At 65.3% G+C, this 56,270-nt stretch carries 52 protein-coding genes and 1 tRNA gene (1 of these 53 running past the window's edge); 32 read left to right on the top strand and 21 right to left on the bottom strand.

Annotated features, from left to right (window positions below):
- The 5 genes from I6F16_RS28640 to I6F16_RS28620 form a co-directional block, all read left to right on the top strand.
- Positions 1 to 404: the 3' end of a YgcG family protein gene (locus tag I6F16_RS28640; RefSeq protein ID WP_225113909.1), read on the top strand. 511 nt of this gene lie to the left of the window's left edge; only the last 404 of its 915 coding nucleotides appear in the window; its start codon lies beyond the left edge, outside the window; the stop codon is at positions 402 to 404.
- A gap of 5 nt (positions 405 to 409) precedes the next feature.
- Positions 410 to 907: a TPM domain-containing protein gene (locus tag I6F16_RS28635; protein ID WP_225113910.1), complete on the top strand. Its 498-nt coding sequence runs from the start codon at positions 410 to 412 to the stop codon at positions 905 to 907.
- A gap of 313 nt (positions 908 to 1,220) precedes the next feature.
- The gene (locus I6F16_RS28630) at positions 1,221 to 2,216 is read left to right on the top strand and encodes a hypothetical protein (RefSeq protein WP_225113938.1); all 996 of its coding nucleotides are present in this window, start codon (positions 1,221 to 1,223) and stop codon (positions 2,214 to 2,216) included.
- A gap of 93 nt (positions 2,217 to 2,309) precedes the next feature.
- Entirely contained in the window at positions 2,310 to 3,848 is a 1,539-nt protein-coding gene (locus tag I6F16_RS28625; protein WP_225113939.1) for a hypothetical protein, read from the top strand.
- 78 nt (positions 3,849 to 3,926) lie between these two features.
- Positions 3,927 to 4,091: a hypothetical protein gene (locus tag I6F16_RS28620; protein ID WP_193374981.1), complete on the top strand. Its 165-nt coding sequence runs from the start codon at positions 3,927 to 3,929 to the stop codon at positions 4,089 to 4,091.
- 159 nt (positions 4,092 to 4,250) lie between these two features.
- Here I6F16_RS28620 and I6F16_RS28615 read toward each other — a convergent pair whose 3' ends face one another.
- From I6F16_RS28615 to putA, 3 genes are all read right to left on the bottom strand, one after another.
- On the bottom strand, positions 4,251 to 4,898 hold the full coding sequence (locus I6F16_RS28615; RefSeq protein ID WP_036009689.1) for a glutathione S-transferase family protein: 648 nt from the start codon (positions 4,896 to 4,898) through the stop codon (positions 4,251 to 4,253).
- 164 nt (positions 4,899 to 5,062) lie between these two features.
- Positions 5,063 to 6,268: a CoA transferase gene (locus I6F16_RS28610; RefSeq protein ID WP_036009691.1), complete on the bottom strand. Its 1,206-nt coding sequence runs from the start codon at positions 6,266 to 6,268 to the stop codon at positions 5,063 to 5,065.
- A 115-nt stretch (positions 6,269 to 6,383) separates the two neighbouring features.
- Positions 6,384 to 9,383, bottom strand: coding sequence for a bifunctional proline dehydrogenase/L-glutamate gamma-semialdehyde dehydrogenase PutA (gene putA, locus I6F16_RS28605; protein ID WP_225113911.1), 3,000 nt, complete (start codon positions 9,381 to 9,383; stop codon positions 6,384 to 6,386).
- A 114-nt stretch (positions 9,384 to 9,497) separates the two neighbouring features.
- Here putA and I6F16_RS28600 point away from each other — a divergent pair, with 114 nt between their 5' ends.
- Positions 9,498 to 9,959, top strand: a complete 462-nt coding sequence (locus I6F16_RS28600) for an Lrp/AsnC ligand binding domain-containing protein (protein WP_036009699.1) — start codon at positions 9,498 to 9,500, stop codon at positions 9,957 to 9,959.
- 172 nt (positions 9,960 to 10,131) lie between these two features.
- On the opposite strand, the gene I6F16_RS28595 is transcribed toward I6F16_RS28600, so the two are convergent.
- The 4 genes from I6F16_RS28595 to I6F16_RS28580 all read right to left on the bottom strand — a co-directional run bounded on the left by I6F16_RS28595 (position 10,132) and on the right by I6F16_RS28580 (position 14,009).
- Positions 10,132 to 10,332 carry a cold-shock protein gene (locus tag I6F16_RS28595; protein WP_008563500.1) on the bottom strand — a complete coding sequence of 67 codons (201 nt, stop codon included), beginning with the start codon at positions 10,330 to 10,332 and terminating at the stop codon, positions 10,132 to 10,134.
- Between the two features lie 208 nt (positions 10,333 to 10,540).
- Positions 10,541 to 10,849: a cytochrome c gene (locus tag I6F16_RS28590; protein ID WP_036028658.1), complete on the bottom strand. Its 309-nt coding sequence runs from the start codon at positions 10,847 to 10,849 to the stop codon at positions 10,541 to 10,543.
- A gap of 12 nt (positions 10,850 to 10,861) precedes the next feature.
- Entirely contained in the window at positions 10,862 to 12,061 is a 1,200-nt protein-coding gene (locus I6F16_RS28585; protein WP_225113912.1) for a molybdopterin-dependent oxidoreductase, read from the bottom strand.
- 220 nt (positions 12,062 to 12,281) lie between these two features.
- Entirely contained in the window at positions 12,282 to 14,009 is a 1,728-nt protein-coding gene (locus tag I6F16_RS28580) for an adenylate/guanylate cyclase domain-containing protein (protein WP_225113913.1), read from the bottom strand.
- A gap of 192 nt (positions 14,010 to 14,201) precedes the next feature.
- Between I6F16_RS28580 and I6F16_RS28575 the strand changes: the two genes are divergently transcribed.
- Complete coding sequence (locus I6F16_RS28575; protein ID WP_225113940.1) at positions 14,202 to 15,764, top strand: glycosyltransferase family 39 protein; 1,563 nt, start codon at positions 14,202 to 14,204, stop codon at positions 15,762 to 15,764.
- Between the two features lie 8 nt (positions 15,765 to 15,772).
- Here the strand turns inward: I6F16_RS28575 and I6F16_RS28570 are convergent, their stop codons facing one another.
- On the bottom strand, positions 15,773 to 16,900 hold the full coding sequence (locus I6F16_RS28570) for a pyridoxal-phosphate dependent enzyme (protein WP_225113914.1): 1,128 nt from the start codon (positions 16,898 to 16,900) through the stop codon (positions 15,773 to 15,775).
- Positions 16,901 to 17,248: 348 nt separating this feature from the next.
- On the opposite strand from I6F16_RS28570, the gene I6F16_RS28565 reads away from it, so the two are divergent.
- From I6F16_RS28565 to I6F16_RS28550, 4 genes are all read left to right on the top strand, one after another.
- Positions 17,249 to 18,505 carry a GTP cyclohydrolase II gene (locus I6F16_RS28565; RefSeq protein WP_036028644.1) on the top strand — a complete coding sequence of 419 codons (1,257 nt, stop codon included), beginning with the start codon at positions 17,249 to 17,251 and terminating at the stop codon, positions 18,503 to 18,505.
- Between the two features lie 5 nt (positions 18,506 to 18,510).
- Positions 18,511 to 19,749: a URC4/urg3 family protein gene (locus I6F16_RS28560; protein WP_225113915.1), complete on the top strand. Its 1,239-nt coding sequence runs from the start codon at positions 18,511 to 18,513 to the stop codon at positions 19,747 to 19,749.
- Positions 19,750 to 19,916: 167 nt separating this feature from the next.
- Complete coding sequence (gene upp, locus I6F16_RS28555; RefSeq protein WP_036009715.1) at positions 19,917 to 20,546, top strand: uracil phosphoribosyltransferase; 630 nt, start codon at positions 19,917 to 19,919, stop codon at positions 20,544 to 20,546.
- A gap of 68 nt (positions 20,547 to 20,614) precedes the next feature.
- Positions 20,615 to 20,827 carry a hypothetical protein gene (locus tag I6F16_RS28550; RefSeq protein ID WP_036028638.1) on the top strand — a complete coding sequence of 71 codons (213 nt, stop codon included), beginning with the start codon at positions 20,615 to 20,617 and terminating at the stop codon, positions 20,825 to 20,827.
- 18 nt (positions 20,828 to 20,845) lie between these two features.
- Here I6F16_RS28550 and I6F16_RS28545 read toward each other — a convergent pair whose 3' ends face one another.
- Positions 20,846 to 21,955: a M48 family metallopeptidase gene (locus I6F16_RS28545; RefSeq protein WP_225113916.1), complete on the bottom strand. Its 1,110-nt coding sequence runs from the start codon at positions 21,953 to 21,955 to the stop codon at positions 20,846 to 20,848.
- 3 nt (positions 21,956 to 21,958) lie between these two features.
- A complete protein-coding gene (locus tag I6F16_RS28540; protein ID WP_225113941.1) occupies positions 21,959 to 23,104 on the bottom strand; it encodes a DUF898 domain-containing protein in 1,146 nt (381 codons plus the stop codon).
- A 309-nt stretch (positions 23,105 to 23,413) separates the two neighbouring features.
- Here I6F16_RS28540 and I6F16_RS28535 point away from each other — a divergent pair, with 309 nt between their 5' ends.
- A complete protein-coding gene (locus I6F16_RS28535) occupies positions 23,414 to 24,679 on the top strand; it encodes a cytochrome P450 (RefSeq protein ID WP_225113917.1) in 1,266 nt (421 codons plus the stop codon).
- 24 nt (positions 24,680 to 24,703) lie between these two features.
- Positions 24,704 to 25,978, top strand: coding sequence for a cytochrome P450 (locus I6F16_RS28530; RefSeq protein WP_225113918.1), 1,275 nt, complete (start codon positions 24,704 to 24,706; stop codon positions 25,976 to 25,978).
- A 230-nt stretch (positions 25,979 to 26,208) separates the two neighbouring features.
- Here I6F16_RS28530 and I6F16_RS28525 read toward each other — a convergent pair whose 3' ends face one another.
- Positions 26,209 to 27,129, bottom strand: coding sequence for a LysR substrate-binding domain-containing protein (locus I6F16_RS28525; protein WP_036009724.1), 921 nt, complete (start codon positions 27,127 to 27,129; stop codon positions 26,209 to 26,211).
- 126 nt (positions 27,130 to 27,255) lie between these two features.
- Between I6F16_RS28525 and I6F16_RS28520 the strand changes: the two genes are divergently transcribed.
- From I6F16_RS28520 to mdlC, 4 genes are all read left to right on the top strand, one after another.
- A complete protein-coding gene (locus I6F16_RS28520; protein WP_225113919.1) occupies positions 27,256 to 28,425 on the top strand; it encodes an acyl-CoA dehydrogenase family protein in 1,170 nt (389 codons plus the stop codon).
- Positions 28,426 to 28,435: 10 nt separating this feature from the next.
- On the top strand, positions 28,436 to 29,536 hold the full coding sequence (locus I6F16_RS28515; protein WP_036028624.1) for a CaiB/BaiF CoA-transferase family protein: 1,101 nt from the start codon (positions 28,436 to 28,438) through the stop codon (positions 29,534 to 29,536).
- A gap of 15 nt (positions 29,537 to 29,551) precedes the next feature.
- The gene (locus tag I6F16_RS28510) at positions 29,552 to 30,403 is read left to right on the top strand and encodes a MaoC family dehydratase N-terminal domain-containing protein (RefSeq protein WP_225113920.1); all 852 of its coding nucleotides are present in this window, start codon (positions 29,552 to 29,554) and stop codon (positions 30,401 to 30,403) included.
- A 148-nt stretch (positions 30,404 to 30,551) separates the two neighbouring features.
- Positions 30,552 to 32,174: a benzoylformate decarboxylase gene (gene mdlC / locus I6F16_RS28505; protein WP_225113921.1), complete on the top strand. Its 1,623-nt coding sequence runs from the start codon at positions 30,552 to 30,554 to the stop codon at positions 32,172 to 32,174.
- A gap of 96 nt (positions 32,175 to 32,270) precedes the next feature.
- Here the strand turns inward: mdlC and I6F16_RS28500 are convergent, their stop codons facing one another.
- Positions 32,271 to 33,047 carry a glucose 1-dehydrogenase gene (locus I6F16_RS28500; protein ID WP_225113922.1) on the bottom strand — a complete coding sequence of 259 codons (777 nt, stop codon included), beginning with the start codon at positions 33,045 to 33,047 and terminating at the stop codon, positions 32,271 to 32,273.
- Between the two features lie 76 nt (positions 33,048 to 33,123).
- Here I6F16_RS28500 and I6F16_RS28495 point away from each other — a divergent pair, with 76 nt between their 5' ends.
- Complete coding sequence (locus tag I6F16_RS28495; RefSeq protein WP_050991728.1) at positions 33,124 to 33,576, top strand: MarR family winged helix-turn-helix transcriptional regulator; 453 nt, start codon at positions 33,124 to 33,126, stop codon at positions 33,574 to 33,576.
- Between the two features lie 141 nt (positions 33,577 to 33,717).
- Here I6F16_RS28495 and I6F16_RS28490 read toward each other — a convergent pair whose 3' ends face one another.
- Together I6F16_RS28490 and I6F16_RS28485 are read right to left on the bottom strand one after the other, a co-directional pair.
- A complete protein-coding gene (locus I6F16_RS28490) occupies positions 33,718 to 34,512 on the bottom strand; it encodes an SDR family oxidoreductase (protein WP_036009739.1) in 795 nt (264 codons plus the stop codon).
- A gap of 44 nt (positions 34,513 to 34,556) precedes the next feature.
- The gene (locus tag I6F16_RS28485; RefSeq protein WP_036009743.1) at positions 34,557 to 35,252 is read right to left on the bottom strand and encodes a hemolysin III family protein; all 696 of its coding nucleotides are present in this window, start codon (positions 35,250 to 35,252) and stop codon (positions 34,557 to 34,559) included.
- 185 nt (positions 35,253 to 35,437) lie between these two features.
- Here I6F16_RS28485 and I6F16_RS28480 point away from each other — a divergent pair, with 185 nt between their 5' ends.
- Both I6F16_RS28480 and I6F16_RS28475 read left to right on the top strand, forming a co-directional pair.
- Positions 35,438 to 36,907 carry a YcjX family protein gene (locus I6F16_RS28480; RefSeq protein WP_036009746.1) on the top strand — a complete coding sequence of 490 codons (1,470 nt, stop codon included), beginning with the start codon at positions 35,438 to 35,440 and terminating at the stop codon, positions 36,905 to 36,907.
- Complete coding sequence (locus tag I6F16_RS28475) at positions 36,904 to 37,932, top strand: TIGR01620 family protein (protein ID WP_036009749.1); 1,029 nt, start codon at positions 36,904 to 36,906, stop codon at positions 37,930 to 37,932. Before I6F16_RS28480 ends, I6F16_RS28475 begins: the two co-directional genes overlap by 4 nt.
- Before the next feature lie 19 nt (positions 37,933 to 37,951).
- Here I6F16_RS28475 and I6F16_RS28470 read toward each other — a convergent pair whose 3' ends face one another.
- Complete coding sequence (locus I6F16_RS28470) at positions 37,952 to 38,767, bottom strand: DUF2927 domain-containing protein (protein ID WP_225113924.1); 816 nt, start codon at positions 38,765 to 38,767, stop codon at positions 37,952 to 37,954.
- A gap of 71 nt (positions 38,768 to 38,838) precedes the next feature.
- Entirely contained in the window at positions 38,839 to 39,417 is a 579-nt protein-coding gene (locus I6F16_RS28465) for a L,D-transpeptidase (RefSeq protein WP_225113925.1), read from the bottom strand.
- 259 nt (positions 39,418 to 39,676) lie between these two features.
- Here I6F16_RS28465 and I6F16_RS28460 point away from each other — a divergent pair, with 259 nt between their 5' ends.
- The 6 genes from I6F16_RS28460 (at position 39,677) to I6F16_RS28435 (ending at position 44,534) form a co-directional block, all read left to right on the top strand.
- Positions 39,677 to 41,224: an acetolactate synthase large subunit gene (locus tag I6F16_RS28460; protein ID WP_225113926.1), complete on the top strand. Its 1,548-nt coding sequence runs from the start codon at positions 39,677 to 39,679 to the stop codon at positions 41,222 to 41,224.
- Positions 41,225 to 41,376: 152 nt separating this feature from the next.
- Positions 41,377 to 41,895 carry a hypothetical protein gene (locus I6F16_RS28455; RefSeq protein WP_036009755.1) on the top strand — a complete coding sequence of 173 codons (519 nt, stop codon included), beginning with the start codon at positions 41,377 to 41,379 and terminating at the stop codon, positions 41,893 to 41,895.
- Positions 41,896 to 42,071: 176 nt separating this feature from the next.
- Positions 42,072 to 42,410 (top strand): hypothetical protein, encoded by a 339-nt coding sequence (locus tag I6F16_RS28450; protein WP_128266570.1) that lies wholly within the window; start codon positions 42,072 to 42,074, stop codon positions 42,408 to 42,410.
- A 280-nt stretch (positions 42,411 to 42,690) separates the two neighbouring features.
- Entirely contained in the window at positions 42,691 to 43,194 is a 504-nt protein-coding gene (locus I6F16_RS28445; protein WP_225113927.1) for a hypothetical protein, read from the top strand.
- A gap of 55 nt (positions 43,195 to 43,249) precedes the next feature.
- On the top strand, positions 43,250 to 43,732 hold the full coding sequence (gene greA / locus I6F16_RS28440; RefSeq protein WP_036009784.1) for a transcription elongation factor GreA: 483 nt from the start codon (positions 43,250 to 43,252) through the stop codon (positions 43,730 to 43,732).
- 124 nt (positions 43,733 to 43,856) lie between these two features.
- Positions 43,857 to 44,534: a hypothetical protein gene (locus tag I6F16_RS28435; RefSeq protein ID WP_249785646.1), complete on the top strand. Its 678-nt coding sequence runs from the start codon at positions 43,857 to 43,859 to the stop codon at positions 44,532 to 44,534.
- A 183-nt stretch (positions 44,535 to 44,717) separates the two neighbouring features.
- Here I6F16_RS28435 and I6F16_RS28430 read toward each other — a convergent pair whose 3' ends face one another.
- Complete coding sequence (locus tag I6F16_RS28430; RefSeq protein WP_225113929.1) at positions 44,718 to 45,491, bottom strand: SDR family NAD(P)-dependent oxidoreductase; 774 nt, start codon at positions 45,489 to 45,491, stop codon at positions 44,718 to 44,720.
- 288 nt (positions 45,492 to 45,779) lie between these two features.
- On the opposite strand from I6F16_RS28430, the gene I6F16_RS28425 reads away from it, so the two are divergent.
- From I6F16_RS28425 to I6F16_RS28410, 4 genes are all read left to right on the top strand, one after another.
- A complete protein-coding gene (locus tag I6F16_RS28425; protein ID WP_225113930.1) occupies positions 45,780 to 48,812 on the top strand; it encodes a GAF domain-containing protein in 3,033 nt (1,010 codons plus the stop codon).
- Positions 48,813 to 48,826: 14 nt separating this feature from the next.
- Positions 48,827 to 49,216 (top strand): response regulator, encoded by a 390-nt coding sequence (locus tag I6F16_RS28420; protein WP_036009791.1) that lies wholly within the window; start codon positions 48,827 to 48,829, stop codon positions 49,214 to 49,216.
- Positions 49,217 to 49,334: 118 nt separating this feature from the next.
- Entirely contained in the window at positions 49,335 to 50,174 is an 840-nt protein-coding gene (locus tag I6F16_RS28415) for a universal stress protein (protein ID WP_225126679.1), read from the top strand.
- 69 nt (positions 50,175 to 50,243) lie between these two features.
- Complete coding sequence (locus I6F16_RS28410; RefSeq protein WP_225134797.1) at positions 50,244 to 50,786, top strand: 2'-5' RNA ligase family protein; 543 nt, start codon at positions 50,244 to 50,246, stop codon at positions 50,784 to 50,786.
- 582 nt (positions 50,787 to 51,368) lie between these two features.
- On the opposite strand, the gene I6F16_RS28405 is transcribed toward I6F16_RS28410, so the two are convergent.
- The 3 genes from I6F16_RS28405 to I6F16_RS28395 all read right to left on the bottom strand — a co-directional run bounded on the left by I6F16_RS28405 (position 51,369) and on the right by I6F16_RS28395 (position 53,628).
- Positions 51,369 to 51,443 (bottom strand) — tRNA-Val (locus tag I6F16_RS28405).
- Between the two features lie 160 nt (positions 51,444 to 51,603).
- The gene (locus I6F16_RS28400) at positions 51,604 to 52,902 is read right to left on the bottom strand and encodes a hypothetical protein (protein ID WP_225134796.1); all 1,299 of its coding nucleotides are present in this window, start codon (positions 52,900 to 52,902) and stop codon (positions 51,604 to 51,606) included.
- A 120-nt stretch (positions 52,903 to 53,022) separates the two neighbouring features.
- A complete protein-coding gene (locus I6F16_RS28395) occupies positions 53,023 to 53,628 on the bottom strand; it encodes a DUF1134 domain-containing protein (protein WP_225134795.1) in 606 nt (201 codons plus the stop codon).
- A gap of 139 nt (positions 53,629 to 53,767) precedes the next feature.
- Here I6F16_RS28395 and I6F16_RS28390 point away from each other — a divergent pair, with 139 nt between their 5' ends.
- Entirely contained in the window at positions 53,768 to 54,253 is a 486-nt protein-coding gene (locus tag I6F16_RS28390) for a YHS domain-containing (seleno)protein (RefSeq protein WP_036009801.1), read from the top strand.
- 10 nt (positions 54,254 to 54,263) lie between these two features.
- Here the strand turns inward: I6F16_RS28390 and I6F16_RS28385 are convergent, their stop codons facing one another.
- Positions 54,264 to 55,094 carry a 3'(2'),5'-bisphosphate nucleotidase CysQ gene (locus I6F16_RS28385; protein WP_225134794.1) on the bottom strand — a complete coding sequence of 277 codons (831 nt, stop codon included), beginning with the start codon at positions 55,092 to 55,094 and terminating at the stop codon, positions 54,264 to 54,266.
- A 199-nt stretch (positions 55,095 to 55,293) separates the two neighbouring features.
- On the opposite strand from I6F16_RS28385, the gene I6F16_RS28380 reads away from it, so the two are divergent.
- On the top strand, positions 55,294 to 55,947 hold the full coding sequence (locus I6F16_RS28380; RefSeq protein ID WP_036009803.1) for a histidine phosphotransferase family protein: 654 nt from the start codon (positions 55,294 to 55,296) through the stop codon (positions 55,945 to 55,947).
- The last annotated feature ends 323 nt before the right edge of the window (positions 55,948 to 56,270 follow it).

Below are 56,270 nucleotides of genomic sequence, written 5' to 3'. Positions count from 1 at the left end.
CGCTGCCGTCACCCTCGCGCAGCGTCAACTTCGCCCACAATAGTCTGGATGATCTGGCGCCGGTGTTTGCGGTGGCGCTGTTTGCCTCGATCGGCGTCGGCGGGTTCTTCCGCGCCATCCTGGGGCGGCTGCTCGGATCATTGGTGACCGGGGGCATCATCGCAGCGGTAACCTGGCTCATTCTCGGCTCCGCGGCGCTCGCGGCGGCTGTCGGCATCCTCGGCTTCATCGTCGGATTCATCGCCGATCTGTTTTCGGCGATCACGCCGGGCACGGGCCGCTCGCGCGGCGGCTCGTGGTCGAGCGGCTCCTCCGGCGGATGGAGTAGCGGATCGTCGAGTAGCGGCGGCTTCAGCGGCGGCGGCGGCAGTTTTGGCGGCGGCGGCGCCTCGGGGAGCTGGTAGCGATCATGAGCATCAAGCGCATTGCCCGACATCTCGTGCAGCATCACTGGCGGGCGAAGCAGATCTTTCCGCAAGCGGTGCTCGACCGCATCGAGCAGGCGATCAAGCGCGGCGAAGCCACCCATTCCGGCCAGGTCCGCTTCGTTGTCGAAGGGGCGCTCGACGGCGGCCCGCTGTTCCGCAACCAGCCGGCCCGCGAGCGCGCGCTCGACGTGTTCTCGCATCTGCGTGTCTGGGACACCGCCCACAACAATGGCGTTCTGATCTATCTCCTGCTCGCGGACCGCGACGTCGAGATCATCGCCGATCGCGGCATCGACGCGAAGGTCGGCGCGGAGGGTTGGGAGACGATCTGCCGCGCGATGGAGGCCGAGTTCAGATCGGGCCGGTTCGAACGCGGCGTGATCAGTGGCATCGAGGCCGTGTCGCGCGAACTGGCAAAGCATTTTCCGAAGCAGGGGCCGCATGCGAACGAGCTGCCGGACGCTCCGGTACTGATGTGACGGATAGTGATTTGATCGGAGCGCGCGCGGCGCGCTCCGTCATTGCGAGGAGCCCTTGCGACGAAGCAATCCAGACTGCCACCGCGGAGCTGCGCTCGCAATGACGCCATGGGGGCCATTCCGCCCCCGTTCATCTTCCCCCGATTACGAACTGTTTCACGCCCGCCACACCGGTTCCACTTTCCCGGCCCAATTCGGCCCCGGATGAATTCCTAAAATTTCGGTAAGCGGGTCCCGAGGTAAGGATTTCGCAAGCAATGAAAGTTACCAAAAGGTCAACCGAGACTGGAGTATTTGAGCCGTGAGCGAACCAATGCCCGAGCAGGCTGCCCAGGATTCCGCTGCCATCGAGGCGGCAGCGCCGCAGGCCATCGAGGCTGCCGCGGGTATCGAGGCCCCCTCGATCGCCCCCGACCACGAAGCGCCGCCCAAGCCCGATCCGGTCAAGGCGGACGCCCCGAAGATTGAGCCGCCGCGGATCGAAGTGCCGAAGTTTGAGGCCAAGACTGACGCCAAGACTGACGCCAAAGCTGAGGCCAAGCCTGAGCCGAAGCACGGCAAGCTCATCGTCATGCCGCCCGCCGACCGCGCCTGGGAGCGCGAGGAGTTCGCCCCGCATGGGAAGGCGGACGAGCCGCGCGAGTCCGGCAGCAAGCGCCGGCTGTCGGCGATGGCCGCAGTGGTGGCGATTGCCGCCAGCGTCGGCGCGATCAGCGGCGCGCTTGCGACCGCCGGCATGATGCGTTTCGCCGCACCCGCCCCGGCTCCGGTCCAGGTCGCCGATACCACCGCGCTGGATGCGTCCGTGGCGCGGATCGACGCCGACCTCGTCGCCCTGAAGGCCAATGTCGAGCAGAGCTCGAAGACCGGCCTCACCCAGTTCAACCGGGCCAACGACCGCCTGGACAAGCTCGAAAAGGCGCAGGCCGAGCCGCTGGCCAGGATCGCAAAGCTGTCCGAGGCGGTCGATAAGCTCCGCGCCACGCCGCCCGCCGCGCCTGCGCAGGCCGCTGCAGCGGTGCCCAAGGAGACCACCGGCTCGATCGCGCCGACGCAGGTCGCGACCGCGGCGGCCGCACCGGTCCCGGCGCCCGCAGCTCCCAAGACCGAAGTTGGGCGTCTGCCGACGATCGAAGGCTGGCGGCTGCGCAGCGCCGGCAATGGCGGCGCGCTGATCGAGGGCCGCGACGGCCTCTACGAGGTCTATCCCGGCGACCCCATCCCCGGCGTCGGCCGTGTCGATGCGATCCGCCGCCAGGATGGCCGCTGGGTGGTCGTCACCTCGAGGGGGCTGATCACCGGACGCTGAGCGTCCGATATCCGACTTTCGAAGAGGCGCTTCACTGCGATGTGAGGCGCCTTTTTGCTTGAATAGGTGTCCCTGCGCGGTGTTACCTCAGGCATGGGCCGCGCCTTGCGAATTCTCGTTGCTGCCGCCGCATTGCTGGGCGGTGTGGTTTCGCTGTTCGCAGCGGAGAATGCCGCGCTGACGCGCGGCACCGCGATTACCGATCCCGATCTCCTGCGCAAGCTCGACCAGAACAACACGCTGACGATCTCGCGTCTTTTGTCGCCGGAGCGGAATTCGGACGTCCCGCTCACGACCGAGCCGATGTTCGCCTCGCTGCCGCAGCTGAAAGACATTCTGCCCGCGATCGATGCGGAATTCGACCGCTATATCGCATGGTTCAGGGCGACCTATCCGGGCGAGACTATCGGCGTCGGCGAGGGTTTCGACGTACAATTGTTCGATCGGGCCAATCTGAAATCGCGCGAGGCGCGCTTCGTGCTGGCCGGCATCGTCAATCGCATGGATCGTGCCTATGTCTCGGAAGAGTCCTGTGGCGAGATCCGGCTGATCTATCGTCTGGCGCGCTTCGACAGCGGGCCGGATGGCGGCAAGACCGCAACGCGCCTGCCGATGACATTCAACCTCGTGATGAAGGCGCGCGATGGGCGCCAGACGGATGCGAACGGCAAGCCGATCAGCTGCGCCGAGATCGCGCGGCGCTGGCTCGACAATGGCGACTGGCAGGGCTTGATCGGCGGTCGCGCTCCGCCTGACGACGCCATGCTCGACAGCATCGAGACCAACATCCAGGTCTCGGTCGCGCCGAAATCGGCGCTGCACGATTTCCGCTCCGACTATCTTCTCAAGGTGTTCAAGTACAATGCCGCCACCAGGACATTCGTGGAATCGACGCTGGAGAACCAGATCGACCGCGATCGCATTCTTGCTGACGATGCGCTGCGGCGCGACTTCAAGGCCTGGCTGCTCGCGCCGGAGAACTTACGCGCGTTCGATCGCGGCACCGTGTTGATCCCGGAGAAATTCCTGGCCAGGGCCGCAATCGTGCCGACCCCCGCCGGCCTCGACGCCTCGGCGTTGCAGCCGGAGTTCGGCATGATGCAGGGGGAGGGCAAAGGCGATCCCGTCTTCACCGACAATGACGTGGTCGGCGCGCTGAAGCAGGCGGCGGCACGCGGCCTCGACATGCAGAACGTCCGTTCGGTCGCAGGCTTCCAGCGCCGTCTCAACGACGTCACCTGCACCGGCTGTCACCAGACCCGTGGCATCGGCGGCTTCCATTTCCCGGGCGTCGATTGGCTTGCGGACAGACCGTCGAATGCCGCCATCGTGGCGGCCTCGCCACACTTCTTCGGCGACCAGCTCCGCCGCCGCGACATCCTGACCGCGTTCGCGGCCGGAAAGATCCCTGATTTCTCACGCGGATTTGCCAGTCGGCCGCAGACCCGCGGCAGTCGCGAGCTCGCCGGCAGCGAATATCAGGACGGCTGGGGCGCGCATTGTTCCCTGCAAGATCCGGGATCGGGAACGCCGGACAGGAGTTTTACGTCATGGAGCTGTGCTAGCGGTCTGACCTGCCAGGCCGCCGCGGCCTCGCGCCGCATCGGCATGTGCTTCATCAAGACGCGTTAGCGCGTGATCCAGAAAAGTGTGGAGCGGTTTTCCGAAGGATCACGCGCAAGATAAAGTCTCAAGCGATTTGGATGACCCATGACGGATACCGGCAACGCCAACAAGGCGCGCAATCGCGAGATCGCGCGGAACGAGGAAGTCAAGCAGGTCACCGGCAGCGCCCGCGTCAGCATCTGGGCCGTCGCGGTGGCCGTCATCGTCGGCGGCATTCTGTTCACGCTCGGCTGGCTGTCGCTGAGGTGAGCTTGCTTACCTCTCCCCGCTTGCGGGGAGAGGTCGAATTCGATCGCAGATCGAATTCGGGTGAGGGGGTACAGGTCCCTCGACGAACTCACATGTGGAGAGAAGCCCCTCACCCAACCCTCTCCCCGTAAGAACGGGGAGAGGGAGAAGAGAGAGTCCTCACGTCGCGTAGTTCGTCATCCGTTTTCCCGGCAGCAGCTCGTAGGCCTGCTTCCAGCCCGGCAGCGCGGCCATGCGGCCGAGCCAGGCGTGGATGGCGGGATGGCTCGATGCGAAATCGAAGCCATGCTCGTCGCTGGGATAATGCAGATAGGCCATCATCGAGATGTCGGCGACCGTCGGCCTTGCGCCGATCGCGAATGCATTGTGCTGGAGATGGCCGTCGAGGATACCGAGAAAGTCTTCGAGCCGCCGGCGAAAATGCTTCAGCACCTGCGGATCGTTCTTCTCGGTGAAGGCGCGCATGAAGCGGTAGGTCGCCATATAGCCGGTGAGCTTGTGGTTGTCCCAGAACAGCCAGCGCAGCAGCTCGAACTTCTCGTCCTCCGTCTCGGCGCCGAAACGGCCGTATTGCTCGGCCAGCTTCAGCAGCAACGGCGCAGTCTGCGTCATCTTCACGCCGTCGATCTCGAGCACGGGAATCTCGCCCATCTCGTTGACGGCCTTGCGCCACTCCGCCGTGCGCGTGACGCCGCCGGCGAAATCGGTCCAGACCGGCTCAAACGTCTCGCCGCAGAGCGTCAGCATCAGCGCCAGCTTGTAGCTGTTGCCGGATTCGGGGAAGTAGTGCAGGCGGTAGCTGGGCATGGGACCTCGCGGCACTGTGTGTTGCCGATTGTTATAGCGAGATAGTCCGGCATCGTCATTGCGAGCGCAGCGAAGCAATCCAGAATCTTTCCGCGGAGACAGTCTGGATTGCTTCGTCGCAAGGGCTCCTCGCAATGACGGTGTTCGGAGCAACCGACTCGGCCTTACCCCACAGCCCCCGACCCCCGCAGCGCCTTGATCGCCGCCTCGTCAAATCCCGCCCCGCGCAAAATCTCGTCACTGTGCTCGCCCACGGCTGGCGGCTTGCGCGGCTGCACCTTCTTGGCGCCGTCGATCCAGATCGGGCTGTTGATGGTCAGCATGGTGTCGTTCTCGAACGGCACCAGCACCTCGTTGTCGAGCATCTGCTTGTCGTTGGGGATGTCGTCCAGGATGGCGACGACGCCGAACACCAGGCCGTTGCCGTCGAGAATTTTGCGCCATTCGGCGAGATCCCTGGTGGCGAAGGTCTCGTCCAGGATCCTGATCAGCTCGACCGAGCGGGCGTGACGGTCGGCCTTGGTGGCGAAGCGGGGATCGTTGATCAGATCCTCGCGGCCCAGGCACTTGGCCAGCGTCGGAAACTGCTTCTCTTCGTTCAGCAGCGACAGGATCAGCCAGCGGCCGTCCTTGCACTGGTAATGATTGGCCACCGCGTTAAGCGCGCGCTCGCGCGGGCGCCGCTCGCCGAACTTGGCGCCGCAGAGCTTGGCCTGCGCCAGCACGCTCGCCGCCCACACCCCGTTCGCCATCAGGTTGGACGCGACATGCGAGCCCTTGCCGGTCTTCTCGCGCTGATACAGCGCGGTGACGATCGCGCCGTAGAATGCCATGGCGCAAGGGTGGTCGCCCATGCCCGCGACCGAGCGCGCCGGCGTGGTGTCGGTGTCGGCGCGGACGAGATCCATCAGGCCGGACCGCGCCCAATAGGCGTTGCTGTCGAAGCCGGGTTTGTTGGCTTCCTCGCCCTTCTCGCCATAGCCGGTGAAGGAGGCGTAGATCAGCCGGTCGTTGAGATGGGCGAGATGATCATAGGTGATGCCGAGCTTGGCGCGCACCGGCGGCGGCATGTTGGTGATGAAGACGTCGGCCTCCGCCACGAGCTTGTAGAGCACGGCTTGCGCCTCCGGCTTCGACAAGTCGAGCGCGATGCTCTTCTTGTTGCGCGCCTCCAGCAGCCAGGCGAAATTGTGCTCGCCTGAGGGATAGCCCGGCAGGTTCGGCAGGTTGCGATAGGGGTCGCCAGTGCCGGGCGGCTCGATCTTGATGACGTCTGCGCCGAAATCCGACAGCACGGTCGCGGCCGCGGGCGCTGCGATGAAGCTCGCGCAGTCCAGCACCTTCAGGCCTGCAAAAATGCCCTTCTCCATCGCGGCGTCGCTCCCTCGCTTCAGTCGTTTCCCGCGCGCTGGAATTGGCGCGGGCGCGTGATGAGAGCATTAGACCGATGTTTTGCCGGGATGCAACGGCGCCTGGCGCAGGGCCTCACTCCTCCCCCGCAAGCAACGCAGCATTGCCGCCGGCCGCAGCCGTGTTGATCGTCACGGTCTGCTCGGTGGCAAAGCGCGCGAGGTAGTGCGGGCCGCCGGCCTTGGGGCCGGTTCCGGACAGGCCGCTGCCGCCGAACGGCTGCACGCCGACCACGGCGCCGATCATGTTGCGGTTGACGTAGATGTTGCCGACCTGGACGCGGTCGACGATGGCCTCGATGGTGTCGTCGATGCGCGAATGGATGCCGAGGGTGAGCCCGTAGCCGGTGCGCGCAATGGATTCCAGCACACGCGCCAGGTTCTCGGCGCGATAGCGCACGACATGCAGGATCGGGCCGAACACCTCTTCGGTGAGCTGACCGGCCTCCTTGAGCTCGAAGATATGCGGCGCGACGAAGCAGCCGTCCGGCGCGGTGCCCGCAAAATGCAGCCGCGCCTCGCGCTTCATCCGCGCGATATGCGCATCGAGGCGTTGCTTGGCCTCGTCGTCGATCACTGGACCGACATGGGTCGCCACGTCCACGGGATCTCCAATCCTGAGTTCGCGCGCGGCGCCCGCGATCATCTCGATCATGCGGTCGGCGACATCCTCCTGCGCGAACAAAAGCCGCAAGGCCGAGCAGCGCTGGCCTGCGGAGCGGAACGCAGAGGTCACGACGTCGTCGGCGACCTGCTCGGGCAGTGCGGTCGCATCCGCGATCATGGCATTGATGCCGCCGGTCTCCGCGATCAGCGGCACGATCGGCCCGTCCTTGGCGGCCAGCGTCCGGTTGATCTGGCGCGCGACGTCGGTCGAGCCGGTGAAGACTACTCCGGCGACATCAGGATGCGCGGTGAGGACGCCGCCGATGCGGCCGTCGCCGGTGACGAGATGCAGCGCGCTTCTGGGGATGCCGGCCTCGTGCAGCAGGGCTACGGCCTCGCGCGCGATGCGCGGCGTCTGCTCGGCGGGTTTCGCCACCACGCTATTGCCGGCCATCAGCGCCGCGGTCACCTGGCCAAGGAAGATTGCGAGCGGAAAATTCCACGGCGAGATCGCGACGAACACGCCGCGGCCGCGCAGGCTAAGCACATTGCTCTCGCCGGTCGGGCCGGGCATGGCGGCATCGTTTCCGAACAGCTTGCGGCCCTGCGCGGCATAGTAGCGGCAGAAGTCGGCGGCTTCGCGCAGCTCGGACAGAGCGTCGTCGAGCGTCTTGCCGCCCTCGGCTTGCAGCAGCGCGATGAAACGGGCGCCGCGGGTTTCCAGAAGATGCGCGGCCTGCTCCAGCGCCGCCGCGCGCGTGCCTGCAGGCGTCCGGCTCCAGCTGCCAAAGCCGGCGCGCGCAGCCGTCACCGCCGCGTTGGCCTGATCCGGTGTTGCGTCAGCGACAGGCTTAAGCTCGGCCGCCGCGGCCTTCACGTCCGTCAGGAGCCCGTCGAGTGCGGCACGCTCACCGAATTCGACGCCGCGCGAATTGCGCCGATCCGGCGCGAACAGATCTGCCGGCAACGGAATCTTGGCATGAGGTGCCTGTTGCGCCCGGCCGATGGCATCCGCCGGGCGCTGCAGCAGCGCCGAAACCGGCACGCGATAATCGGCCGCCTGCGCCACGAACGAGGAATTGGCGCCGTTCTCCAGAAGCCGCCGCACCAGATAAGCGAGCAGGTCGCGATGGCTGCCGACCGGCGCGTAGGTGCGGTAGGCGATGTCAGGATGATCCTTTGCGAGTTGCTCGTAGAGCGCTTCGCCCATGCCATGCAGGCGCTGGAACTCGAAGCCGCCGCCATCTGCTGCGAGCTCCAGCACGGTCGCGACCGTCAGCGCGTTGTGGGTGGCGAATTGCGGGAAGATGCGCGGCCGCAAGGCGAGAAGCTTCGTCGCGCAGGCGACGAAGTTCAGATCGGTCATCGCCTTGCGCGTGAACACGGGATAGCCGTCGAGCCCGCGCTCCTGGGCGCGCTTGATCTCGGTGTCCCAATAGGCGCCCTTGACCAGGCGCACCATCAGCTTGCGGTCATGCGCGCGGGCGAGTTCATCGACATAGTCGATCACCGCGCTAGCACGCTTCTGATAGGCCTGGATCGCGAGGCCAAATCCGTCCCAGCCGGAAAGCGAGGGATCGGCGAGCGTCGCCGCGATCACGTCGAGCGACAGCTCCAGCCGGTCGGCTTCCTCGGCATCGACGGTGAAGTTGAGGTCATGCGTCTTGGCGCGCTGCGCAAGGTCCAGCAATAGCGGCACCAGCTCGGCCATCACGCGGCCGCGGCTGATCGCCTCGAAGCGCGGATGCAGGGCCGAGAGCTTGACCGAGATGCCGGGCCGGTCGGGCAGGGGATGGTTGCCCGAAGCCTTGCCGATCGTGTCAATCGCGCTGGCATAGGCGTCGAAATAGCGCTTGGCATCGGCGGCCGTGCGCGCGCCTTCGCCGAGCATGTCGAAGGAATAGCGCGGCTTCTGGCCCGAGCGCGGCCGAGCCCGCTCCAGCGCCTGCTCGATCGTCTCCCCTAACACGAAATGGTTGCCCATTAACCGCATCGCCTGGCGCGTCGCGGTGCGCACCGCCGGTGCGCCGAGCCGCTTCACCAATCGGCCGATGGTGCCGTCGGGCGTCTCGCCGGGCTGGATCACCCGCGCCGACAGGCCGAGCGCCCAGGCCGAGGCGTTGACCAGGAACGCGGTGGACTTGGTCTCGTGATGGATGAAATCGCCCTCGCCGAGCTTGTCCTCAATGAACTGGTCGGCCGTGCGCGCATCGGGCACGCGCAGCAGCGCTTCCGCCAGCACCATCAGCGCCAGCCCCTCCTTGGTCGAGAGCGCGAACTCCCGCAGCATGTCCTCGACCCCGCCGAGCCGGTCGTCGCGCTTGCGGATCGCCTCGATCAGCCGCGTCGCGATGCGGTCGATCCGGGCCTCCCGTGCCGGCATGAGATGCGAGGCCGGCAGAACCTTTGCGGCGATCTCGGAATCATCGGGGGCGTAAGGCGCGGAGAAGGGGGGCGGGATGTTCGGCATGGCGTGTCCTGTGGCTGAAATCCAGGATAAGGCCCGCGTGACCGTAGTTCGATAGACAATTTAGCCAGTTTGCCTTAGCAAATGAAGAGGATTACCCATTTGGCCAGATAAGATATGGAACTCGATCGAACAGACCGGAAAATCCTCTCGATCCTGCAGGAGGATGGGCGCATCGCCAATGTCGAGCTCGCCGAGCGCATCGGGCTGTCGCCGACCTCGATCGGCGAGCGGTTGAAGCGCCTGCAGCGCGAGGGCTTTGTCGAAGGCTATGGCGCGCGGCTCAACCCGCACCGGCTCGGCCTTGGGCTCCTGGTGTTCGTCGAGGTGCTGCTCGACAAGACCACGCCCGACAATTTCGAGCGGTTCGCCCGAGCCGTGAGGCTCGCCCCTGAAGTGCTGGAGTGTCACATGGTTGCCGGCGGCTTCGACTATCTTGTGAAGGCGCGGCTTGCAGACATGACCGCCTATCGACGCTTTCTCGGCGAGACCCTGCTGTCGATGCCGGGCGTGCGCGAGACGCGAACTTATGCGGTGATGGAGGAGATCAAGCGCGACGCACCGCTGCCGGTGGGTTAGCGAAGTGCAGTCGCGATTGTCATTGCTGTGGTTCGATGAGCGGTCTTCGCAAGGAAAAAATAGCTATCCTTGTGCAATCGCAACGCCTGTCGTCGAATGCACCGGCCGTCTTCTTAAATTTTCTTGGCCCGCTCCCGGACAAATCCGGGAGGCAGCAAAGGCTGGCGCGGGCTTATACTTTGAGGTTTTCCGCGGAGGTCTTGCCCCGGTTTGCGATCTCTTCGTATTCCACCGTCTGTCCCTCGTTGAGGGTCGACAGACCGGCCTTCTGCACTGCCGAGATATGCACGAACACATCCTTGCCACCCGACGCAGGCTGGATAAATCCATAACCCTTCGTCGGGTTGAACCACTTGACCGTACCTTTAGCCATCACGACTTCTCCGCGGGTCTTCCTCCGAGATCTCGAACCGCCAGTCCCCGCCAACCGGCCGGTTCGGTCCTAACAGGATACGCGGAATGTGGCAGGCTTGGTAGCTCAAACCACATCGCCATTTCGCCGAATTCCGCTCAACTTCGCGGCGTTTTTGCCGGTTTTGCCCGTTTCGCGGTCAAATGGCAGGAGCGCGTGATGCCATCCCTCAGTAGGTCGCGGTCAGATAATCGACGATCTTGCCGACATCGGCATCGTCGATCGGTGCGCCATAGACCTTGATCATCTTGGTCACCTCGGCCTGCCAGAACGCCCTCTTGTCCTTCATCGGCGGCTGCGTGGCGACGTAGTCGGACGAATGGCAGGCGCTGCAATTGCCCTGCACGACCTCGAGATTGGGACCGGGCTTGAAGGCGGCGACTTCGTCCGGGGTCTTGTAATTGACGGGCGCTGCAAGTGACGAGCCCATCAATGCGGTGACGGCGAGCGTGATGGCGAGGAGAACGATGCGCTGCATGATCAGTCTCCTTCAGGCCACGCTGACGCGAACGGTTTCGACGACGTTGCGCAAGTAACCCGCCGGGTTCCAGCGCGGCATGTCCGGCTGGGTCTCACCGCCATTGCCGGTGGCGCGGACCTTGAGCTCGTGGCTGCCGGCCGCGAGCTTCACCGGCAGCTTCCATTCGCGGAAGGCGTACCTGCCGAGGTCCTTGCCGAGCTTGGCGCCGACCCAGGTCTTGCCGCCGTCGGTGGAGACCTCGACCTGCTTGATGCCCTTGCCGCCATCGAACGCGATGCCGCGCAGGGTCACGGCTCCCGCCTTCAGCTTGGCGCCATCGGGGACGCTGGTGATGAAGGAGCGGATGGTGAAGCGGTTGATCGGGATCGTCGCCTTTGGCGCGGTGCCCGGCTCGACCGCATTGTTCGGTGTGTCGGGGATGCGGTAGGCCGACTTCATCCAGAAGCCGTCATAAACGTCGTCGATGACGGTGATCTCGTTGAGGTGCTTGACCCAGTAGGTGCCGAAATAGCCGGGCACGATCAGGCGCAGCGGAAAGCCGTTGAGGAACGGCAGGTCCTCGCCGTTCATGCCATAGGCCAGCATCACCTCGCCGTCGGTGGCGTGATCGATGTCGAGTGCCTTGATGAAATCCGGCGTCTTGTCGTTGACCGGTCCGTCCATGCCGTTGAAGGTGACCTGCCTGGCGCCGCTGTGCACGCCGGCCATCTCCAGCACGTTCTTCAGCGGCACGCCGCGCCAGCGCGCGCAACCCATCGCGCCGTTGGCGAGCTGACCGCCGGCGACGCGCGGCTCGAAGAAGCCGCGGCTGTTGCCGGAGCACTGGTTGACGGCGACGATCTCCGTCGCCTTCATCTTGCGGATGTCCTTCAGCGACAATTTCAGCGGCTTGTCGACCTTGCCCTTGACCTCCAGCGTGAACTTTTTGGGGTTGAGATCGTAGGGCAGGTCGGAGAGGTGGTAGCGCACGAAGAACGCGTTGTTCGGCGTGATCGGGCCGTCGTTGAACACCGCAAACGGGGTCTCGAGCTGCGGCGGCCGGCTGGTCAGGCCGATCATCGGCCGCTTCTGCGGATATTTCACCAGCGGCCGTTCGCCATTGGCGAAGGGCAGGGTCACCGTGTCGAGGGCCAGCGCCTTGGTGGAATTCAGTGTGGCCGCCATGGCGGCAAGGCCTGCTCCCTTGAGCAGGTCGCGTCGATCGAACATTCTTTCTCCTCCCGGAGCTTCTCGTTGGATCGGCGGTCATCAGCACGATCCTGCGCTCATCTGTCGCAACCATTTGCGTGAAGTCAATTCGCGCTTTCGCAGCAAGCCCATGCCGCTGCGTTGCAGCAGGCCGGTGTTGTGCTCGTAACGAGATTGACGAGCAGTAGGCCGCGACGACGGTGCGCTCCCTCGCCCCGTTCTTACGGGGAGAGGTAAAGAATCACGCCGCCACGCGCTTGCTGCGATCGACCAGCGCCGCCAGCTCCCTCGCATTCGCCACCACGCGCACTGCGAGCGGCTGGTCGCGGCCGCGGATGGCGACCTCCTGCTGCGGCAGTGCGTCGTCGGCAATATCAGCGGTACGGCGCACTTCGTCCGAGACGATCGCCTCGCAGGCCAGCGTCTTGGTCATGTCCTGCAGGCGGGCGGCGACGTTGACGGCATCGCCGAGCGCGGTGAAGACGATGTGATCGCGATAGCCGATGTCGCCGATGATGACCTCGCCGCCGTGGATGCCGATGCCGAAGCGGATCGGCTGGCGCAGATCGTGGCTCAGGAGATCGTTGAGCTCATCGATATGCGCAGCGATTCCCGCGGCGGCCTTCATCGCCTGCCGGCAGGCGGTTTGCGGGTCGGCCGCGAGGCCAAACAGCGCCAGCATGCCGTCGCCGACGAACTGGTTCGGCTGGCCGCCGTTCTCGATCACCGCTTGCGACACCGCGCCGAGGAAGCGGTTGACGATGAAGACCGTGTCGAAAGGCAGGCGCTTCTCGGCCAGCTGCGTCGAGCCGCGCATGTCCACGAACAGGCTGACGAGATAGCGCTCCTGGCCGATACTGGCCGATGTCGAGGCTCCGTCCGTTGCATGCGTGTGAGCTGCGAAGAGCTGGAAGAACGAGAGATCGGAGGTCGGACGCAGCTGACAGGCCAATCTGATCGAGGGATCGGCGGTGCCGACGCGGGTGAGCACGAAAGCCTCGCGCTGCGACGGAGTGGGCAGGGCATCATGATCGCCGATGATACGGATGCGGCAGGTCGAGCAGCGGGCGCGGCCGCCGCAGACGCTGGCGTGCGGCACGTTGTGGCGCAGGCTCGCCTCCAGCACCGACAGGCCCTTAGGGACCCGCACCGTCTTGCCGTTGCCGTAGGACAGCGCGATCATGCCGCCGCGCCGTTCGCGCAAAGCGCGCACGCCGCGCGCCGCCAGCACCAGTCCCAACAGACCGAAATAGCCCATGGTGAGACCGCCCGCGATGCGCTCGAGCGTGTTGCCTTCCGCAACCGTGCCGACCTTGCTGCGGGTGAGATGCTGCTTACGCCATTCGCCGTCGTCACTGTCGGCGGCGACGCTGCGGCCGCCCTGGTAGATGCCGAGCAGCGATAGCGTCGGGATCAGCACGGCGGCCGCGAGCAGATAGGGCGCCGCGCGTGTGAAGAACGGCTTCAGCCGAAGCCAGAAATAGACGCCGATGCAGCCGTGCACCCAGGCGATGAGAAGCAGGATCGTCATCTGCCAGATTAGGCCCGGTGCCGCGACGAAGAACAAATAGAGCTCCTGCGGATACAGCTTCTCGTGTCCGTACAGTGTCTGCGCGAGCCGCACGCCGATGACATGGCCCATGACGAGGACGGGGATGCTCAAGCCGAGCACGAGCTGGAGCGGCTCGATCGTTCGCCAGCGGAACTGGCGGCGCTGATACAGCGCGTAGACGCCGAGGCCCATATGGGTGAGGGCGGCCGTGTAGAACACGATCGCGACCGGGAGGAACTGCCAGAACAGCGTGTGGTAGTAGACCCCGGTCTCCATGGCATCGACCGAGATGTTGCCGAGCGCGTGGTTGAGGAAATGACTGACCACAAAGGCGAACAGGATGATGCCGCAAACGAGTCGCACCTGCCGCACCCCGGCGGCGCGGACGACTGACATCTGTGTGGGAGCGGTGGCCATGATTCGGTTGTGTCAGGTCCTGGAGGAGACCAGCCAGCGTAGCCTTTAATTCCCGATATGGACAGCCAGCAGGATCGCCGGGACGACAGCCCCACATTGACTCCCCTTTCCAAGTCGGGGAAAAGCGCCGCCGTGACGATCGCTCCCGACATCTCTGCAAAGCCTGACGGCGCCGAACGGCGTCTGATCCTCATGGCCGCAGCGATCATCGCCGCGATGACGCTGCTCCGCATCGTCTATGCCTCGGCCATCGAGCTGCGCACCGACGAAGCCTATTACTGGACCTGGTCGAAGGAGGCTGCGCTCAGCTTCCTCGATCATCCGCCCGGCATCGCCTGGCTGATCCGCTTCGGAACCGCGATCTTCGGCGATACCAATCTCGGCGTCCGCTTCGGCGGCATCGTCGCCATGCTGGTGACGCAGCTATTGCTCGCCGACATCGTCCGCCGCCTCACCCATGATGCGCGCGCGATCGTGTTCGCGGTGCTGATGCCGGAGGCCGCGCTTTATTACGGCCTGTTGATGGCCAAGGTCGCGCCCGACGTCGCCATGATCCCGTTCGCGGTCGCGATGATGTGGTCGCTGGTGCGGCTGGCGCAAAGCGGCGATGGCCGCTGGTGGTTGGCGGCCGGTCTGTTCGCGGGCCTCGCGATGCTGTCGAAATTCACCGTGGTCATGTTCGCGCCGGCGGTCGCCGCCTTTCTGCTGGTGCCGGATTGGCGCTGGCGCTGGCTGCGCAGTCCTTACCCGTATCTCGCCGTGCTGGTCGCGCTAGCGGTGTTCTCGCCGGTGCTGATCTGGAACGCGCAGCACGACTGGGCCTCGTTCCGTTTCCAGGGCGTGCGCGCCACCGCCAATTACGGCGTCTCGCTGCGTACGATCGGCGATTACATCGGCCTGCAATTCGGTCTGGTCGGTTTCGTCTTGCTGCCGGTGGTGCTGATGGGCCTGGTGCTGACGGCGTGGCGCGGCTATCGCACGCGCGAGCCGGTCGCGATCCTTTTGTCGAGCGCGGTGCTGGTGCCGTTCGTCTACTTCTTCTTCAAGTCGCTGACGCTTCGCGTCGGCGACACCTGGCCGATGTTCATGTGGCCGGTCGGTTTTGCCGCCACCGCGGTCAACCTCGTCACGATGAGGAAAGAGGGATGGTCCGCCCGAATGCTGAGGTCCTCGCTGTTCTGGGCCAGGACAGCGATCGTCTCGGGCATCGCCTTCGTCATCATCGTGTTCCTCTACTACGTTGCCGCGCCCTGGAATCTGCTCGGCAAGATCGACCCGATCGGCGCCGAGGCCGGCTACGAGCAGGTCGCCGCGCAGGCCCAAGCCGCCCTCGATGCAACAGGCGCGACCTGGATCGCAACCACGGACTACCGCACCTACGCCATGATGCGCTGGCTGTTCCGGGGCCGCGTGCCCGTGATCGAGCTCAACGAGCGCGGCCGCTTCCAGGACTTCCGCGATCCCGGCATGGACAGGATCAAGGGCCATGCCGGCATCTATGTCGGGCGCGAGCCGGACAACCGCGCATCACTGTGGGAGCACATTCCGGCTCAGCGCGAGCAACTCGCCACGGTCGAACGCCGCTGGCGCGGCGTCGTGACGGACACCTATGTGATCGAAAAGCTCACCGGCTGGACCCCGCAGCTCTCGCCGCCAAAGGACTCGCCGCTGTTCCAGTGGAAGGTGCTGGCGGACGCCGGCGGGCGCTCGCGTTCTCTCTCCAAGCCTCTCCAGGAGCCTGGAGCGGGAGGGTAAGCGCGAGACTACTGCACGAGGTCGGCGACGGTGGTTGCGGCCTTGAGGCCGGTGCCGGTGAGAACGGCGACCGTTGTTTCGTTCGCATTGATGGCGCCGGTTGCGGCGAGCTTGTCGAGCGCCGCAGCCGCGCTGGCGCTGGTCGGCTCGGCAAACAGGCCCTGGCGCGCGAGGCGGCGCAGGGCGGCGACGATCTCGTCCTCGGTGAGCGCGATGGTGGCGCCGCCGCTCTCGCGCAGGGCGGCGATGATCTCACGCAGGCGGAGGGGAGTCTTGATCGCGGTGCCCTCGGCAACGGTCTTGCTCACCCCGCGCGCGACGGGCGTATCGACACCGGCCTTGAAGCTTGCATCGATCGGCGAGCAATTGAGCGGCTGCGCCGCGAACAGGCGCGGCAGCTTCGAGATCTGCCCGGCCTTCATCAGCTCGCGGAAGCCGAAGGCGCAACCCAGCAGACTGCTGCCGGCGCCGACGGGAATGATGACGTTGTCGGGCGCGCGGAATCCCAGATCTTCCCAGATCTCGTAAGCCAGCGACTTGGTGCCTTCGAGGAAGAACGGCTGCCAATTGTGGCTGGCGTAGAAGGTCTGGCTCGACTGCCGGATGGCCTCGGCCTCGGATTCCTCGCGCGGGCCCTCCACGAGCTGCACGGTCGCGCCGTAGGCGCGCACCTGCGCGATCTTGGCCGGCGACGTCGAGGCCGGCGCCAGAATCTTGACGCGCATGCCGCCGGCCGCCCCCAGCCCCGCCATCGACGAGCCGCCGTTGCCGGAGGAATCCTCCAGAATGGCGTCGACGCCGATCTGTCGCAGGAACGACAGCATCACCGCCGAGCCGCGGTCCTTGAAGCTGCCGGTCGGGTTGAACCATTCGAGCTTGAACAGCGGGCGCAGCGCGCCCCAGTCCTGCTGGGCCAGCGGCGTGCAGCCCTCGCCGAGCGTGATCGGGTTCTCGATCTCGACCGGCAGCGCCGCCCGATAGCGCCACAGCGAGCGCGTTCGGCCATCGATGTCCTCGCGTGAGATGCCCGCCCCCGGCGTCACCAGCAGCGGCGTGCGCTCGTCCGAGCACCAGCGCGGCTGGTCCAAGGGATAGAGCTTTCCGTTGCGGGGATCGATGTAGCTGGCGGCAGGCATAGCAGTCTCCAAGGCAGGGCAGCGCGGTGCGCCGAACTTGAAGCCCACCGCACGAAACGAAGCAACACCTTGAAAACACGAAAAATGGAACTATTTCAATTCCTTAAACTGGCCTCGCAGGCCGAGCGGCAAGCGCGATGGGCGCGCTGGCATCGGATGCGACGGCCTGACGGCCCTCTCGATGACGGGAATTTGGCCCCGAACGGCCCCTGCGCCCTGCCACGATTAACTTGTCTGTCGTCGCCGGCCGCTACAATATGTTGGATTGAGCTTGCGCCGCCGGTTCGGCGTCGCAAGTGAGCCAGGCCCGTCCGAGCGGCGGGCCGTTGGCTTTTTGGGAGCCTGGACATGAGCCGTGCCAACCGTACCGACCACATCCGCCTGACCTCCCATCCGGAGCCGGGCCGGAAGGCCGCCTTTCCCATCCATTGGGGCGCCGCTGATGCGCGCGCGCGCGGGCCGATCATCGGTACGGTGTCGCGCGCCGGGGATCGCAACGTGATCGGCAGCCATGGCGGGTCCTACGCGATGTACCGCGCGCTCGCGGTCTCCGCCGGGGCGCTGGACCCGATCAGGCGTCCTGACCTCACCAATACCTTTCCGGCCGCCACCATCGGTCCGTTCGAGCAATGGACCGATCCCACAAAAATCGTCGCGCTCGATCCCTGGGGGCATCTGGTCGCCGAGAATTTTCGCCAGGAGATCGCCGAGGGCGCGGACATCCGCCCGAGCATCGCGGTGACGCGGGCGCGGCTCGACCTGCCGGAGATTCGCGATGCGCTCGCCGCAAAGCGGCTGCGCGCCGATGGCGAGGTCGTGCACGCCAGTGGCAGCGTATCGGTGGTGAAGATCGCGATCGATCCGGTGTGGTACCTGCCGGGCCTTGCGGCGCGCTTCGGCACCGGCGAGACCGAGCTGCGGCGCACGCTGTTCGAGCAGACCGCCGGCATGTTCCCGGAGCTGGTGACGCGCCCGGACATGAAGGTGTTCCTGCCGCCGATCGGCGGTACCACGGTCTACCTGTTCGGCGACGTGACAAAACTGCCAGACCATCGCACCAGGATCACCTGCCGCGTGCATGACGAGTGCAACGGCTCCGACGTGTTCGGCTCCGACATCTGCACCTGCCGGCCCTATCTGATCCACGGCATCGAGGAATCCGCGCGTGGCGCACAGGAGGGCGGGCTCGGGCTCGTCGTCTACAACCGCAAAGAAGGCCGCGCGCTCGGTGAGGTCACCAAATTCCTGGTCTACAATGCGCGCAAGCGGCAGGAGGACGGCGATGCGGCCGCCGCTTATTTCGAGCGCACCGAGTGCGTGGCTGGCGTCCAGGACGCGCGCTTCCAGCAATTGATGCCGGATACGATCCACTGGCTCGGCCTCAAGCGCATTGACCGCTTCCTGTCGATGAGCGACATGAAATACGACGCGTTGACCTCGCAAGGCATCGACATCGTCGAGCGTGTGCCGATCCCGCTGGAGCTGATTCCCGCCGACGCCCATGTCGAGATCGCCGCCAAGAAGGCCGCGGGCTACTACTCGACCGACATCGCACCGGAAAAGGACGTGAACGGCGTGGTCGGGCGTTCGCTGGAAAAATACTGATCGCGATGGCGGACGCTTTGGAATCGCAGGCACGCGCGCTGCTCACCGCAAAGGCGGTGCGCGCGCGCGCCGGGCAGTTGCTCGAGCTCGGCCTTGCCGGCGGGCTCACCCATTTCACGGTCGATCTCGACCGCATCGATGGCGTTGCCGATGCCGTGCTCGCGGTGACCCGTAAAGCCTATCCGACGCTTGACATTCCCTTCCATGCGCGCTGGCGGCACTTCGTGCTCGGCGGCGTCGACCGCTGGGCCCGGCTTGCCGATGCTGCGTCCTGGCCGGATCGCGCGGCGCAAGCGCGCGCCGAGTTCGACCTCGCCATCGTCAGCGTGCTGCTCGATGCCGGCGCCGGCGCAGCTTGGCGCTATCGCGACAGCGTGACGGGAGCAGACGTAGGGCGATCGGAAGGGCTCGCGATCGCGAGCCTCGACATGTTCGCGAGCGGGCTGTTTTCGCGCGATGCGCGTGCGCCGTTCAGGGCCGATGCGGAGGTGCTTGAAAGACTGCCTCTTGGCTCACTCACCTCCGCCTTTCAGGTGACCGAGGCCAATCCGCTGCTCGGCCTGGAGGGACGCACCGACCTGCTGCGGCGTCTGGGCAGGCAGGTCTCGGAGCGTGCGGACGTGTTCGGCTTGCACGATACGCCGCGGCCGGGCGGGCTGTTCGATCATATCGCAGCGCATGCGATCGGCGGCGCCGTCGCTGCGCCCGCGATCCTGTCCGCGGTGCTGAACCGGCTCGGGCCGATCTGGCCGTCGCGACTTGAGCTTGCGGGCGTGCCGCTCGGCGATTGCTGGCGACATCCGGCGATCAAGGCGGACGACGGCACGGCAGGCCTCGTGCCGCTGCACAAGCTGTCGCAATGGCTGAGCTATTCGCTGATCGAGCCGCTGCAGCGCGCCGGCTTTGAGGTGACCGACATCGATGGCCTGACCGGGCTCGCCGAATACCGCAACGGCGGTCTGTTCGTCGATCATGACGTGCTGCGCCTGCGCGATGCCGCCGATGCCGCGCGTGCGCATGAAGTGGATTCGCTGCTCGTCGTGGAGTGGCGCGCGCTGACAATTGCATTGCTCGACAGGTTGGCGGAGCGCATTCGCGCCAAGCTCGGCCGCACCCCTCGGACCTTGCCGCTTGCGAGCATCCTCGAAGGCGGCACGTGGGCGGCGGGCCGCGCCATCGCATTTGCACGCCGTCCCGATGGATCGCCGCCGCTCAAGGTGATCAGCGACGGCACGGTATTTTAAACCCTCTCCCCTTGTGGGAGAGGGTGGCTTCGCGAAGCGAAGCCGGGTGAGGGGTTGTCGCCGCGGGCACATCTCTCAGTTGGAGTTCGCGGAGAGATACCCCTCATCCGGCGCTTCGCGCCACCTTCTCCCACAAGGGGAGAAGGGAAAAGCAAGAGCATCTCATCATGGAAGGCGTCACGATCGTCGATCATCCGCTGGTGCAGCACAAGCTGACGCTGGTGCGGGACAAGTCCATCTCGACCAAGTCGTTCCGCGAGCTGATCAAGGAGATCGGCATGTTGCTGTGCTATGAGGTGACGCGCGACCTGCCGCTCACCGACACCGTGATCGAGACGCCGCTGGCGACGATGCACTCGGCCAAGATCGCCGGCAAGAAGCTGGTATTCGTGCCGATGCTGCGCGCCGGCACCACCTTCGTCGACGGCATGATGGATCTGGTGCCGACCGCGCGCGTCGCCCATATCGGACTCTACCGCGAGCCGCACAGCTTTGCCGCCGTGGAGTACTTCTTCAAATCGCCCTCCGACCTCAGCGAGCGCCTCGCCATCGTGGTGACGCCGGTGGTCGCCACCGCCAACACCGCCGTCGCCGCCATCGACCGGCTGAAGGAGCGCGGCGCCAGGGACATCCGCCTCGCCTGCCTGATCGCCGCACCGGAAGGGCTCGAACGGCTGCGCGGATTGCACCCGGACGTGCCGATCTGGACGGCGGCGGTGGATGAAGGGCTCGACGACAACGGGTTCATCCTGCCGGGCCTCGGCGATGCCGGCGACCGCGCCTACGGAACGCGGTAAGTGCTGGGCGCGTTTTAGGAACAGCTTCCACCGCGCGAGGTTCTCCTGCTTTGCGATGGAGAGCAACGATGACCTATCAGAATGAGGACCGCAGGGCCGACAGAGCGCGCCGCAACAGCCCGGTCGGCTGGGCAGTCGGCGCGATCTTCGTGATCGCCGTGGTCGCGGCCGTCTTCTTCTACAATGGTCGCGAGTTCGGTCCCCAGACCACGACCTCGAACCCGAACACGGCGCCGAACGTCACCACCGGATCGAATCCACCGGCTGCGCCGGCGAAGTGATGCGCCAGGAGCGGGCCGTCACACCTTCCCGCTGCCGCAAATGCCCTTCAGTGCCTGCCACTCCTTGTCGGTCAGCAGCGGCGGGCCGCTGGCGGGCCGGTCCTCCTTCGTCATGCGCGCGAGGCGGTCCTCGGTCAGCGGATGGCTGGCGAGGATATTCGTCAGGCCGGAGCCGCCCTCTTTGCCGGTGATGCGGAACATCAGCTGGGCCGCGGGCTTCGGCGACCGGCCGAGCGCATGCATGATCTCGATCGCGAAAGTGTCGGCGCCGGTCTCGGCTTCGCGCGAATAGGACGCTTCGACCAGGCTGCGCGAGGCGAAGATCACGGCCGAGGAGCCGGTGATGTCGCCGAACAAGAGGCCGATCAGGAACGAGGTGCCGCCATTGTAGATCAGGCCGCGCATGTTGTCGTAATGCTTGAGATGGCCGAGCTCGTGGGCGAGGATGCCGGCGAGCTCGTCGGGACTCTGGGCCTTGTCGAGCAGGCCCTTCAGCACGAACACCTTGCCGCCGGGCAGCGCGAAGGCATTCGGTATCGAGCTCGGCAGCACGCCGGCCGTCATTGTGTCGTCGAGGCCGGCCGCATCGCGCAGGCGGTTGACGAGCTTCGTGAACGCGGCCTTGCCCGCGGGGTCTTCGCACACGCCGCGGCCGAAGATGGTCTTCATCTGCACTTCGGCGGCATCGCCGATGCGCCGTTCCACGGGTTTCGGCACCAGCGGCGCGAGTCGGTCGGCGGCGAGCGGAACGCCGAACAGGACGACGCAGACGATGGAGACGGTGGCGGCAACCGACCAGCTCACGATTTTCGCGACGCCGCTGCGCGTCGTCCGGTGCTCGTCGAGACGCGTGCAGCGCGCGGCTACGTCCGCGGCGAGCACGGCATCGCGGATCTCCAGCCGCGCCAGAGGCGGTGCAGACGTCGCAGCCAGGCGCAGGATTCCGGGGGGACTGTCGGCGCGGCGAACGTCGGCGTAGGCCCAGCGAACAGGCGTTGCGCCGTCCTCGGCGATCTCGAGCGCATCACTGAGCGTCAGCGTCACCTGCCGTCTGCGGCTCGACACGCCGTCGAAGAAGATGGTCGGACTCTCCGACTGCGCCGGGGTCTCGGCAAACACGTCACTCACAGCTCAGAATCCCGCGACATCGAGTCCGTCGGCAAAGCCTTCGCCGAGCGCGCCGGCAAGCTGACCGCTGCCGCGCACGTCCGCCGCGGCCCAGATGTTGTGCACCTCGACGGTCTCCAGCACCTTGGCCCAAAGATCGCGTTGAAGATAGACCCGCATGACGATGTTGATGGCAAGAGCGAGCGCGAAATAGCCGATCACCATCATCGCCACCATCGGGATGCTCTTCGTCGCATTGTCGCCGGCGAAGATCTCCTCGGCGGAAACGCCGGTGAGCGAGACGACCAGGAAGGCGCTGCCGCCCATATAGGCTGCGAACGCGACCGTGAGCAGCATCCACCAGCCGATCACTTTCCAATACAGGCCGTAGAAGGCATCATGAGGCAATTCCGAGGACAGGCTGACGCCACCGATGCGGATGCCGTCGAGCCACCAGCGCCATTCGCGCGCCTTGAACTCGGCGTAGAAGAACGGTGCGAGCGGGAAGATGAGGAGCGCGATCGGGCTGAGCAGCCAGAGCCACCAGCCGCGCTTGAAGAAGGTCCAGCCGTCGGCGTCGAAATCGCCGCGGAGATCGCCGTAATGGGTGTGCCGCATCTTGTAGCGTTCGAGCGCCGCCGCGCGCCAGGGCAGCGCGAGACCGAGCGTCAGGAGCACCAGCAAGCCCCATAGCATGGCGCGAAACGCGTAAGCCCAGCCGGAGCCGTCCATCCAAAAGCGGACGCCGCGCCAGACCGTGCGGGTCAGGCGGTAGCGCCGCGCGCGAAAAATCGCGAACTGGCCGAAGGCGTAGAAGGCGATGAATAGCGGCGTCGAGGCAAAGGCCTGCCAGCGCTCGAACTCGATGCCAATGAGAAAATAGGCGAGATAGATCGGCAACAGGATCGCGAGCGCGAACAGGAAGCCGACCAGGAGCTCCTTGGCCCGTCCGGTGTATTCGGCCGCATCGCCATCGATCGCGGTGTGCGTCCACAGATGACGGCGGATGTCGGTGACGAGCCAGAACCGGTAGAAGCCGAAGGTCACGAGCTCGAGCATGGCACCCTTGGTGACCATTTTGCGGAACTCGGAGCGGCTGCCGGAGAAATCGACCCGCGTCGCCGGCAGCGGCGGGGGCAAGGGTTCGGACCCGATCGGGGTCCATTGCATGTCGTTCACGGCGGCAACCTCGGGATGCGGATCTGTTCCGGCCAAACTATAGATCAGAGATTAGTCGATCCCCAAGATGAGCGGGTTCGATTTAGCTCGATTCCAGCGGGTTTCTCGCACGATTCTCTGTCGTTCGGCGTGCGGGAGGTCACGTTCTCGTGGCGCCGTGACGATCGTGCAACGCGCTCGTGAAGGCTGGATGAGGCAAAACTCTCCCTTGCCCCGGCGCAGACAACCGGCTGTAATTGCAAATCAAATACCGCAACGCAGAATTCAACGACGCGCGGTTCATATTCAGGGAGAACGGTCATGCATGGGACCATCGAAAGCGCGGCCAAGCTCGACGCCTTGCGCGAGCGCGCGATGTCGCTGCCGCTGGAGCAGTTCGATCCCGGCGACCCCGAATTGTTCAGGACCGATACGTTCTGGCCCTATTTCGACCGGCTGCGCCGCGAGGATCCCGTGCATTACTGCAAGGACTCGATGTTCGGGCCGTACTGGTCGGTGACGCGCTACAATGACATCATGGAGATCGAGACCAACCATGCGGTGTTCTCCTCGGCCTCCGCGCTCGGCGGCATCACCATCCGCGACATCGATCCGGATCTACGCCGTGAGAGCTTCATTTCGATGGACCCGCCGCGCCATGCCGCCCAGCGCAAGACCGTGGCGCCGATGTTCACGCCGACGCATCTGGACAATCTCGCCATCAACATCCGCAAGCGCTCGGCCGAGTGCCTGGACAACCTTCCCCGCGGCGAGGTGTTCGACTGGGTCGACCGCGTGTCGATCGAGCTCACCACGCAGATGCTTGCGGTGCTGTTCGATTTCCCCTGGGAGGATCGCCGCAAGCTGACGCGCTGGTCCGACGTCGCCACCACGATTCCCGGGCCTGACGGCCTGGTCGCGACCGAGGACGAGCGGCAGGCCGAGCTGACGGAATGTGCGGCCTATTTCTCGAAGCTGTGGAAGCAGCGCATCGAACAGCCGCCGAAGAGCGACCTATTGTCGATGATGGCGCATGGCACTGCTACGCGCGACATGGATGCGAAGAACTTCCTCGGCAATCTCATCCTCCTGATCGTCGGCGGCAACGACACCACGCGCAACACCATGTCGGGCTCGCTTCTCGCGCTGAGCCAGCATCCGGAGCAATATCGCAAGCTGCGCGAGAACCCTGACCTGCTCGACAGTTTCGTGCCGGAGGTGATCCGCTGGCAGACGCCGCTCGCGCATATGCGCCGCACGGCGCTGTCCGATTTCGAGTTCCGCGGCAAGCAGATCAAGAAGGGTGACAAGGTCGTGATGTGGTACGTCTCGGGCAACCGCGACGAGGACGTGATCGACAGGCCCTACGAGTTCATCATCGACCGCGCCCGCCCGCGTACGCACCTGTCCTTCGGCTTCGGCATCCATCGCTGCGTCGGCCTGCGGCTCGCCGAGCTCCAGCTCAAGATTATTTGGGAGGAAATTCTCAAGCGGTTCGACCATATTGATGTGGTCGGCGAACCCACCCGGGTCTATTCGAGTTTTGTAAAGGGTATCGAAACGCTGCCGGTGAAGATTGCTGCGTGAGTCGAACGCAACGGAGCCACGATCATGAACATCCAAGCGCCGGTTAAAGTGGACAAGGCCGAACGCATGCGGAAGGCGCGCGAGGAGGCCTATGCGACGCCGTTGTCGCAATTCCACCCCGGCGCGCCCCGGCTGTTCCAGGACGACACGCTGTGGCCCTGGTTCGAGCGGCTGCGCAAGGAAGAGCCGGTGCATTACTGCACCAACGCGCCGATCGAGCCGTATTGGTCCGTGGTGAAGTACAACGACATCATGCATGTCGACACCAATCACGGCATCTTCTCCTCGGATTCCAAGCTCGGCGGCATCTCGATCCGCGACGTGCCGGAAGGCTACGACTATCCGAGCTTCATCGCGATGGACCAGCCCCGGCATTCGGCGCAGCGCAAGACGGTGTCGCCGATGTTCACGCCGACACACCTGGACGAGCTGGCAAAGCTGATCCGCCAGCGCTCGCAGACCGTGCTGGACAATCTGCCGCGCAACGAGACGTTCAACTTCGTCGAGCGCGTCTCCATCGAGCTGACCACGCAGATGCTGGCGACCCTGTTCGACTTCCCCTGGGAGGAGCGGCGCAAGTTGACGCGCTGGTCCGACGTTTCCACCGCGCTGCCCAAGAGCGGCATCGTCGCCAGCGCCGAAGAGCGCCGCCGCGAGATGGACGAGTGCTACGCCTACATGTCCAAGCTCTGGAACGAGCGTGTCAACTCCGCGCCGCGCAACGACCTGTTGTCGCTGATGGCCCACAACGAGGCCACGCGCCACATGGACCCCGACAACCTCATGGGCAACATCATCCTGCTCATCGTCGGCGGCAACGACACCACGCGCAACACCATGACCGGCTCGGTGCTGGCGCTGAACGAGAACCCGGAGCAATACGACAAGCTGCGCGCCAATCCGGAGCTGATCGATTCCATGGTGCCGGAGGTGATCCGCTGGCAGACGCCGCTGGCGCATATGCGTCGCACCGCATTGCAGGACACCGAGATCGGCGGCAAGCACATCAGGAAGGGCGACCGGGTCGTGATGTGGTACGTCTCCGGCAATCGCGACGAGGAGATGTTCGACAAGCCGGACGAGTTCATCATCGACCGCCCGCGCCCGCGCACGCATCTCTCCTTCGGCTTCGGCATCCACCGCTGCGTCGGCATGCGGCTCGCCGAGCTGCAGCTCAAGATCGTCTGGGAGGAGATGCTGAAGCGCTTCGACCGCATCGAGGTGGTCGGCGAGCCCAAGCGGATCTATTCGAGCTTCATCAAGGGATATGAGACGCTGCCGGTGCGGATTCCGGGCTGAGCTCTCTCCTACCGTCATTGCGAGGAGCGAAGCGACGAAGCAATCCAGACTGTCACCGCGGAGGGATTTCTGGATTGCTTCGCTGCGCTCGCAATGACGGGGTCCTGGACACACCTGCTCGTCACGCCCGCACCGGCAGGCACGGCACTCCCCAGCTATAAAATTCCGGCATGACAGCTCGCGCCAGATGCGAAGGCACGACCGCGCGCGGCTGTTCTACGACACGCCATCTAACTCAACCTGATGTCCCACACGCCGTCCTTGCGGCAGGCGGCGACCTCCTCGCGCAGCAGCGCGGTGATGGCGAGCGAGGCCGTCGAGGCCGGGCGGTCGATTGGAGAGGCAAAAATGAGCTCGCGCGTCATCGGCTTGGATACCGGTGCGGTTTCCAGCCGCCCGTCCGCGACCTCGCCGTGGACAGAGGACGGCGGCAGCAGCGCGAAGCCGAGGCCCTCCTCGACCAGGCTCGTCAACACGCGGAAGGAGTCCGCTTCCAGCTGGACGTCGAGCTTGATCTTGCGCTGGGCCGCAGCGTGCTCGATCAGCGCCCGAAGGCCGTGGGAATGAGAGGGCAGCACCAGCCGTTGCCGCAGCAGCCAGCCGATGTCGACGCTCTTCTTGCGCGCCAAGCCGCAGCCGCGCGGACCGACCGCGACGATGTTGTCGCGCCCCAGGCTCTGCACGTTGAGGTGCAGGTCGGCCGAGCGGCCGTACAGGATGGCGAGATCCATCTCGCCGCGATGCAGCCATTCGACCAGATGCCCGCTGTAGCTCTCGACGATGCGCAGCGAGATGCCGGGAAATTTTTCGACACAGCGCCGTGCAAAGCGCGCCGACAGCACGCAGCTCACGGTCGGAACCAGGCCGAGCACGACCTGGCCGGACGGCGGCCCCTTGGCCGACTGGATGTCGTCGCGGATCTGGTCGATCTGCCGCACGATGCCGGAGGTGCGTGCGAGCAGCAGGCGGCCGGCCTCGGTCAGCACCATGCCGCGGCCGTTGCGCGTGAAGAGTTCGGTGCGCAGCTCGTGTTCCAGGAGCTTGATCTGCCTGGAGAGCGCCGGCTGCGCCACGCGCAACGTGTCGGAGGCCTTGGACAGGCTGCCGAGCTCCGCCACGCAACTGAAGGTCCTGAGCTGCCGGAAATCCATGCTTGCCAATCCTGGAAGGCTACTCCATACGCTATAACAAATGAGCATAGGGGGCGGGCATTGTTTTCACAACGCCCGTGGGTTGGCCGGCGTTATCTTTAACTGCCGCTGAGAATTGGAAACGCCATGAGTCAAGAACACCACGCCGAAGATTACGCCGACATCCGCGAGGCCATAGCCAAGCTCTGCGCCCAGTTCCCCGGCGAATATTGGCGCAAGCTCGACCGCGAGATGGCCTACCCCAAGGCGTTCGTCGATGCGCTGACCGAGGCCGGCTATCTCTCGGTGCTGATTCCCGAGGAATATGGCGGCGCGGGCCTGAAGCTGTCGGCGGCCGCCGCGATCCTGGAAGAGATCCAGCGCGCCGGCTGCAACGGCGGCGGCTGCCACGCCCAGATGTACACGATGGGCACGGTGCTCAGGCACGGCAATGCCGAGCAGAAGGCAAAGTACCTGCCGAAGATCGCGAGCGGCGAGTTGCGCCTGCAGGCGTTCGGCGTCACCGAGCCGACCAGCGGCACCGACACCTCCTCGCTGAAGACGTTCGCGCGCAAGGACGGCAACGACAGCTACATCGTCAACGGCCAGAAGATCTGGACCAGCCGCGCCGAGCATTCCGATCTGATGGTGCTGCTGGCGCGCACCACGCCGAAGGACCAGGTCAAGAAGCGCACCGACGGCCTGTCGGTGTTCATCGTCGACATGCGCGAGGCCAAGAACAACGGTCTCGAGATCCGCCCGATCCGCACCATGATGAACCACGCCACCACCGAAGTGTTCTTCACCGACCTGAGGGTGCCGGCGGAGAATCTGATCGGCGAGGAAGGCAAGGGCTTTCGCTACATCCTCTCCGGCATGAATGCCGAGCGCATCCTGATCGCGGCCGAATGCGTCGGCGACGCCAAGTGGTTCATCGCGAAGGCGACGAACTACGCCAAGGAGCGCGCCGTGTTCGGCCGGCCGATCGGCCAGAATCAAGGCATCCAGTTTCCGATCGCAAAAGCCTACGCCTCGATGCGCGCGGCCGAGCTGATGGTGAAGGAAGCCACGCGCAAATACGAGGCCGGGCTCGATTGCGGCGCGGAGGCCAACATGGCCAAGATGCTGGCGGCGGATGCGTCCTGGGAAGCGGCGAATGCCTGCATCCAGACCCATGGCGGCTTCGGCTTTGCTGAGGAATACGACGTCGAGCGCAAGTTCCGCGAGACGCGGCTGTACCAGGTGGCGCCGATCTCGACCAACCTCGTCCTGTCCTTCGTCGCCGAGCACGTGCTCGGCATGCCGCGCTCGTACTGAGGTTGCGGCCATGGGAGCATTGGACGGGATCAGGGTGATTGCGGTCGAGCAGGCGGTGGCGGCGCCGTTCTGCTCCTCGCGCCTGGCGGATGCCGGCGCGGAGGTGATCAAGATCGAGCGGCCCGAGGGCGATTTCGCCCGCGGCTATGACGCGGCGGCCAAGGGCCAGAGCAGCTATTTCGTCTGGCTCAATCGCGGCAAGCAATCGGCGGTGGTCGATCTCACCACGAAGGAAGGCCGCGCCGAGCTGGAGAAGCTGATCGCGAGTGCCGACGTGCTGATCCAGAACCTGAAACCCGGCTCGATGGACAAGCTCGGCTTCTCGCGCGAGCGGCTCTTGAAGGACTATCCCAAGCTGATCTCGTGCACCATCACCGGCTATGGTGACGAAGGTCCCTATGCTCATCGCAAGGCCTATGATCTGCTGATCCAGGCCGAGAGCGGCCTCGCCTCGATCACCGGCAATCCCGACGGCGCCTCGCGCGTCGGCATGTCGATCGTGGACGTCGCGACCGGCGCCACCGCGCATGCCGCAATCCTGGAGGCACTGATCGCGCGCGGGCGCACCGGCAAGGGCGCCGACATCCGCATCTCCATGTTCGACGTGATGGCGGACTGGTGCACCGTGCCGCTGCTCAACGCCGAAGCCGGCAATCCGCCCAAGCGCATGGGCCTGCGCCATCCCTCGATCGCGCCTTACGGCGTGTTCACCTCCAAGGACGGCAAGGACATCCTGATCTCGATCCAGAGCGAACGCGAGTGGAAGACGCTGTGCGCGAAGGTGCTGGATCAGCCGGACCTGCCGGCCGATCCCCGCGTCGCCAACATGGTCGAGCGCGTGCGCAACCGCGACTTCACCGACGCGACGGTGGCCGACATCTTCGGCAGGATGACGCGCGACGAGCTGTTGAAGCGGCTGTCGGACGCGGACATCGCATTCGCCGAGGTCAACACCATGGCCGACCTCGCCAACCATCCGCATCTGCGGCGGATCGAGGTCGACACGCCGAACGGCCGCGTCAGCTATCCCGCGCCGGCGCCGATCATCGTCGGCGAGACGCGCAGCTACGGCGCCGTGCCCGCGATCGGCGAGCGTCCCCAGTCCAAATAAAGAGAGCGAGGCGTCATGACCGAGAAGCTCGACATCGATCATCTCAGGCAATGGATCGGCCGCAGCCAGGAGGCCACCGACATCGTCACCGCGCAGCTTGTGAAGGGCCTGCGCGCGACATTGTTCCAGGAGGTCGGCGAGCCCAAGACGGGCGATACTGCGCCGTTCACGGTGCATTGGTGCCTGGCGCAGCCGGTGTTCCCGATGTCGATGCTCGGGCCCGACGGCCACCCGACCCGCGGCGGCTTCCTGCCGCCGGTGCCGCTGCCGCGCCGGATGTGGGCCGGCGGCGAGATCGAGTTCTTGCAGCCCTTGCGCGTCGGCGATGAATCGACGCGGACCTCGCGCATTGCCGACGTGCAGGTCAAATCGGGCTCGACCGGCACGCTGTGCTTCGTCTCGGTCGAGCACAGCATCTCCTCGCCGAGGGGCACGGCGATCCGCGAGCGGCAGGACATCGTCTATCGCGAGATGACCGGCGGCGCGCCGGCTGGCGGCAAGGCGTCGCCTCCGCCGCCGCGGGCGCAGCATCGCGAAACGCATGTGTCGGATCCCGTGCTGCTGTTTCGCTATTCCGCGCTGACCTTCAACGGCCACCGCATCCATTACGACCGCGACTACGTCACTGAGGTCGAGGGCTATCCGGGCCTGATCTTCCACGGTCCACTACAGGCAGCGCTGATCGTCGAGATGGCGGCCAAGCTTCGTGGCGGCAAGGCGCCGAAGAAGTTTTCGTATCGCGGCGTGCAGCCGCTATTCGAAGGCACGGAGTTCTCGGTCAACGCCAACGAGACCGAGGCGGGCATGGAGCTGTGGACCGCGAATGCGGAGGGGCAGCCGACGATGAAGGGCACGGCGGTGTGGTGAGCCTCCGCTGTTTCTTCCCGTCATTGCGAGCGTAGCGAAGCAATCCAGAATCCCTCCGCGGAGATAATCTGGATTGCTTCGTCGCTTCGCTCCTCGCAATGACGGGGTGAGGCTGCTACCCTCAATCAACAACACGGGGACGGAACCAATGGCCAGGAACGGCAAGACCGGCAGCAAGCCCGTCACCGTGAAGCAGGCGACGCTCGATCTCTTGCGCGCCTTCGGCATCGACAGGGTGTTCGGCAATCCTGGTTCGACCGAGCTGCCGTTCCTGAGCGACTGGCCCGACGATCTCGACTACGTGCTGGCGCTGCAGGAGGCCAGCGCGGTCGGCATGGCCGATGGCTATGCGCAGGCGACGCGCAATGCCGGCTTCGTCAACCTGCATTCGGCGGCCGGCGTCGGCAACGCGCTCGGCAACATCTACACCGCGCATCGCAACCAGACCCCGCTCGTGATCACCGCAGGCCAGCAGGCGCGCTCGATCCTGCCCTTGCAGGCGTTTCTCTATGCCGAGCGCGCCTCCGAGTTTCCGCGGCCTTATGTGAAATACAGCGTCGAGCCGGCAAGGCCGGAGGATGTGCCCGCCGCGATCGCGCGGGCCTATTACACCGCGATGCAGCCGCCGTGCGGGCCGACCTTCGTGTCGATCCCGATCGATGACTGGGCCCATGCCTGCGCGCCGGTCGAGGCGCGCAGGGTCAGCCGCGAGATCGGCCCTGAGCTGGAGCCGATGAAGGCGCTGGTTGCGGCGCTCGCCTCAAGCAAACACCCTGCGCTCGTCGTTGGCCCCGGAATCGATCGCGCCGGCGCGGTGGAGCTGATGGTGCGCGTTGCCGAGAAGGCCAAGGCGAGCGTCTGGGTCAGTCCGTTCTCGGCACGCTGCTCGTTCCCCGAGCGGCATCCGCAATTCGCGGGCTTTCTGCATGCCTCGCCGGCGCAACTGTCCGACGCGCTGCGCGAGCACGATGTCGTCATCGTCATCGGCGCGCCGGTGTTCACCTTCCATGTCGAGGGCCATGCCGCGATCTTCGACCGCGGCGCGACCATCTTCCAGATCACGGACGACGCGGATGCCGCCGCAGTGACGCCATCAGGCACCAGCATCATCGCGACGATGGAGCCGGCGCTGAGCCTGCTGCTCGACCTGCTGCCGGAGAGCAAGCGCGCGGCGCCAAAAGGCCGCACGCTGCCGCCGGCGCCGCAGCCCGCCGATCCGCTGCCGGTCGAATTCCTGCTGCATTCGCTGTCGCAGGCAATGCCGGATGATGCATCACTTGTCGAGGAAGTGCCCTCGCACCGGCCGGCGATGCAAAAATTCCTGCCGATGCGCGGCCAGGACAGTTTCTACACCATGTCGAGCGGCGGCCTCGGCTATTCTCTGCCCGCCGCCGTCGGTATGGCGCTCGGCAAGCCGAAGCAGCGCACGGTGTGCCTGATCGGCGACGGCTCGGCGATGTATTCGATCCAGGCGCTCTGGACCGCCGTGCAGCGCAAGCTGCCGCTCACCGTCGTGGTCATCAACAATTCCGGCTACGGCGCGATGCGCTCGTTCAGCCAGGTCATGCAGGTGCGCAACGTGCCGGGGCTGGAGCTGCCGGGGATCGATTTCGTCCGGCTTGCCGAAGGCATGGGCTGCCGTGCGGTGCGGGTGACGAAGGCTGCGGAGCTGGGCGAAGCGCTGAAGCGCGGCATGGCGTATGCGGGCACGAGCCTCGTTGAGGTCGTCGTGGATTCCGCAGTGCCTGTGCTGTACGGGCAGAAGCATTGACCGTGTCGTAGCCCGGATGGAGCGCAGCGTAATCCGGGAATCCTGCCACAGGCGAGTCGGCCCTGGATTGCGCTGAGCTCCATCCAGGCTACGACATCACGACGCCAAAAAACCTCCGTCGGCCGCGAGCACATGCCCGACGACATACGACGACGCATCCGACGACAGCCACACCACGGCCTCGGCGACCTCCTCCGGGCTGCCCATCCGCCGCAGCGGCAGGCCTGCGCTGACCGTCGCCACATCGCCGACGCCGGCGCGCAGCATCATGTCTGTGACGACGCGGCCGGGCGCGATCGCATTGATGCGAATGCCGCGCGGCGCGTTCTCCATCGCCGCCGAGCGCGTCAGCGAGATCGCGGCGGCCTTTGAGGCCGAGTAGAGCGAAAAGCCTGGATTGGGATTGCGCACCCCGCTGACGGAGGTGTTGACGACGATGCTGCCGCGCCCCTGCGCCAGCATCGCCGGCAATTGATGGCGCAGGCAGAGGAACAGCGCGCGGACATTGGTGTCGAACACGCTGTCGTAGATCTCCGTGCCCTGCTCCTCCAGCGGCGCGCGGCGCTCCTGGAAGCCGGCATTGTTGAAGGCAACGTCGAGCCGGCCGCAGCGCCCGACGGCTGTGCCGACGAGGCGCGCGACCTCGTCTTCCTTCGTGATGTCGGTCTGAAGCGCGATCGCCTCCGTGCCGAGCCCGCGGCACGCGGCGGCGGTGGCCTCGATCTCGGCCTCGCGCCGGCCGGCGACGACGATCGCTTCCGCCCCTTCGGCCGCCATCCTCAGCGCCGTTGCGCGCCCGATGCCGCTGCCGCCGCCCGTGATCAGGCAGACCTTGCCGCTCATGCGCTGACCGGTCGGCAAGGCTTCGCTCATGGTCCACTCCAAACACTTGCGCGCGCCGTTGCGCCCATATAGTTGTATGATACAACTATATGGGTCGAGTCAAGCCATGGCCGAGCTTTCGCTGATCGACGACATCCGCGCCGCCTCGCGCCTGATGGTGCGCGAACTCGGCTTCATGGACGCCACGGTGGCGGCCTCGGGCTATCCGCCCTCGGCGGTCCACACCATCCTGGAGATCGGCATTCGTGGCCCCATGACGTCGGGCGAGCTCGGCGATTTCCTGCGGCTGGAGAAATCCAGCGTCAGCCGTCTGGTGCGCAAGCTGATCGATTGCGGCGAGCTCAAGGAGACGCCGGACGAGGCGGATGCGCGCAGCAAGCTGCTGTCGCTGACGGCGAAGGGCCGGCGTACGCTGGAGGCCCTCCACGCGTTCGGCCGGCAGCAGGTCCGCGGCGCGCTGGCGGCGCTGACGCCGGCCGAGCAGCGCACGGTTTGCGAGGGCATGATGCTCTATGCGCAGGCGCTGCGCGCGAGCCGGGTGGGGGAGACGGTGGCGTAACCACACTCTCGGTGTCATCGCCCGGCTTGACCGGGCGATCCAGTACTCCGAGACGTCAGTGATTCAATCGACAGGCCGCGGCATACTTGATGCCCCGCCTCCGCGGGGCATGACAGCGTCTAGCGTGGGAGCACCTAACGGTCACTTCCCGAACTCCTCCCGCATCTTCGCCTGGATCTTGGCCATGCCGCCGATCCAGCGGTCGTAATTCTCGGTCTTCTTGCGCATGTAGCCGAGCACTTGCGGGTGCGGCAGGATCAGGAACGTCTCCTGCTCGAGGCCGGCGAGCACGTCTTTCGCCACTTGCTCGGGCGTCAGGTCGCCGTCGCCGGATTGCGGGCCCTTGGGAATCGAGCGCAGCATGTTGGTGTCGACACCCTGCGGACACAGGATCGAGACCTTGATGTTGTGGGCCTTGTGCGAGATCGCGAGATTCTCGGCAAAACCGACCGCCGCGTGCTTCGTCGTCGAATAGGCCGGGCTGCCGACCTGCGACAGCAGGCCCGCGGCCGAGATGGTGTTGAGGAAATAGCCGCCGCCGCGCGCCCTCATCCGAGGGACGAGATGCCGCGCCGCATAGACATGCGCCATGACGTGGATCGCCCAGCTGCGCTGCCAAGGCTCGTCGGAAGCGCCACCGGCGTTCTCCGACATTGGATCGAAGCCGCCGCCGATGCCGGCGTTGGAACAGAACAGCGCGATCGGGCCGAACTGCCGCTCGGTCTCCTCGATGACGTGGACGATGTCCTTTTCCTGCGCGACGTCGCATTTGAACGCGGCGCCATCGACCATGGCCGCGACCGCTCGCGCATTGGCCGCGTCCATGTCCGCGACCACGACCTTGGCCGCACCCGCATTGTGAAAGGCCTCGCACAGCGCCTTGCCGATGCCGTTTGCGCCGCCCGTGACGACCACGACCTTGCCGGTCACCTGCATGCGACGTCTCCTCTCGTCTTCTTATACCGCTTCGCGGAAACTTCTCAGCTCAACACGAGGTCGAGCACCGCGGTATAATGACATGCCGCGCCGGCCAAGACAAAGCCGTGCCAGATCGCATTCTGAAAGCGCAGCCGCCGCCAGGCGTGGAAGATCACGCCGAAGCTGTAGAGCAGGCCGCCGGCAAGAATGAAGCCCAGCACCAGCGTGGGCAACGCCCTGACCACGGCATCGTAGAGCATCATGCCGCTCCAGCCCATCGCGAGATAGATGCCGACCGAGACGCGGTCGAACCGGCCGGGATAGAGCAGCTTCAGCACGATGCCGAGGATTGCGACGCACCAGACGCCGGCCAGCAGCACCAACGCGAACACGCTGTCCTTCAGCTCCAGGATGAACGGCGTGTAGGTCGCGGCGATCAAGAGATAGATCGCGGAATGGTCGAAGCGGCGCAGCAGCCATTTGGCCGGCGAGACCGGCCAGAGATTATAGGTCGCCGACAGCACCAGCATCGAGAGCAGGCCGGCGACATAGACGGAGACGCCGACGATGTCGGTGGCGTCGGCATAGACCGCCGTCAGCACCACCAGCACCGTCGCGGCAATGATGCCCGCGAGCACGCCGATCCCGTGGACGATGCCGTCGGCGATCAGCTCGGCGCGATCGTAGTCCCAGCCGATCGCGTCGGCTGCGGCGTGGACGGAAGAGGATGCAAGCTGCTTCAACTGGAAGACGGTCATGGCAATCCGCAAAGGCTCGAGGCAATGCCCTCTAGATGGGTGTTTCAGGACCGGCGGGTCGTTCAAACGGCTGATTTGCCGAGAAAGGCGGTGGAAGTATGAAAGCTTGAATTTCTTCAGGCAATTGCCACTTTTGTGACTAATCCGTTTTGCGTATCCCTCGCCCGAGATCCCCTCACGTTCATATGGCATTCAGTTTCCAGGATATGGTCGAGGAAGCGCGGCTGTCGGCGCGGGCGCTGATCGACTATGGCGAGCACTTCTTCAACCCGACGGTGCGGCTTGGTGTCACCGGTCTGTCGCGCGCCGGTAAGACCGTATTCATCACCGCGCTGATCCATGGACTGACGCGTGGCGGCAGGTTTCCGGTGTTCGAGGCCTACGCCTCGGGCCGGATCGCGCGGGCGCACCTGGCGCCGCAGCCGGACGATGCCGTGCCGCGCTTTGCATATGAGAGCCATCTGCGCGCGCTGATCGAGGAACGGCGCTGGCCGAGCTCGACCGTGGACATCAGCGAGCTCAGGCTCGTGATCGACTACCAGCGCCCGAACGGCGCCGACCGCACGCTGACGCTCGACATCGTCGACTATCCCGGCGAATGGCTGCTGGACCTGCCGCTGCTCCACAAGAGCTACGAGCAATGGTCGGCGGAGAGCCTGGCGCTGTCGCGCGAGGCGCCGCGCGCGCATCTCGCGGCCGAGTGGCACAGTCATCTCGCGACGCTCAAGCCTGAAGCGCGCGAGGACGAGCAGGCGACGCTGACGGCCGCAAAGCTCTTCACCGATTATCTGCGCGCCTGCCGCGACGAGCGGTTTGCGATGAGCCTGTTGCCGCCCGGTCGCTTCCTGATGCCCGGCAATCTCGCCGATACGCCGGCGCTGACCTTTGCGCCGCTGGACGTGCCTGCGGGCGGGCAGGCGGGTGAGGGATCGCTGTGGGCGATGATGGTGCGGCGCTTCGAAGCTTACAAGGACGTCGTGGTGCGGCCGTTCTTCCGCGATCATTTCGCGCGGCTCGACCGTCAGATTGTGCTGGCCGATGCGCTCGCCGCGTTCAACTCCGGCCCCGAGGCGCTGCACGATCTCGAAGCCGCGCTCGCCGGCATTCTCGACTGCTTCAACACCGGCCGCAGCACGATCCTCTCCAGCCTGTTCCGGCCGCGCATCGACCGCATCCTGTTCGCGGCGACCAAGGCGGATCATCTGCATCATTCCAGCCACGACCGGCTCGAGGCGGTGCTGCGCCGCGCCGTCTCGCGCGCGGTCGCGCGCGCGGAAAACACCGGCGCGGCGATCGACGTCGTCGCGCTCGCCGCCGTGCGCGCCACGCGCGAAGCACAGGTGGCGCACGGCCGCGACAAGTTGCCGTCGATCCTGGGAACACCTGCCGCGGGCGAAAGCGCCGGCGGCGAGTTCTTCGACGGCAACACCGAGGTTGCGACCTTTCCGGGCGATCTGCCGCTCGATCCCGAGCCGCTGTTCAATGGGACGGATGCGTTCCGCGGGCTCGCGTCGGAGGCGGCCGGGAACAGCGATTTCCGCTTCCTGCGCTTCCGCCCGCCGAAGCTCGAACGCGAGGGTGCCGACGAGCCGACGCTGCCACACATCCGCCTCGACCGTGCCTTGCAGTTCCTGATCGGAGACAAGCTCGCATGAACGACCGATCGAAGCCCCGGCGGCCGGCGACGTTCCGGCTCGATGATCCCGGCGTCGTCGTCGCCGAGGCCGACGAGACCGGCCGTCTCGGTCGCGCCACCATCCAGATCACGCCGGAGCCCGACCCGGCGATGCTGCCGGTGCCGGTGCAAGCCGCAGTCCCGGCGCGGCGCGGCTTTCCCTGGGGCACTCTGTTCTGGTCGGGGCTCGCCGGATTGACGCTGCTCGGCACCGGGCTCGGCGTGGTGCATCTGATCGAGGATCTGTTCGCGCGCAACGAGACGCTCGGTTTCGTCGGGCTTGCCTTCGCCGCCGTCACCGCGCTGGCGCTTGCGGTGGTGATCGGGCGCGAGGCGTTCGGTCTCGCGCGTCTTGCGACCATCGAGAAGCTGCACCAGCGCGCAGCTTCCGTGCTGGCCAGCGACGATCGCAAGGAGAGCCGGGTCATCGTCCAGGACCTGCTCAAGATCGCGCACCAGAATCCGCAGCTGGCGCGCGCCCGCGCGACGCTGGAGAGCCACGCCGGCGAGATCATCGACGGCGCCGACATGATCCGTCTCGCCGAGCGCGAGCTGATGTCGCCGCTGGACGCCGAGGCGCGGCGGCTGGTGTCGTCAGCGGCGCAAAAGGTCTCGATCGTGACGGCGGTGAGCCCGCGCGCCGCCATCGACGTGCTGTTCGTGTTCGTGGCGGCACTGCGCCTGATCCGCCAGCTCGCTTATCTCTATGGCGGTCGTCCCGGCGCGCTCGGCATGATCCGCCTGCTTCGCCACGTCATCGCTCATCTCGCCATCACCGGCGGCATGGCTGCGAGCGACAGCCTGGTGCAGCAGATGCTCGGCCACGGCATTGCGGCGAAGCTGTCGCAGCGCTTGGGTGAAGGCGTGCTGAACGGGCTGCTGACGGCGCGGCTGGGATTGGCCGCGATCGATGTGACGCGGCCGCTGCCGTTCGCGGCTCTGCCGCCGCCGAAGCTGTCGGATCTGGCGACGGATCTGCTGCGGAAGAAGGACGCCGACGAGTAGATCGCTCCCTTGGACCGCCTCACTCCTTCAGATTATTCGCCCGCTTCACCCAGGCGCGCACGTCCTTGAGGACGGCGGGAAGCACGGTCTTGACCTCCGCCACGGTCATGCCCGCCTTGATGCGGGGATCGTACAGCAGGTTGAGGATGTACTGGTCGTAGACGTCGAAATAGCCCATCGAGACGTTGTCGTTGAACATGGTCCAGGGCACGCTCGTGGTGTCGTTGATCGGCCCGAGCGATTGCAGCAGCTCCTCATAGGCGCAATCGAGGAAGGTGAAATCGCCGTTGTCGACGGTGAGGATGACGTCGGAATGCTCGATCTCGAAATTGTCGTTCTTGCGGAAGCCGGACAGGCATTGCGGATCGAGCGAGGAGCGGATCTCGCGCGCCTTCTCGGCGCCGTAGAAGCTCGAGATGGTGCGGAAGAGATCGCGGTCGCGCACCAGCTTCACGCGCACATTCGCCGCTTCGTTGGTGTCGATCATGGCGATGTCGAGATGCTGCACGCGCTTGCCGATGTCGGCCACGACCTTGGCGAGCTGCGTCTTGCGATCCTCGCGGTCGCTCTCGGCGTAGACGCGTACCGGCCCGTCGAACTTGCGGATGCGGTCGACGCGGCCGGCAAGATGGTATTCGGCGCCGAATGCCGTCTTCAGGAAGCCTTCAATGATCTCGCCGTCGGTGAAGCTCTTCTTCTCGGCGCGCTGGCGCGAGGACACCGCGGGCAGCTCGGCGGCGGCAGCCATGGGTGCGATGTCAGGCGCGCAGGCGAGCGTCGCGAGGGCCAGCAGGGCGAAGCGAAAGCCGGGCGAGGGCGGGACGAATGCGCTCATCGTGCTGTGACGCTGCCGCATTCGCCCCGCGTGCACAAGAGCGCAAATTCACGCGCCGCGCGGGTTCCTGGTCAGTTGTTCAGCACCACCACCGGGGTGCCGATCGAGACGCGGCTATAGAGGTCGGTGACGTCGTCGTTGGTCATGCGGAAGCAGCCCGAGGAGACGGCCTGACCGATCGTCTCCGGCTCGTTGGAGCCGTGGATGCGGTACAGCGTCGAGCCCAGATACATGGCGCGGGCGCCGAGCGGGTTGTCGATGCCGCCCTTCATGTGGCGCGGCAGGTCCGGCCGGCGCGCCAGCATCTGCGAGGGCGGCGTCCAGTCCGGCCATTCCCTCTTGGCGGTGATCCTGTGCACCCCGGCCCAGCGGAAGCCGTCGCGGCCGACGCCGATGCCGTAGCGCAGCGCCTGCCCGTTCCCGAGCACCAAATAGAGCCGCCGCTCGGCGGTGTTCACCACGACGGTGCCCGGGGCGTAGCTGCCGTTATACATGACGGTGGTGCGGGGGATCGGGCTCGCGCCGCCGCGGCCGATATAGCTGGTGGAACTGGTGCCCGTGAAGTCCATCATCCCCGTCGCGGACGCGTCGGCTGCGCCAGCCAGCAGCAGCGCCATTGCGGCCATCGGTGCGGCAAAAAACCGGATCATCATCTCCCCCAGAAAAAAATCGATTCAACCGGACCCAGAGGCCATATTTGCGCGCGTTTCGCAAGCCACGGGCCCGTGAGGGTCGCATCGTTAACGACTGACGTTACCAAATCGCAACTGCGCCAATTTGCTGGAAAACGTTAGCCAAATCCGTGCGTCGTCACGCGGGGCAGGGCCGCAATGCCCGCTATTGCTTTGACGCGCCGCGCGAACAATGATTGACCGAACGGATCACTGGCAGGTTGCGGGAGCAGACAGAATGAACGGTGCGGAAAGCCTGGTGCGGACGATGGTCAAGGGCGGGGTGGACGTCTGCTTCACCAACCCCGGCACCTCCGAGATGCATTTCGTCGCGGCGCTCGACCGTGTCCCCGGCATGCGCTGCGTGCTCGGCCTGTTCGAAGGCGTGGTGACGGGCGCGGCCGACGGCTATTTCCGCATGAAGGGCACGCCGGCCTCGACCCTGCTGCATCTCGGCCCCGGCCTCGCCAACGGCCTTGCCAATCTGCACAATGCCAAGAAGGCCAATTCCGGCATCGTCAACATCGTCGGCCAGCACGCCGTCTACCACATCGGCTACAACGCGCCGCTGACCTCCGACATCGAAGGCCTGGCCCGGCCGATGTCGTCCTGGGTCCGCACCTCGCCGGATGCCAAATCGGTCGCCGCGGACGGCGCCGCCGCCATTGCCGCCGCGAAAAGTGCGCCGCCGCAGATCGCGACCCTGATCCTGCCCGCCGACACCGCCTGGAACGAGGCCGACGGCATCGCCGAGGTTCCGGCCGAGCAGCAGCGCGCCGGCTATTCGCCGCAGGCGGTCGAGCAGGCCGCAAAGATCCTGCATGGCGACGGCGAAGGCACGCTGCTCCTGATGACCGGCAGCGCGCTGAGCGCGCAGGGTCTGGCGCTGGCCGAGCGCATCGCCGGCAAGACCGGCTGCACCGTGATGGGCCCGACCTTCCGTCCGAAGATGGCGCGCGGCCGTGGCCGTTTTTCGATCGACCGCATCCACTACGTCATCGATCAAGCCCTGCCGATGCTGGCGAAATTCCGTCACATCGTGCTGGTCGAGTCCGACGACCCCGTGGCGTTCTTCGCCTATCCGAACAAGCCGAGCATGCTCAAGCCGCAGGGCTGCGAGGTGCATCGCATGACCTCCTGGGGCGAGAATTCGGTCGCCGCGCTCGAGGCACTCGCCGGCGCCGTGAAGGCCAGCACCAGGGACGTCAAGCCGCAGGCTCTGGCTGAGCTGGTCAAGCCGACCGGCGCGCTCACCTTCGCCTCGATCGCGCAGGCCATTGCCTGTGCGATCCCCGAGAACGCGATCATGGTCGACGAATCCCTCACCACCGGCCGCGGCTTCTTCCCGCCGACGGCGGCGGCCGCCCCGCACGACTGGCTGCAGAACATGGGCGGCTCGATCGGCTTCTCGACGCCGCTGTCGATCGGTGCCGCGATCGCCTGCCCGGACCGCAAGGTGATCACCATGGTCGGCGACGGCAGCGCGATGTACACGATCCAGTCGCTGTGGACCCAGGCACGCGAGAACCTCGACATCGTCACCATCGTGTTCGCCAACCGCATCTACCAGATCCTGCGCGGCGAGTTCGACAATGTCGGCGCCGGCGAGCCCGGCCAGCGCGCCAATGACATGCTCCGCCTCGACCGCCCGACCCTGGACTTCGTGGCGCTGGCCAAAGGCATGGGCGTTCCCGGCCGCGCCGTCACCAATGCCGACGAGTTCAACAAGGCACTGGCAGAGGCCGTCGCCGAGCCCGGCCCGCGCCTGATCGAAGTTCAGATGTAGACCGGACCGATTGCGCCGCGAATTCCGGTCTCATGTAGCCCGGATGGAGCGTAGCGTAATCCGGGGCTGGTGTGTTTTGCGAGAGTCCCGGATTGCGCTACGCTTCATCCGGGCTACCAACTTGGCGCGCACGTGATGGGCCCGGAGGCACGATGCAGACCGAGCTGAATAAGGTGATCGCGGCTGTCAGGGACTTCTACGCCCACGAGGGCTTCCTGTTCGAGAAGGACGTCGGCGAGCGGGCGGTCACGCACCGTTTCGCCGTGCATCTGGAGAAGCAGTTTTCGGGCTGGTCGGTCGACTGCAATTACGACCGGCTCGGCGAGCGCACGCTGCATCTGCCGCACGGCACCATCATCTCGACCGACGACCATCTCGGCAAGTCGATCTACCCCGATGTCGTCGTGCATCAGCGCGAGATCCCGAACAATCTGCTCGCCGTGGAGATCCGCAAGGCGAGCAACCACACGCCGCTCGATCACGACCAGCACAAGCTGCGGGCGCTGACCGACGTCCATGTCTGGTTTCCCTATTGGATCGGCCTGCTCCTGGTGCTGGACAGGCAACATGTGACGATGTCGGAGGTCTATGTCAGCGGTGCCGTCGACGAGCCGCTGTCACGCTGGTTCGCCTCGCGACTGGAGGAGACCGGCCGCGCAGCTCGCGCATAGCCGAGCGCGCCATTGCGCACCTGCGCACGCTGCGAGGTCGTGAAGGCAGACCATGCCGGGAGTGTGACCCCCACCACAGTTCCGGCGTGCGATCGGGCCTATCGTGGGCGGACTTGCACGCGTCGATGCCGGAGGCCTACGCTGGCTCATTCGGATCAGGCATTTTGGAGGTTCTGATGCAGAAATCATATTTGCTGGCTGCGACGGCAGCGCTGATGCTCATGATGCAATCGCCGCTCGCGCTGGCGCAGGGCGCGCCGGCCGCGGGCGGAACCGCTGCGCCTGCCGCGACAAGCACTGCGCCGGCTGCGACGACCACAGCGCCAAGCGCGACCACCGACACGTCCAGCCAGCCCACTGACGGCAAGAAGAGCGCGTCGAAAAAGCCGGCGAAGAAAAAGATGACCCGCCAGCAGGAGATCGATCATTCGGTCGACACCGGCACCGTGCCGGCGCGCTATCGCAGCTCGGTGCCCAAGCGGTACCACCAATACATTCCGTTCGCTAAGCAGTAACGGATCGCACGCTATCGCCTATGACTTGTGGCGCGGCCGGCGCGCACGCCTCATCCTTCGAGACGGCGCTTACGCGCCTCCTCACAGGATGAGGCTCTGCGGCACCAGCGCTCGTTGAAGCTGCTGCCGCGCACTCGGACCTCATCCTGAGGAGCCCGCCAAAGCGGGCGTCTCGAAGGATGGCCGCAAGGGAAGAGCTCCCATGTGCGATAGCCCTGCCACATCGCCGGTGGCGGTCTGCGCGAGCGGTGCTAGAGTAGGCCGAAGCCCAGGGGGAATGATGAGCGACGAGGTAAAGGATGCCGGCCTTGTGGCCATGATCAGCAGCATCCTGGGAGGCAACAAGCGCGCAGACCCTGTTGCATCGCCTTCGCTCGCCGAGGTCCCGCCGATCGTTCCGGCGGATCCCGAGGAGCCGGCCGCGACGTCCAGGTCCGAATCCAGGTCCGACTCCAGGTCCGATGCGGCTAAAGCCGAGAGCGCGCCCGATGCCGCACCTGCGGCCGCCGAGCCGGCCGAGCCGCCCGCGCAAATCGCAACCACGCGGGACGGCAAGCGGCTGCTGCCGGCGGAGGCGATCGCCGATCTCGTGCTCGGCGAGCTGCGCAAGCTGGACAACTTCCCGAGTTCCGGCGTCTCGGTCACGGTCTATGGTTACCGGCACTGGAACGCGATGCTCACTTTCGCGCCGTTCTCCACCAGTTTCCAGAACGCAACCCGGTTCCGCCAGGCCGTGCCGGACCTCGTCTTCAAGCTCCGCCGTTTCGTCGAACTTGAGATATAATCTCGGTCGTCGGCGCCATGGCGTCGCAAGCGAAACAGTTCGACAGGATCTTCAATTGAGCGTCGCCTTCACCAAGGAAGAGAGCGCCGAAACCGCGTCCGAGACGCTGTTGCCGGACCGCCCGATCTCGCCGCATCCGAACCTCGTGACGGAAGCAGGCTTCAACGCATTGCAGGCGCAGCTCGCCGAAGCGCGGGCGGCCTATGAAGCCGCGCAAGCCATCGAGGACGTCAACGAGAAGCGCCGGCAGTCCGCCGTGCCCCTGCGCGATCTCCGCTATCTCACGGAACGCTTGCGCACGGCGCAGGTGATGCCCGATCCTGTCGCGACCGAAATCGTTGCGTTCGGCAGCACCGTGAGCTTCAGCCGTGCTGACGGCCGCGTCCAGACCTACCGCATCGTCGGCGAGGACGAAGCCGATCCCAAGGCCGGCTCGATCTCGTTCGTCGCGCCCGTCGCGAGGTCGCTGATGGGCAAGGCGGTCGGCGACGTCGTCGGTTCAGGTGCGCAGGAGATCGAGATCCTGTCGATTGCGTAGGGGTGCGCAAGCCGAGGTGAGTTGCGTGGCAAAGAGCGCCATCGACAGCCTCAATCCCATTCGCCTAAAGCAGATCCGGAACAGCGCGAGGCCGTCGTCTCCGCCAAACGAAGTTGATGATTGGATGAGACGGTTTTTGTCTGGAGCCTTGCCGTTCTATGCGCTGGCGGGCCTCGCCATGTGCATGTACCTCGTTCTCTACAGGACGAGCCTGTTCGACCTGAACGCCATCGTCCATGGCGCGGCCGGGTCGGCATGGTTTCCAGCCTTCATGTTCGCCTGCGTGCTGGTGGAAGCGGTCTTCCCGTATTTCGGCTATTTTCCCGGCACCGCCCTCATCCTGATGTCCGTGGCGCTCAGTCCGAAGGCCGTGGATGGCTCCGTCTTCCTCGCGGCGTGGCTCGCCATCATCCTGGGCGCCGTTCTCAGCTATGGACAAGCGCGTTTCTTCAGGCCGTTTCTGCAGCGGGTGGCCTCGAAGGCGGCCTTGCGCCGATGCGAGTCCCTGTTCGACGCCTATGGCCGCTATGCGCGCATTGCCTTGTTCGTTCATCCCAACGCCTGTTCGATGTATTTCACGGCCCTCGGACTGCTCGGCCGCAGCCTGACGCGCGAGCTCGCTTATCTCTGCGTGGGTTCCGCGGCCGCAGTGGGCATTCTGTTCGTCATCGTATCCCGGCTGGTGTCGTCCATCGGCCCCACCGACAACGGCGAATTGCAGGTGCTGCTGGCAGCCGCGCTGGTCGCCATGGGGACACTGATCGGTCTCTACACGGCCTGGCGGCCACAGCGCGCGACGTGAAACGCCGCTCTCCGCCGTCATTGCGAGGAGCCCGTGACAAAATTGCGAAGCAATTTTGCACTGGTGCGACGAAGCAATCCAGAGTCTTTCCGCGGAGAGATTCTGGATTGCTTCGTGGAGCCTGTCATCGGGCCGCGCTTCGCGCGGACCCGTTGGCTCGCAATGACGAGGATACATCGAACGTCACACCTCCGGCAGCTCGACGCCCGTCAGCTCACTCAGTTTGCCGATGAGCCGGTCCTGAAACCTCGGATCGGTCGCCTCACGGGCCGGCTCTTGCTGCTCGAGGTGATGCCAGTAGCGCCCGCTCACGAGGGCCGCGGGATCCTCGCTGACTGCCAGCCAGGTCTGGGTCCGTTGCCCGGTGTCGATATCGACAGGGGCGCCCGCGCCGCCCATCTTCGTGCGCACCCAACCGGGATCGACGGCGTTGCAGAGGACGTTGGGCCACCGCCGCGCCAGCGCGAAGGCGAGCGCGACGACGTGCAGCTTGCTCTCGGCATAGGCCGTGGCGGCGTTCCAGGCCCGCTTGGTCCAATCGAGGTCGTCGAGCGAGCCCTCTCCGCCGCGGTGCAATCCGCTGCTGAGATAAATCAATCGAGCGGGCCGCGCGATCAGAGCCGTCAGCATGAACGGCGCAAGCGTGTTGATGGCCAGCGTCTCGGCATGGCCTTCCGGCGTCGCGCCGCGGCTCGGCCGCGTGTAGACGCCGGCGTTGTGAATGACCGCATCCATGCGCCCGATCGCGTTGATCTGGTCCGCGATGCTCCGCGTCTCCGCCGCGCTCCCGAGATCGCCGATCACCAATCCCTTCGCACGCGAAGTGAGGCCGCCGAGAGCCGCGGCACGATCGGCTGAACGCGCGTGCAGCACCACGCGGTGCCCCTGATCGAGCAGCGATTGGGCCGCCGCCCGGCCGAGGCCATCGGTGCTGCCGGTGATGAATATGGTCGCCATGGGGCTCTCCTAGGTGTTTCGGGACGCAATCTACGGCGCTCGCGGCACGTGGGTCCCGCGATCCCCCTGGCGCCAGCACCAGGCGGACCCGAGGTAAATCGGCCTCCAGCGGCATTGTGTGAAACTTGCCGCTTCGGTCGATCACGAGGACGAATTGACGCGTAGTCGATCGAAAATCAACTCACGGTATGTCTGGTCGGAAGCACCTGATGGTGAAATAATTCCCGGCGCTTTCTTGATTAAATTTTGACGTCGGCCGCGAACCGGCTGCCGACACGGATTTTCATCATGGCCGCGCTTCCTCAGGGCGTTGTGGCGGAATTGCAGCAGGAGAACGCGCGGCTCCTGGCCGAGTTGCGCGCCGCACAAGATCGCGAGACCGCCACCGCGGACATTCTCAAGATCATTGCCAGCTCGCCATCGGAGGTGAAGCCGGTATTCGATGCAATCGCGAGGCGGGCAAATGCCTTGCTCGGCGGCTTTTCGACGACCGTATTCCGCTTCATCGACGGCAATGCCCACTTGGCGGCGTTCACGCCGACGAATTCTGCCGCCGATGAAGCTTTGAAGAAGATGTTTCCGCGTCCGATCACCGATTTCGAGAGTTTTGCGAGGACACAGGCGGGCAAGGTGGTGCCGACCCCCGATACGGAAGCGTTGACGAACGAGATCAAATTCATCGCGCGCGCCCGCGGCTTTCGCAGCATGTTGTTCGTTCCGCTCGCGACTGGCGGCGTGGTGATCGGCATGATCAGCGTCACGCGGGCAGAGCCGGGGGCCTTCGCTCCGCATCACGTGCAGCTTCTGCAGACCTTCGCCGACCAGGCCGTCATCGCCATAGAGAACGTGCGGCTGTTCGACGAGGTGCAGGCGCGTACCGACGACTTGCGGGAATCGCTGCAGCAGCAGACCGCGACCGCCGATGTGTTGAAAGTCATCAGTCGCTCCGCGTTCGATTTGCAAACGGTTCTCGACACGCTGACGGAATCGGCGGCGTCGCTGTGTGGGGCCGACATGGCGGCAATCCTCCGGCAGGACGCCGATGGCTCCTTCTATCACGCAACTCGGTACAATTTCTCGCCGGAGTGGGCCAAGGTCTCGGCGGGCGTTCGGCTCAATGCTGGACGCGGTAGCCTCGTTGGGCGCGTCCTGCTGTGCGGCAAGGCTGTTCAGATTCCGGATGTCCTGGTCGATCCCGACTATGCCTATCCCGAGCAACAGAGGGCCGGCGGTTACCGCACCCTTCTGGGCGTACCCCTGCTGCGGTCCGGAGAAGTGATCGGCGTGCTATTCCTGGGCCGCAAGACCGCGAACTCGTTCACGGACAAGCAGATCGACCTGGTCTCCACTTTCGCTGATCAGGCCGTGATCGCGATTGAGAATGTGCGGCTGTTCGATGAGGTCCAGGCGAAGACGCGCGATCTCGCCGAATCGCTCCAGCAGCAAACTGCGACCGCCGACGTGCTGAAGGTGATCAGCCGCTCGACCTTCGACCTGCAAACCGTGCTCGACACGCTGGTCGATTCGGCGGCACGGCTGTGCGAGGCGGAGATGGCCTTCATCATGCGCCGCGAGGGCGATGAATATCTGGCCGGAGCAGCGGTCGGGTTTTCCGAGGACTACATTGCCTTTCTGCGGGCTCATCCGATCGCTCCCGGCCGGGGCACGGTCACGGGTCGAGCCGTCCTCGAACGCCGTCCGGTGCAAATCCTCGACGTCGCTGCCGATCCCGAATACGGCCTGGAGGCGTCAATCACGATCGCTGGTCAGCGCACGGCGCTCGGTGTTCCCCTTCTGCGCGAAAATGAGCCGATCGGCGCGATCGTGGTCGCCCGCAAGCGCGTGCAGCCCTTCACCGAAAAGCAGATCGAACTCGTCGCCACCTTTGCCGACCAGGCGGTGATCGCCATTGGCAATGTGCGTCTGTTCGAGCAATTGAATGAATCGCTGGCGCGGCAGACGGCAACGTCGGAGGTGCTGGAGATCATAAGCGCTTCATCGGGCGCGCTCGCTCCGGTCTTCCACAAGATGCTGGAGAATGCGACGCGAATTTGCGGCGCCGGCTTTGGCACCATGAATCTGTACGAGGAGGGCGGCTTTCGCACGGTCGCATTGCACAACGCGCCGCAAGCTTATGTCGATACCCGGCTCTACCAGAACATTCGCCCACATCCCGCGAGCGGGCTCGGCACCGTCGAGAAGAGTCATCAGACCGTTCATATCGACGACATCAGGACGCAGCCGCCCTATATCGAAGGCAACCCCAATGTTCGCGCGCTCGCTGACCTTGCCGGCGCAAGGACCCTCGTCATCGTTCCCATGCTCAAGGAAGATGAGCTGATTGGCACGATCACGATCTTCCGCCAGGAAGTGAAACCCTTCACAGACAAGCAGATCGAGCTCGTGTCCAACTTCGCACACCAGGGCGTGATCGCGATCGAGAATGCACGCCTGCTGAATGAACTGCGCGAGCGCACCATGGAATTGTCGCAATCGCTCGAGGAATTGCGAAATACGCAGGATCGGCTGGTCCAGACCGAGAAGCTTGCCTCGCTCGGGCAACTCACCGCCGGCATTGCGCACGAGATCAAGAACCCGCTCAATTTCGTCAACAATTTTGCTGCGCTATCCTCCGAACTGACCGACGAGCTCGGCGACGCGCTGCGCTCAGCCGGCCTCGGCGAGGTGGAAAGGCAGGACATCGACGCGCTGATCCACATGCTGCAAGGTAACCTGGAAAAGATCGTGCAGCACGGAACGCGCGCCGATTCCATCGTCAAGAATATGCTTCTGCACTCCCGCGAGGGGTCCGGCGAACGCCGCGCGGCGGAGATCAACGCCATCCTCGAAGAAAGTCTCAACCTGGCCTATCACGGAGCCCGCGCTGAAAGAGCCGGCTTCAATATCACGCTTGAGAGAAAACTCGATCCGTCTGCGGGAGCCCTCGAGCTGTATCCGCAGGAAATCACGCGGGTGTTCCTCAATCTGGTTTCAAACGGTTTCTACGCGGCCAGCAAACAAAAGGAGGCCGTCGGTGACGGCTTCGAGCCAAGGCTGCGTGCGACGACCACAGACCTCGGCGGCGCCGTCGAAATTCGCATTCGCGACAATGGCACCGGCATCCCGGCCGACGTCAGAGAGAAGATATTCAATCCATTCTTCACGACCAAGCCGGCCGGCGAAGGAACTGGCCTTGGGCTTTCGATCTGCCACGACATCATCGTGAAGCAGCACGGCGGCAGCATCGAGGTCGATACCGAGCCGGGCGAATATACCGAGTTCATCATTACGCTGCCGCGTACGCGGGCGGCACCATTGTAGAGCGGAGGCAGAAATTGAGCGTCTATATCATGGTGGTCGACGACGAGCCCGATGTCGAGGCGCTGTTCCGCCAGCAGTTTCGGCGCGATCTGCGCGCCGGTCGTTTTCTGATGGAGTTTGTATCCTCGGCGCCCCTGGCATTGCAGCGCGCGGCCGAGATTGCGGATGCCACCCTGATTCTGATCCTGTCCGACATCAACATGCCCGGAATGAGCGGACTGGAGATGCTGCCTATCGTGCGCTCGGCCCGCCCCGATGTACCGGTTATCATGATCACGGCCTACGGTGATGCCGAGACCAAGCGCAAGGCGCTGGAGAAGGGCGCCGCCGACCTGTTGACCAAGCCAATCGACTTCGCCGCGCTGCGCCAGGAGATCGATGCGAGGCTTGAGCAGGCCGCATGATTGCAACCGTTGCCGGTGGCAAACCAGAGCGGCTCGCAAAGTGAAGGTGTTGCAGACGCCGCCCCAATTGAGAGCATGCATCCACCGTCAATCTTCGTCAGAAAATCGGAGATTCGAAATGAAGACGCTCCTGGTCCCGCTTCAGAATATTCCGATGATGACAGCTACGCTCGCTGTGGCCGTAGGCCTAGCGCGTCGCACCGGCGCCTATATCGAAGGCTTTCCACTCCGGTTCGGCATCCCTCAATATGCGGCCGCGGAATTGGCCACCGGCATTCTCCTGGACACGTATCAAGTGAAGAGCGAAGCCGAACTGAACGACATGCGCAACTTTTTCGAAGCATTCATGCTGAAGCATGATGTTCCCCGCGCCACCGCAGGGTCGAACCCGCCATGCTTCGGCTGGCTGGAGACCGCGCCTGAGGGCGAAGACTTTGTCGGAAGTTATGGGCGCGCTTTCGATCTGATCGTGATGGCGCGGTCTGACATTGATGCGGTGGGCCCTCACCGCCGCGCGATTGAGTCCGCGCTGTTTGAGAGCGGCAGGCCCGTTCTACTGGCGCCGTCGAATGGACCAAGAAGCGTCGCAACAAACATTATGATCCACTGGAACGGGAGTACCGAGCAAGCTCGGGCAAACGCATTTGCCATGCCGTTGCTTCGTCTGGCCGAAAGGGTATCGGTCCTAACCGTTGTCGGCGGCCAAGCGGTGCCAGGACCGTCTGCCGGTCAGATCGCTCGGCAACTCCAATACAATGGCATTGCGGCCAGCTTGATCAGCGTTGAGCTGGACGGGCGCGAAACTGGTGAGGCGGTCCTCGATGCCGCCAGGGCACACGGTTGCGATCTATTGATCAAAGGAGCTTTCACCCGCACGCGGCTACGGCAGATGATATTCGGTGGAGCGACCAGCTATATCATGGAGCACGCGGATATCTCCGTCCTTATGGCTCACTAGCGCGCAAAAGGCCTGGTTTTATCGCCATTGGTGAGGCAAAAATCCATTGCTTTACAGAGCGACCGGCGCATGGCTTTGGCTATCAACATTCGGTCCGACCATTCCTCCGCAGAGCGCATCGAAGCCTTGTGGGATGAAGTTGCCGCGTTTGAGAGCCAGCCTTCGATGAGGGGGCTCGGTTATCGGCCGCATTTCACATTCGCCATTTATGATGCGCCCGAGATTACCGCGAAGACCGCGTGGGAGACCATGCTCCGCGCAGTTGGAGGCGAAGGGCCATTGCAGGTCGCGTTCAGGCGAATTTGTTGGTTCGCAGGTCCGCCGCTCGTGCTCTGGGCGGAGCCGGAGTTCGATGAAACGCTCGTCCGGTGGCACGCTTCCATCAGCGCTGCAATCGATCCAGCCTTGTGTCGGCTGCATTATCGGCCGGAAAACTGGCGACCTCATTGCACGCTCGGCACACAAATCGCCGACGCAAAGCGCGATGACGCGATCGCTTTCGCGCAGTCATTCAGCGGCAGCATCAGCGTGCTGTTCGACGTCGTGGATTGCGTTTCTTTTCCGCCAGTGCGCGTGGTTGCGGAGCAGAGATTGCCGGTTCGGTCTCCATGAAGTGGTGATCATTCGTCGAGCCCGCAGATCATTTGTAATCGATCCGGATCGAGCCGACCTTCTCATCGTGCCGGATGAAGCCTCCCTCGACCCCTGGCATCATCGCAATTTCGACGACGTTGCTCCCGCGCCAGCTGGGTAGTATCTCCGCGTGACAAATCCCTCGAGTGCGAACCAGATGAGACCAACCATGGCCGCGATTCCGATGCCGGCCACAGCAAGCACCGCGATCGCGATTCGCATCCAGAGTTTCGAAGGAGGGCGGGGGAGCGTCATCCAGCTCATCCCTGAATCTCTAAGCCGGCGATGCCGTGCGGGCCCTCAGGCGCAGCATGCTCATCAAGCGTGCGCCCCTCCCGATGATGCCATCATGCCCCTGTTTTGCCCGACGGAGCAAGAAAAATTCGGAAAAGTCGCACCCCTTTGATCCGACTGAGGTCGGCTACTGTGCATGGGGTTGTTTTCGAGTTTTTGACAGAGCGGAAGCAAGACCCGCAGTCCGGCTACGCTCTTCGAGCTACGCCAGACACGCTTCGCTGCCATTGGGGGTGGCTGCGCCACGCGAAGCCTTTTGGCGAAGCGTGGTGGGCGCACAAGGGATCGAACCTTGGACCTCTCCCGTGTGAAGGGAACGCTCTCCCGCTGAGCTATGCGCCCGGGACCATCATGCAGGCGGCCGCAACCTTGGGCCGGCCGGCACATCGGAGCCCGCGATTTAGAAGTGCCGGCCCAAGGTGTCAAGTTTTCAAGCCGTCGCCGGGGCGGAAAACCTTGGTCAGGTCGCGCCTTCCGCAGGGGAAGCCGGATTTTTGGCCGGTTACGCGCCCTGCTGGCGGGCGCGGGAGGCGTGGGCCTGGAGCGCGCGGATGCGCTCGGCGAGCGTTCCGCCGCCTTCGGGCAGGCGGGGCGCTGGAGCGCCGCCCGTCGCGGCGTCGTTGGCCGGGCGCGGCGCCGGCTTCGGCGGCTGGCCGGCCTCGGCCGCGAGCAGCGCCTCGATCGGCGAGTTCGGGCCTTCGAGCTGCATCGCGAGTTTTGCCACCTCGGCCGCGATGTCGTTGATGCGCTCGCGCAGAAGCGCGTTCTCCATGCGCTCGGTCGCCCAGGAACTCTCGGCCTGCTGCTGGATCGCGTTGATGTCGCGCTGGAGTTTCGCGCGTTCGTCGCGTGCGCTGCGCAGCTGCTCCTCCAGCGCGGCCTTTTCCGCGCGCAGCTGCTCCATCGCAGCCGACGACTTGCCGCCGCTGAGGCCCGCGATCTCGACGCGCAGCTCCTTGATGGTGCGCTCGTTGGCCTCGTTGGCCTGGCGCAGCTGGTTGTTCTCGTAGTCGCGCTCGGCGAGCAGCTTGCCCTGCGTGGCAAGGCGTCCTTCGAGATCGGCGACGCGGCTCGACAGCATCTCGGCCTCCTTGACCTGCACGATGAGCTGGCGGTCGAGCTCGGTGACGCGCTGGCTCAGATTCTCGACGCGGCCGCGCGCCTCGCCGAGCTCGCGCGAGGCGGTCTCGGATTCGGTGCGCTCCTGTGCGAGGCGCGCTTGCGTGGCGGCAAATTCCTTCTCGGCATCGCCGACCCGGTGCTTCAATTCCTCGATCTGCGCGCGCACTGCGACCAGCTCGACCTGGCGGCTCTCCGCCATCATCGAGCGGTCGGACAGTTCGGAGTTGATCTTGGCGAGCTCGGCCTGCTTGTCCGTCAACGCGATCTCGGCTTCGCGCAAGGACGCCGTCTTGGCGGCGAATTCCTCCTCGGTGGCGCGAAGCTGCTCCTTCACCGCCTTCTCGCGCGCCTCCAGCGCGAAGATGGTGGCGTTCTTCTCGCCGAGCTCGATCTTCATGCGGTTGATGGCGTCGCTCTTCTTGCCGAGCTCGGCGAGCTGGCTCGTGGTCTTGTTCTTGAGCTGCTCGACGCTCATCTCGAGCCGCCGCGCGGACATGGCGAATTCGGCCCGGAGCTGGTCCTTGTCGGCCTGGATCTCGGCCATCGAGAGCGGGGTGGCGGCCTCGAGCCGGCGCGTGGTCAGGCGCACCGCGCGGTTATGCACCAGCGGCACGATCGCAAGCCCGCACAGCATCGAGAGCAGGAAACCGATCGCCAGGTACATGATCGGTTCGACCATGGGCCAGAACTCCCAAGCTTAAGGAAAAATTCACCAACGACAATGCCATGGCGGGCCGGCAGAAAGCCAGCCCCGCTCTGTCGTTAACCTTGATCGGTGGGCAGTGGGGAGGACGTGGGCCTAGAACGGGTTCCAGGTCGCCCGCGGGGTGTATTTGAGATAGCCGATATTGGCGCCGAGGCGCAGGCCGAGCCCGGAGCGGATCGGCACCAGCACGATGTTGTTGGAGGTCAGCGCGGTCATGCCGAAGCCGCCGATGATGTAGGCCGAGCCGTCGATGCCGGCGAAGCGCTGGTAGATCGCGTTGGTGGCCGGCAGGTTGTAGACCAGCGTCATGGTGCGGGCGCCGTCGCCGCCCCAGTCGAAGCCGAGCGAGGGGCCCTGCCAATAGACGCGCAAGTCGCCGGCGTTCTTGGTGTAGAGCGTGCCCTCGCCGTAGCGCAGGCCGGCGACGAAGGCGCCGGAGCCTTCCTCACCCAGGATGTAGCCGTTCGGCAGGCCCCATTGGCTGACCGCCTTCTCGATGATCGAGGCGAGCCCGCGCGAGACGTTGCCGAAGAAGCGATGGCCGGCGGTGACGAGCTCGTCCGGCCCATAGGTATTGGGCGTCGGGGTCCGCTGCGGCGGCGGCAGGTCAGGCGGCGGCGTCTGCTGGGCGGAGGCCGGCACGATCCAGCCGATCATCGCGGCAAGCGCGAGCGCAGCAAGGCGTGATGCGAAAGTCATAAAAGAACCCCTGGTACCGAATCCGGTCGCTTCCTTAACCTCACGCCAACAGGCATGGCCCTAGGTTGCGCCGGATGTCCCCTCGACTCGGATGTTATCCGCAGCAACTATGACGGCACAACGGCAGGAAGATAGCCCTTTGCGCCCCGGAATTGCCTTGATCGCCCGCCGCCTCTGCCTGCTGGCGGGCATTTGGATCCTCGGTGCCGGCGGACCGACAGGGGCCGCCACCACCGAGCGGATCGTCGTCAACCGCTTCAGCGGCGTCGCCATCGAGGGCTTCGACCCCGTCGCTTATTTCGTCGCCGGCGCGGCCGTGCAGGGGACGGCGGAGTTCGAGGCGAACCTCTGGGGGGCCGTCTGGCGCTTCCGGAACGAGGGCAACCGCGCCTCTTTCCAGGCCCATCCCGAAATCTACGGACCGCAATTCGGCGGCTACGATCCGGTCGATATCGCCCGCGGCGTCACCGTCCCCGCCAATCCGCATTTCTTCGCGATCGTGGCGCAGCGGCTCTATTTGTTCAGCCGGGAAGACAATCGCGACGCCTTCGTCGCCGATCCCGAGCGCTTCCTCTATGAGGTGGGCAAGCGCTGGCCGGCCCTGCAGGAGAAGCTCGGGCAGTAACGAGCCCTGGTCAGTCGCAGCCTACCGCCTGCGGGTCGCCCCACGCGATGAATTCCGGGATGATGAAGCCGGTATCGCGGCGCTGGCCAAATCGGAGCTCGCCGCCCTTGCCGTCGGTCACCTTGCCGCCGGCCGCGGTCACGACCGCGCAGCCGGCCCCGACGTCCCATTCCGAGGTCGGCCCGAAACGGGGATAGATGTCGGCGCCGCCTTCCGCGATGCGGCCGAATTTCACGGCCGAGCCGCACGTCATCCTGACGGCATTGGGCCTGTCGGCGATGAACGCCTCGCTTCTGGCATCGCCGTGCGAACGGCTCACTGCGGCGATCCAAGGCTCCCCGCGCGCCGGCAGCTTGCGGGTGCGGATCGGCTCGGCGGCGGCAATCGTCGCGCCGTTGAATCTCACGCGCTCGGCGCCGCGGCCGACGATGCCGCGCCAGAGCAGGCCGAGTGCGGGTGCGGAGACGATGCCGAGCAGCGGCACGCCGTCCGTCACCAAGGCGAGGTTGACGGTGAACTCGTCGCGGCCGGCGACGAACTCCTTGGTCCCGTCGAGCGGATCGATCAGGAAGAAGCTGCCCTGGAACGGCGGGGAGGCGAGCTGGGTCCGCTCCTCCGACAGCGTCGGAACGTCGCCCGCGAGCTGCGCGAGTCCGTCCGCGATGATGCGGTCGGCGGCAAGGTCGGCCTCGGTCACCGGCGAGCCATCCTGCTTGCCGTCGATCCGCATGGCCGCGCGGTTGACGGCGAGGATCGCCTCGCCCGCCTTCACCACCAGCGCAGTCAGCGGCTCCATCAGGCCGGCAGCGGCCGCTCCGTCAATGATCCGTTTCACCTGCATGCCTCATCTGTCGGCAATATCGTTCCTCGTCCACTGATTCGCCCCGATCGATTCGCTTGGGGCTTATGGCCGCCTCGAACCGATCGCAAGCTAGCTGCCGCGGGGTTGCGAATGTTAGAACCCGCAGCATCCGTCAAGCATGCGTGATTCGCGGCGTCCAGCGCCGTGCAATTCCAGGAACCCTCCAGGACCCCATTATATGTCTGACGCTTCGTCGCCCGCGACCACTGCCGCTCCCGATATGCTCGAACTCGCCGCGCTGCTGTGCTCGCGGGTCTGCCACGATCTCATCAGCCCCGTCGGCGCCATCGTCAACGGGCTCGAAGTGCTCGACGACGATCCCAAGCCCGAGGACCGCGAGTTCGCGCTCGACCTGATTCGCAAAAGCGCCAAGACGGCCTCCGCCCGGCTGCAGTTCTGCCGCCTTGCCTTCGGCGCGGCCGGCTCCTCCGGCGCGCAGATCGATCTCGGCGATGCCCACACCATGGCGAAGGGCCATATCGAGGACGGCAAGTGCTCGATCACCTGGAATCTGCCGCGGCTGCTGCTGCCGAAGAACCGCGTCAAGCTGCTGCTCAACATGCTGGTCGTCGCCCAGCACACGATCCCGCGCGGCGGCATGCTGACGGTGGATCCGGTCGGCGAGGGCGAGGTGATGAGCTTTCGCATCACCGCGACCGGACACAATGCACGCCTGCCGCAGAACATCTCCGAGCTCCTGAGCGGCGAGCGCGGGCCGGCTGCCGATGCGCATGCGATCCAGCCTTATTATACGCGGCTGCTCGCGCAGGCCTGCGGGCTCACCGTGACGCTCAAGCCGGAAGGCGAAGCCATCATCGTTACCGCTTCGTAAACGCGAAGCCTCGCTCGCGACGCGTTAATGCAATCTTTACGAGGCGCTTCGGCTTGTCCGGAGCGCCTTATCTCTTTGTTGGTGCCGTTCTTTTGCACATACTCAACCAATATTAAACGCTTTGCGGTGAAGCTGGCCCCATTCCGAAATGGCGCATCACGCCTCGTGCGCGCCCTTCCTGTATGAAGGCCTGTTTTCATGGATGATCTGTTGCGGGAGTTTCTGACGGAGACCAGCGAGAGCCTGGACACCGTGGACAATCAGCTGGTGAAGTTCGAGCAGGAGCCGAACAACGCCAAGATCCTGGATAACATCTTCCGCCT

Source organism: Bradyrhizobium sp. IC4060 (genome assembly GCF_020193715.1).
GTDB lineage: Bacteria > Pseudomonadota > Alphaproteobacteria > Rhizobiales > Xanthobacteraceae > Bradyrhizobium > Bradyrhizobium yuanmingense.
This window is presented reverse-complemented; position numbering and strand designations above follow the sequence as displayed.

Coding starts and splice junctions, on each gene's coding strand:
- I6F16_RS28525 (WP_036009724.1), bottom strand. CDS start 27,129: ATGGATTTCCGGCAGCTCAGGACCTTCAGTTGCGTGGCGGAGCTCGGC.
- I6F16_RS28475 (WP_036009749.1), top strand. CDS start 36,904: ATGAACGACCGATCGAAGCCCCGGCGGCCGGCGACGTTCCGGCTCGAT.
- I6F16_RS28530 (WP_225113918.1), top strand. CDS start 24,704: ATGAACATCCAAGCGCCGGTTAAAGTGGACAAGGCCGAACGCATGCGG.
- I6F16_RS28450 (WP_128266570.1), top strand. CDS start 42,072: ATGCAGAAATCATATTTGCTGGCTGCGACGGCAGCGCTGATGCTCATG.
- I6F16_RS28385 (WP_225134794.1), bottom strand. CDS start 55,094: ATGCAGGTGAAACGGATCATTGACGGAGCGGCCGCTGCCGGCCTGATG.
- putA (WP_225113911.1), bottom strand. CDS start 9,383: ATGCCGAACATCCCGCCCCCCTTCTCCGCGCCTTACGCCCCCGATGAT.
- I6F16_RS28425 (WP_225113930.1), top strand. CDS start 45,780: ATGGCCGCGCTTCCTCAGGGCGTTGTGGCGGAATTGCAGCAGGAGAAC.
- I6F16_RS28560 (WP_225113915.1), top strand. CDS start 18,511: ATGGCGGACGCTTTGGAATCGCAGGCACGCGCGCTGCTCACCGCAAAG.
- I6F16_RS28585 (WP_225113912.1), bottom strand. CDS start 12,061: ATGTTCGATCGACGCGACCTGCTCAAGGGAGCAGGCCTTGCCGCCATG.
- I6F16_RS28565 (WP_036028644.1), top strand. CDS start 17,249: ATGAGCCGTGCCAACCGTACCGACCACATCCGCCTGACCTCCCATCCG.
- I6F16_RS28540 (WP_225113941.1), bottom strand. CDS start 23,104: ATGCAATGGACCCCGATCGGGTCCGAACCCTTGCCCCCGCCGCTGCCG.
- I6F16_RS28415 (WP_225126679.1), top strand. CDS start 49,335: ATGAAGACGCTCCTGGTCCCGCTTCAGAATATTCCGATGATGACAGCT.
- I6F16_RS28470 (WP_225113924.1), bottom strand. CDS start 38,767: ATGAGCGCATTCGTCCCGCCCTCGCCCGGCTTTCGCTTCGCCCTGCTG.
- I6F16_RS28615 (WP_036009689.1), bottom strand. CDS start 4,898: ATGCCCAGCTACCGCCTGCACTACTTCCCCGAATCCGGCAACAGCTAC.
- I6F16_RS28510 (WP_225113920.1), top strand. CDS start 29,552: ATGACCGAGAAGCTCGACATCGATCATCTCAGGCAATGGATCGGCCGC.
- I6F16_RS28435 (WP_249785646.1), top strand. CDS start 43,857: ATGAGACGGTTTTTGTCTGGAGCCTTGCCGTTCTATGCGCTGGCGGGC.
- I6F16_RS28625 (WP_225113939.1), top strand. CDS start 2,310: ATGGGCCGCGCCTTGCGAATTCTCGTTGCTGCCGCCGCATTGCTGGGC.
- I6F16_RS28630 (WP_225113938.1), top strand. CDS start 1,221: ATGCCCGAGCAGGCTGCCCAGGATTCCGCTGCCATCGAGGCGGCAGCG.
- I6F16_RS28410 (WP_225134797.1), top strand. CDS start 50,244: ATGGCTTTGGCTATCAACATTCGGTCCGACCATTCCTCCGCAGAGCGC.
- upp (WP_036009715.1), top strand. CDS start 19,917: ATGGAAGGCGTCACGATCGTCGATCATCCGCTGGTGCAGCACAAGCTG.
- I6F16_RS28465 (WP_225113925.1), bottom strand. CDS start 39,417: ATGATCCGGTTTTTTGCCGCACCGATGGCCGCAATGGCGCTGCTGCTG.
- I6F16_RS28445 (WP_225113927.1), top strand. CDS start 42,691: ATGAGCGACGAGGTAAAGGATGCCGGCCTTGTGGCCATGATCAGCAGC.
- I6F16_RS28520 (WP_225113919.1), top strand. CDS start 27,256: ATGAGTCAAGAACACCACGCCGAAGATTACGCCGACATCCGCGAGGCC.
- I6F16_RS28515 (WP_036028624.1), top strand. CDS start 28,436: ATGGGAGCATTGGACGGGATCAGGGTGATTGCGGTCGAGCAGGCGGTG.
- I6F16_RS28480 (WP_036009746.1), top strand. CDS start 35,438: ATGGCATTCAGTTTCCAGGATATGGTCGAGGAAGCGCGGCTGTCGGCG.
- I6F16_RS28595 (WP_008563500.1), bottom strand. CDS start 10,332: ATGGCTAAAGGTACGGTCAAGTGGTTCAACCCGACGAAGGGTTATGGA.
- I6F16_RS28395 (WP_225134795.1), bottom strand. CDS start 53,628: ATGACTTTCGCATCACGCCTTGCTGCGCTCGCGCTTGCCGCGATGATC.
- I6F16_RS28590 (WP_036028658.1), bottom strand. CDS start 10,849: ATGCAGCGCATCGTTCTCCTCGCCATCACGCTCGCCGTCACCGCATTG.
- I6F16_RS28455 (WP_036009755.1), top strand. CDS start 41,377: ATGCAGACCGAGCTGAATAAGGTGATCGCGGCTGTCAGGGACTTCTAC.
- I6F16_RS28535 (WP_225113917.1), top strand. CDS start 23,414: ATGCATGGGACCATCGAAAGCGCGGCCAAGCTCGACGCCTTGCGCGAG.
- I6F16_RS28570 (WP_225113914.1), bottom strand. CDS start 16,900: ATGCCTGCCGCCAGCTACATCGATCCCCGCAACGGAAAGCTCTATCCC.
- I6F16_RS28500 (WP_225113922.1), bottom strand. CDS start 33,047: ATGAGCGAAGCCTTGCCGACCGGTCAGCGCATGAGCGGCAAGGTCTGC.
- I6F16_RS28575 (WP_225113940.1), top strand. CDS start 14,202: ATGGCCGCAGCGATCATCGCCGCGATGACGCTGCTCCGCATCGTCTAT.
- I6F16_RS28485 (WP_036009743.1), bottom strand. CDS start 35,252: ATGACCGTCTTCCAGTTGAAGCAGCTTGCATCCTCTTCCGTCCACGCC.
- I6F16_RS28635 (WP_225113910.1), top strand. CDS start 410: ATGAGCATCAAGCGCATTGCCCGACATCTCGTGCAGCATCACTGGCGG.
- I6F16_RS28600 (WP_036009699.1), top strand. CDS start 9,498: ATGGAACTCGATCGAACAGACCGGAAAATCCTCTCGATCCTGCAGGAG.
- I6F16_RS28495 (WP_050991728.1), top strand. CDS start 33,124: ATGGCCGAGCTTTCGCTGATCGACGACATCCGCGCCGCCTCGCGCCTG.
- I6F16_RS28550 (WP_036028638.1), top strand. CDS start 20,615: ATGACCTATCAGAATGAGGACCGCAGGGCCGACAGAGCGCGCCGCAAC.
- I6F16_RS28580 (WP_225113913.1), bottom strand. CDS start 14,009: ATGGCCACCGCTCCCACACAGATGTCAGTCGTCCGCGCCGCCGGGGTG.
- I6F16_RS28460 (WP_225113926.1), top strand. CDS start 39,677: ATGAACGGTGCGGAAAGCCTGGTGCGGACGATGGTCAAGGGCGGGGTG.
- I6F16_RS28610 (WP_036009691.1), bottom strand. CDS start 6,268: ATGGAGAAGGGCATTTTTGCAGGCCTGAAGGTGCTGGACTGCGCGAGC.
- I6F16_RS28490 (WP_036009739.1), bottom strand. CDS start 34,512: ATGCAGGTGACCGGCAAGGTCGTGGTCGTCACGGGCGGCGCAAACGGC.
- mdlC (WP_225113921.1), top strand. CDS start 30,552: ATGGCCAGGAACGGCAAGACCGGCAGCAAGCCCGTCACCGTGAAGCAG.
- I6F16_RS28430 (WP_225113929.1), bottom strand. CDS start 45,491: ATGGCGACCATATTCATCACCGGCAGCACCGATGGCCTCGGCCGGGCG.
- I6F16_RS28380 (WP_036009803.1), top strand. CDS start 55,294: ATGTCTGACGCTTCGTCGCCCGCGACCACTGCCGCTCCCGATATGCTC.
- I6F16_RS28400 (WP_225134796.1), bottom strand. CDS start 52,902: ATGGTCGAACCGATCATGTACCTGGCGATCGGTTTCCTGCTCTCGATG.
- I6F16_RS28620 (WP_193374981.1), top strand. CDS start 3,927: ATGACGGATACCGGCAACGCCAACAAGGCGCGCAATCGCGAGATCGCG.